Raw genomic sequence first — 57,435 nt, forward strand, 5'->3', positions numbered from 1 at the left:
TAATGCCGATCATTTAAGAGTACTTGAACGATCCTGCCAGTGAGAGACAATCCGGGAACAGCCCTCTGCTCCCGGATTTTTTTATGTCTGAACAGGATATGGATTTTGTTGTTGATGCTTTCGCCTCTGAGCTGGATGCTTTTTCTCGCTCCCTTGACCCCCTCTGGATACACCAGGCATTAAGCGCCTGCCAGAAGGCCAGCATTCGCAGGCGTCGCCTCCCTGCTGAGCAGGCTGTCTGGCTTATTCTGATGATGGGGTTGCTGCGTGACTTATCCATTAAAGATGTCTGCCATCATCTCGACATTGTTCTCCAGCCTGAAGACGGTTATCAAAGCCTTGCCCCCAGCGTACTCACTGCCGCACGCCAGCGCCTGGGCGAAGCCCCACTTCGCTACCTTTTTCATGCCTGCAACGAGGCCTGGCAACCTGCGGCACTCGGGCCCGCTACGTTCCATGGCCTCCGGGTTCTGAGCGTTGACGGAACACTTTTTCGCACGCCCGATTCACCTGAGAACGCCGCTGCTTTTGGGTTTATCGAACCGTCCACGGGGACATTCCCGCAGGTACGGATGGTCGGGCTGATGGCAACCCATTCCCATATGTTGCTGGATGCGGCGTTTGGCGGTGTGGCCGAGGGGGAGCTAACGCTGGCGCATCGTCTGATTTCCTCCGCCCCTGACCATACGCTGACCCTGTTCGACCGCTGTTATTTCAGCGCGGCTTTTTTCCTGGAATGGCAGCAGGCCGGAGCCTGCACACACTGGCTCACACCAGTAAAAAGTAAACTCCGCTATGAGGTTATCGAACGATACAGCGATTACGACATGCTGATTGAGATGCCGGTTTCACCTCAGGCTCGCAAGGCTGCGCCTCATCTCCCGGAAGTCTGGCGGGCAAGGATGGTGAGTTATGTCAGCGGTGGCGGTAAAGGGAAAATCACGGGATTTTTAACGTCGCTGACCGATCCGGTCGCCTGGCCAGTCGAAGATTTGCTGCGAATTTACTGGGAACGCTGGGAGATCGAACTAGGCTATGGAGAGCTAAAAAGACGGCAGTTGAAGGGGGAGGTCACACTGCGGAGCCGATTTCCGGAGGGGGTAAAACAGGAGCTGTGGGGGATCCTGGTGTCGTACAACCTGCTGAGAAAGGAAATGGTGGATATTGCAGGAGAGGCCGGCGTTATTCCAACCCGGATAAGTTTCGTGGCGGCATTAAATATTCTGATATCGCAGGTCAGGGTGAGTGGTAAGGGCGCGACGGGGAATATACCTAAGCATCTGAAAGGAATGAGGGAAAATGTAAAAGCCTTTATCCTTCCGGAAAAAAGAAAGCACCGACGATACGAGCGTTCGGTGCTTTATATTCCGCCTAAATATCCGTTCAGCTATAAGTCACGCGAGGCTTAAGTGAACGGCATTAGGTCAATTCAGGTGGCGGTGGTTCAGTTAGCCAATACCTGTGGTGCCGCTGTCGGCGGTATCGCGCTGGACCACTTTGGCTTGCTGTCGCCACTGATGCTTTCCGGCACGCTGATGCTCCTCACCGCGCTGCTGGTGGCGACAAAAGTCCGTATGAAATAACCCCACCCGGATTACATATCCGGGCACTGGATTTGCCCGATGGCATCCCAGTAGTTTTTCTGGTTGTTGCGTTCCAGCGCAATGGTGGCGTCCCGGACGTGCATCTTGTTCTCTTCATTGGCGAGAATTTTGTTGCCGAAATCGGTATCGCTCATGGTCTTGCTGGGTGTGCAGGTTTTTTTCACGTCTTTCATCACCTGCTGTTTCTGTGCTTCAAACTGCAGGCCCTTCATCGGTGTGCTCGCCAATGCGGCCGGAACGGTCATGCAGGCCAGCAGACAAAGCAGGGGAGCTGTTTTCATGGTGATTCTCTTAGGTGGCGACATCATCCATTAACTCTATATGCAGGCCGCCTGATGCGCAAATGCGGCTGAGAGAATTTATTTCTAAATCAGTGCATTAGAAAAATAATCGTGCAAAGGCATGATTGACAGGGTTTGCCATCAACTTAGCCGCGCATGACGGCGCGAGTCGAGCGAAATCAGCACCACTGATGACAGGATCAGCAGCGTGCCTACCCAGTCAGGCAGAGCGAAACTCACGCCCAATAACAGCACCGAAAGCAACGCGCTGCTTAACGGTTCCGCACAACTCAAAATGCTGGCCTTCGGGCCGCCAATCATCTGCGCGCCTTTCAGGTACAGGCTGAAGGTCAGCGACGTGCCGATCACCACCAGATAGAAAAACGCCAGCAGCAGGCTGCCGTTAATCACAAAGCTCATGCCTTCCCCGGCGTAAAACGGCAGCAGACACGCACCGCCGATCAGCATGCTCCAGCCGACAATTGGCAGCGTGCCGTAACGCGCAATCAGTTGTGAAGGATAAGTGGTGTAAAACGCGGCTGCGAAAGCTGAAACAATCCCCCAGAATACCGCGCCTGGTGAAATAGAAAGTGATGTCGGGTTGCCGTGTGTCACCAACAAAAAAGTGCCAAACAGCGAGGTGAAAATCGCGGCGAACACCAGGCCGCCAGGCCGGGATTTTCGAACAATTGCAAACCACGCGACAATGATGGTCGGGGATAAAAACTGCAAAACTGTCGCCGTGGCAGCGTTCGATTTTTCGATGGTCATCAGGAAGGTGAGCTGAACCGTCAGCGCGCCCACCACGGAAAACAGCAGCAGGCTCAGAGCGTCTTTACGGTCTTTCAGAATGCGGAAGATGTTATCGCCATGCACGAAACCGAGCATCAGCAAAATCAGGCCTGCGAAAATCAAACGGACCATCGTCAAAAACTGCGACGACATCTGGCTCTGCTCCATGATGTACTGCGCGCAAACGCCTGAACTCCCCCACAAAACGGCGGCGATCAGTACGTTCAGCATCCCTTTGCGTGTGGCTCCCATCTCATCCTCAACAACCTGATTTATGTGAGAGGGAGAATAACACAGCCGATTGCCGGGCTCTCATTGGCAGTGATATAACCTGTGGCAATATCGACAAGGAGACCGGCGATGAAAATAGAAGTGAAAGAGCAGATTACCCCTGAAGATCAGGAAGAATTACTCCATGGCCTGCGTGCCTTTAATCGCCAGTTTATTGATATCAGCGACTGGCACAGCCTTGGCGTTTACGCACGAGATGAAAACGGCAAAATGCTCGGCGGCCTGATTGGTAAGCGCAAAGGCGACTGGTTGTGCATTGATTTTCTGTGGGTAAGAGAAGAAACGCGCGGCACCGGCCTTGGCAGCGAGCTTATCCGCACTGCCGAAGCGCGAATTCTGGAATGGGGCTGCCGTCATATGCTGGTCGACACCGCCAGTTTCCAGGCGCTGCCGTTCTACCAGAAATGTGGCTTTACGCTGCACAACAGCATTCAGGATTTTCCGTATCAGGGCATGCAGCGCCACTACCTGACCAAATCGCTCTAACCGCCAATCCCCTGGCCCATAATCGCCAGCGCATGGCGCACAATGGTGTCGGGGGAAAGGTTTTTCATTCGTTCATCGGTGCGCAGCCGGGAAAACGGCACCAGCACCAGGCTTATCAGCGTGGTGATCAGCAGCTCGGGCGACAGCTCCGCGTTGAGTTTTCCGCTCTCCTGCCAGTCCTTAATCGTGGTCAGCATTTGGTGATGCTTATCATCGCCGAAGCGGGCGTGCATGTGCTGGAGCAGGATCGGCATCTCACCAATCATCTCCTGCATCCACAGCGGCGCAAACCAGGCGTTCTGTTCCGCTAAATCCGCCAGCACTTTTACCATCAGCGTGAGTGAGGTAATCGGGTCGCCCGGATGCTCGCTAAACACCAGGCTGATGCGGTTGCGCAGCGGCATAAAACGCTCTTCCAGCAGCTGTTCCACAAGCGCTTCACGTGAGGTGAAGTAGTAATGCAGCATTGCGGGCGTCACGCCGGCTTTTTTGGCGATCGCATTCAGCGAAACGCGGGCAATGCCCTGGCGAGCAAACAGCATCAACGCGATGTCCATCAGCTGTTCACGGTTATCGGCCCCGGCTTTCTTACCGCGCGGGCGGCCAGGGCGGCGAGGTTTCTCAGAATGTTCTTTGTCTTTCTGTGCGGGCATCGGATGGCGATCTCTTGACCTGAATGATAAGCTACAAAAATATTAATTGTGTAGTTAATTAATTTCAAGCGAGCCCTGTTATGGAGTCGAAAACAATGACTCAACCCCAGCATGTTCCGGCAACGGGCGTGAAATCTGTTCGTCTGTTGTTCAGTGCCCTGCTGCTGGTGATGCTGCTGTCGGCGTTGGATCAGACGATTGTCTCGACTGCGCTGCCGACTATCGTCGGTGAACTCGGCGGCCTCGATAAGCTGTCGTGGGTGGTTACCGCGTATATTCTGACGTCCACCATCGTGGTGCCGCTGTACGGGAAATTCGGTGATTTGTTTGGTCGTAAGCGCGTGCTGCAAATCGCCATCGTCCTGTTTCTTGTCGGCTCCGCACTGTGCGGCCTGGCGCAGAACATGACGCAGTTGGTCATCATGCGTGCCCTGCAAGGCCTCGGCGGTGGCGGCCTGATGGTTATCAGTATGGCGGCGGTGGCGGATGTTATACCGCCTGCTGACCGTGGGCGTTATCAGGGATTGTTTGGCGGTGTGTTTGGACTGGCAACCGTGATTGGCCCGCTGATCGGCGGGTTTATCGTGCAACACACTTCCTGGCGCTGGATTTTCTACATCAACCTGCCGTTGGGTCTGTTTGCCTTGCTGGTGATTGGCGCGGTGTTCCACAGCTCGAACAAACGCAGCGAGCATCAGATTGACTGGCTGGGTGCGCTGTATCTCAGCATGGCGCTGCTGTGCATTACGCTGTTCACCACCGAAGGCGGCACGGTGCGCGAATGGAGCGACCCTCAGCTGTGGTGCATTCTGGCGTTTGGTCTGGTGGGGATCGCCGGGTTTATCTATGAAGAACGTCTGGCGTTTGAACCGATTATCCCGTTGTCGCTGTTCCGTGACCGTAGCTTCCTGCTGTGTAGCCTGATTGGTTTTATTATCGGGATGTCGTTGTTTGGCTCCGTGACTTTCCTGCCGCTTTATTTGCAGGTGGTGAAAGATGCCACGCCAACTCAGGCCGGTTTGCAGCTGATCCCGCTGATGGGCGGCCTGCTGGTGACGTCGATCATCAGCGGACGCATTATCAGCCGCACCGGCAAATATCGCCTGTTCCCGATCCTCGGCACGCTGCTGGGCTTTTGCGGCATGCTCTTGCTGACGCGTATCACCATTGATTCACCCACCTGGCACCTGTATCTGTTTACCGGTGTGCTGGGCATGGGGCTCGGCCTGGTAATGCAGGTGCTGGTGCTGGCGGTGCAGAACTCCGTCGCGCCGAATCTGTATGGTGTGGCGACGTCGGGCGTCACGTTGTTCCGCTCGATTGGCGGGTCGATTGGTGTGGCATTGTTCGGTGCCGTGTTCACCCACGTGCTGCAAGCGAACCTCACGAAGCTGCTGCCAGAAGGCGCGGAAATGCCACGCGGCATGAACCCGGTGGCGGTGCATCATCTGCCGGACGCGCTGCGTGTGGATTATCTCGATGCCTTCGGGGCCGCCATTCACGCTGCCTTTATGATGGCCGCCTGCATCATGGTGCTGGCGTTTGTCCTGTCGTGGTTCCTGCGGGAATCACCGCTGAAAAAATCACATCACTAACCGCAGACCGGGAAGCACAAACTTCCCGGTTTCGTTTTTATGCAGTTATTTTGGATTAGCCTGTAACCACAGGCGCATCGCCCAACCCGATCTCCGCCAGATAATGGCGCACCAGATCGGCGGGTAATCCCTGGGATTTCAACGTCGCCATAAAATTCATGGCGGGCAACGTGTGTTTAAAAATCAGCTTATACCCCTCGCAAAAATAATTATGCCGCTCCAACTGCGCGTTCAGATTCAACCGGTGTTTAGGGCAACCGCCATGACATAAGGCCAGAAACTCGCACTGCTGACACTGGCTATTCAACTGCTGTTTTCTGGTTGACAACGATTGGCTGTTTGCGGCGATCTCATCAAGCTGCTGGGTGAGGATATTGCCGATTTTCATCTCGGGATAGACCAAATGATCGCATTGATAAATATCACCGTTCGCCTCCAGCGCCAGGTTTTCCCCGCCGCACTCTGGCTGGTAGATGCACATACTGGCCTCAAAACCACAGTAGCGGCCAAGCAGTGATTCAAACAGTTGCACCGCGACGGTGCCGATATCCTGTTTAATCCAGCAATCAAAAATGCGATTCATAAACTCTCCATAGGCCCGGCTGGGTACGGAAAATGCCTGAATAGGGGGGACGATCAGTCCATTGTTCATCCAGGCGGGCAGGTTGGGGTGAGGGGCGTGTGCTTCCAGCAGGGGGAGGAATTGCATATGGCGGCTGCCGATTTGTTTCAGGAACTGATACACCCGCAATGGATGTTGCACATTAAGGTTATTGACCACCGTCAGGGTGTTGAACGGGATCTGATGCTTTTTCAGGATGGCGATCCCTTGTATGACCTTGTGCCAGGTGCCGCGATTCACATTGCTTAAGCGATAGGCGTTATGCAATTCTTCATCGCCATCAATGGAAATACCGACCAGAAAATTGTGCTGTTTTAAAAATTTCCCCCATTGATCGTTGAGCAGGATCCCATTGGTTTGTATTGCGTTATGGACCGTTTTACCCTGTTTTTGCGCCCAATATTGCTGTAACGCTACGGCCTGCCGGTAAAATGCCAAACCAGCCAGGGTAGGTTCCCCACCTTGCCAGGTGAAATAAACCTCTGGTTCTTGAGTGCCGGTGATTTTTTTCTCAATAAACGCTTCCAGCACCGCCTGTGACATTTTGCCTGGCGCACTGGCGGCCCCACTAACCACATCCTTTTTCTCCAGGTAAAAACAGTATTTACAGCGTATGTTGCACTGAAAACTGGTCGGTTTAGCCATAAAGCTGAGCATAAGTATTCCTGAAGTAGGGGCCGCGAGTGATTTATTGCATACCAGAAATCATTCGATCAAATTTCTTCTGGTTATTCTCGGTCACCGGCCGGGCGGATTTTTTTATCCAGCCCAACATGTCTTGTTTCATACTGGCGACGACATCGGGGTGCTGTACGGCGAGGTTGGTTTCTTCCGAGATATCACTGGCGCGGTATAATTCATAGGACTGATCGCCGGTATAATAATGCAGCGTCCACTGGCTGTTACGCACACTCCAACTGAAATCCGAAGAGCTTTCCCGGTAGGGGTTTTCAGGATAATGATCGGATTTTCCGCTGACATAACTGTCGTAATCACGCCAGAACGGAATATTCTTCACGTCAAAATGGAAGGCGCGCGGGGATGCCCAGAACAACGCCTCATGCGGGGAATTTTGCTTTTCGCCTTTCAGGTAGGGTAGCAGGTTGACGCCATCGAGTTTATTTTCCAGTTTCAGTGGTAATGGGATATCGGCAGCGGCCAGAGCGGTCGGCATAATATCCATGGACGAAACTATCTGGTTATAAACCCCGCCCGGTTGTAAATGCCCCTTCCAGTAAACAAACATTGGCACATGCACTCCACCCGAATAGGTCTGGCCTTTATTGGCTTTGAATTGACCATTCATCGGCAACGGCGAATCAATAACGCCGCCATTATCCGACAGGAAGAAAATCAGCGTATTTTCATCCTGTCCGGTTTGTTTTAGCGTGTTGATAATGCGCCCGACATTTTGGTCGACTGCATTTAGCGTCGCGTAATAGTTATCCACCTCTTTATTGCCGGTATTAAAGATTTGATATTGTTTGGGTGCCATTTTCTCTAACGGAATATGTACCGCGCTGTAGGCCAGATAGAGAAAGAAAGGTTTATCACGATCATGCCTGATAACCTTGATGGCTTCATCGGTCAGTTGATCGGTTAAATAGCCTTTGGCGGGGGTGGGGTGGCGATCGCGAAATAGCGATGGGGAATTATAATAGGCCGCGCCAGAATTATGATAGCCAAAGAAAGAATCGAATCCCCGGTTTTGTGGCTGGAAGGGTTCGGCGCTGTAAGTGATGAAATTATCGTGATAATCGCGGGTACGCTGCTTTTCATCGACCGGTACATTGGTGATTTCCGACATATGCCATTTGCCGATAGCCGCCGTTGCGTAACCGTAATTACGGAATATCTCGGGCATAAAGGTTTCGCTTACCGCCACCCCTTTTTCTGCGTCATCGTTACTGTATATACCGTAACGGGAAGGGGCACGCGATGTCATGATCGCCGCCCGCGACGGGCCGCTCATCCCGTGCGCGACAAATCCCTGTTTCATCTGAATGCCTTGTTGCTGCAAATTATGCAGCACGGGAGTGGATTGCCTGGCGGCGGCTATCGCTTTATCAATATCCGCCTGATAACGTTCCGGGATGGTCAGTTTGGCTAAATGCGCTTTGTTATATGCTGATTCATCATAGTTGAGTTGCCCGTAGCCCAAATCATCCACGACTACGATCAGAATATTAGGCTTTTGTTCAATACGATATTCGGTGGGTTTGAACGAGCCGAAAGTTACATTTAACGCTGTACCTTTATCTTTAACACCTGCGGCCATAGCACTGGTTATACTGGCTGATAACAGGGTAAGCGCAACCGTCAGCTTTAACGTCGTTTTGTTCATGCCTAACACTCCTTATACCCGGCATTTTGAGATGCGATAGGTATATAAAATATTATGGTTAATGATGTTACGGTTAAGATAACGATTACAACAAATATGGCTGGGCAGGAATGAGATCGCGCTCACGCTGCACCTTATGGCGGTGGGATGGGTAACCTTATAATATAGAATAAAAGCGAACAGGCCTTTCGCCGGTGAACGGTATGAGAACGGCCTGGGGCGTTGGGTATTTTCGGCCAGATGATTGGGGGGATTGTGCGCTGGTCGACGTGGCCGAAAGCGGAGTCGTCATTCAACGCAGCACCACCGGGCATTATTTCCGCGTTATCATTTTTTCTTCTTATCCATTCCTTTTTGTTTTTATCCACGTTCGCGCAAAGCCGTTATAGTCATTTTTCATCAGGAACACCTTGTTTAACGGAATGTTTTAAAAGGAACGCCAGCGTGAAATTATCTTTTTCTTCACTGAGTGCAATCGTCCTGGCAGGCTTGCTGCTGGCCGGTTGTGACCAGAAAAGCGACAGCACGAAACACATTAAAGTGGGCGTCATTAATGGCGCGGAACAGGACGTTGCCGAAATCGCCAAAAAGGTGGCAAAAGAGAAATTCGGCCTGGACGTAGAACTGGTGGGCTTTAGCGGCTCGTTGCTGCCAAACGATGCAACGAACGCCGGAGAACTGGACGCGAACGTCTTCCAGCATCGCCCGTTCCTGGAACAAGACAACAAAGCGCACAACTACCATCTGGTAGCGGTCGGCAACACGTTTGTTTTCCCAATGGCGGGGTATTCCCGCAAGATTAAATCTGTCTCGGAACTGAAAGACGGTGCCACCGTCGCCATTCCTAACGACCCGACTAATCTTGGCCGTGCGCTGTTGCTGCTGCAAAAAGAGAAGCTGATTACCCTCAAACCGGGGAAAGGCCTGCTGCCAACATCGCTTGATATTAGCGACAACCCGCATAAACTGAATATTATGGAGATGGAAGGCGCGCAGCTGCCGCGCGTGCTGGATGATCCGAAAGTTGATGTCGCTATCATCAGCACCACCTATATTCAACAGATGGGCTTGTCGCCAGTGCATGACAGCGTGTTTATCGAAGACAAAAACTCGCCTTACGTGAACATTATCGTGACCCGCGAAGACAACAAAGACGCGGAGAACGTGAAGGAATTTATTCAGTCGTATCAATCACCGGAAGTGGCGAAAGCAGCAGAAAAAATCTTTAACGGCGGGGCCGTGCCCGGCTGGGAATGAGTGAGTCACCTGTAGCGAAAGGGGCCAGCGGGATGCTGGCCCGATTTTTTTGGGTGCTTACCAATCCTGGTTTTTCTTTGCACATTCTTCTATGAGTGTACTGGAAGCAATTTGTTCTGCCTTAATCTGAACACCGCTGAAAAATAGAAAAGCAGTGACCAATAAGGGGCTCATTTTTGACTTTCGCTTTTTTCAGAAAAAGACAAGTTCATTTCCGCAATCTCTTTGGTATGGCTACGATTAAGATTGATGACACATTGATCTTTAAATATCGGGTAATCATATGCATCCTCATTAACTTCAGACGCCACGCCAAGGCAAAGCGTTTCTCTATATTGTATCCAGTGCTTTTGTGCATCAATAAAATGCTGACTATAGACATCGCCATAGGTTTTGGTTGAACTAACATCATCATTAAAAGGGCCGTCATTGTGATCTTTAATTTCCCTTACGGATTTTTCAATTAAGCGTTGCAGTGCTGTATTGCTTTTCTCTTTTTCACCGGCAACGCAGGCCTGAGCAACCCAGTGATTATCAGATTTTTTAAAGCAGGTGTCTGTTTCCTGTCCATTGAAAATTTCTGCCTGTACAGAATTTGTTAAAAACAATAAACATGCTAAGATAATAATTCTCATCCTAAGTAGCCTATTCTGTTTCGCTCAGACTCATAGATCATGTAGCCATGGTCTTTTAAAATAAAATCTTTCAGTTTTTCCCTTCCGCCTGCAGCTGCTTTGATAACACCCTCTGCGTTATGAACGCCCTGAAAGAAAATATCAGCCACAACATCTTTTATTCTCGGATCCAAAGCATGCCAGGAAGGTGCGCCGTCGATCTTTATCGAATGACGGTTATAGTAGCTTTCGGCAGCTTTACGTTTTACCGCATAAATAATTTCAAAAAGATTTATTTGTTGCTGGTGCGTGATTTCCCCAACCAACAGGCGATACACATTGACAAATTCATGAGCAAAATGCCCCGTCAGTCCCGCAGCTCTGCTACACAAGCTTGCCTTAAAGTCTTCAATGCCCGCCTGACACAATGTCGCGTGGATCTCGCCACGAGAGCGCTGACCCATATCATAACCGCGACCCAAAGTGACCCCGGAAACACCACCAGGCCAATGCAACACACGTGAAAAATAGCGGGTATCATGCTGCCTGAAAGGCTCAACGGCGGTTATGTAATCAACACCTTCCGTATCAAAGGTTAATTGTCCTTCTCTTACTTTCAAAGGGCCCTGAGTATGTCGCGGTCGCCAGTGTGGTCCGGAATCCATTTGGGCTGTCATAAAGGATGAATCAAGGGGATGTACCAGCCCGGTCGGAAACATATTAAGGAGTTGCTGATACCATTTAATCGCCTCAATAGTGGCTTGCCCACACTGGCCATCAACGCCAATATATCGACCTGTAGCCAGCTGATAACCCGAATCACGGATCAATTGTTGGAGCTGTTTTACATCCCCTGGATTATTGGTTCCACATGTCCCTACGCTAGAAAATAAGCGTAAGGGCATTAACTGCATAGGTGTATGATAAGTTGACATATTATTCACCTTGAGAGATTTAAATAAGTCTTCATGAATAATATACCCTGACTTTATCACTGTCGCTAAGTCAGAAAATATTTAGGATTTCTGCCCAAATGGCGCATGTTGAGAGGAATTATCGACAAGTTATAACCTTCGTGCGCCAGCGTCAGCGTGTAATTGATTTTGCCGAAATAGCTGCCGTCCGCTTTCTTCAGCGTGACATATTGCGGCGTAGTGCCTGTCGCCTTGATTTGCCCGCTGCTGTTGGCAATCACTAAAGTGGCGTGCTCCGGCACGCTGTTGATGAACACCCGCTATTCATTATTGCCCACAATAGTGGCGCAGCCTGCCAGCAGCAGGGGGAACAGTAATACGAGTAATTTTTTCATGCGGCGCTCCATCAGTTAATCCATTCAAGAGCGACACAAGGTGCGAGGAACTTAAATGCGCTGCGGGTTATGCTTTAGCTTTACTATTCCAGAATCAGCCTCGAAAAACACGTAAGTGTGACAAAAATCACACAAATCTGATCCGATTTTGGTCCCTCAAACTGTGATTCCCCTCGATCCCCTCCGCAATGTAATTGCTTAAGATAAGCTCAAGGTTGTACATGATTGTCTATAGACAACTCTGAATGTTCAGGTGCGCGCCATGAAAACGTTGAGTAAGAGTTCGCAGATCCCGCTTTATCAGCAAGTTGTAGAGTGGATCAGGGAAAGCATTTATAGCGGTGAGTTGGTGGAGGACGACCGCATCCCCTCCGAGTTCCAGATTATGGATATGCTGGAAGTCAGCCGGGGGACGGTAAAAAAGGCCGTTAATCAGCTGGTTAGGGAAGGGGTGCTGGTTCAGGTGCAGGGGAAAGGCACGTTCGTCAAGAAAGAGAACATTGCCTACCCGCTCGGCGAAGGGTTGCTGTCCTTTGCCGAAGCGCTGGAAAGCCAGAAAATCCATTTTACCACCAGTGTCATCAGCTCAAGGATTGAACCCGCCAATCGCTATGTGGCGGAAAAGCTTAGTATCAAACCGGGTCAGGATATTTTATTTCTCGAGCGTTTACGTTGTATTGGTGAAGAGAAAGTGATGCTGATTGAGAACCGAATTAACATCGAACTTTGCCCGGGAATTACCGATGTTGATTTTACCCAACAGAATCTTTTCCCGACGATTGAACGGTTGTCAGGAAATAAAATTCGTTATTCCGAAAGCCGCTATGCCGCGCGCTTAATCGGCAATGACCGCGGTCATTATCTTGATATCAGCGAGGATGCGCCGGTACTGCATCTGGAGCAGCTGGTTTTCTTCAGCCGAGGTTTTCCGGTGGAATTTGGTAACGTCTGGCTGAAAGGAAATAAATATTATCTCGGCACTATATTACAGCGTCGGGATGCCAATTAATATAACGGGGACATTATGCAGGATATTTATTTTCGTCAACATTTTGTTCAGCATTTACCAAAAGGATTGACGCCAGAAAGGTTGATCCCGCTGCTGGCGGCACCTCTCATTGCTGATGGAATGGTGGTTGAGGATTTCGCCCGCTACGTCATTGCCCGTGAAGCCACCTTTCCAACGGGGCTGGCGGTGGAGCCGGTTGGCGTGGCTATCCCACATACCGACCACAAACACGTTCATCGCAACGCGATTAGCGTGGGGATCTTATCCGAGCCGGTGATGTTTGAAGACATGGGCGGCGAACCAGAACCCGTGCCGGTCAGGGTGATTTTCATGCTGGCGCTCGGGGAGAGTAATAAACAGCTCAACGTGCTGGGATGGATAATGGAGCTCATCCAGGACGCGGACTTCATGCAACAGCTTCTTATTATGGAAGATGAGGAGATATATCAATCGATTCTGGCCAGAATGGCTGAAAGGAGTGAGTTATGAGTCAAACTATCTTATTTGTCTGCGCCACCGGGATTGCGACCTCGACGGCGGTAACAGAAAAAGTCATGGAATATTGTAAAGAGCAGGGTTTGCAGGTGAATTATTCACAAACTAACGTAGCTTCTTTGCCCAATAATACCGATGGTGCAACACTGGTTGTTTCTACTACGAAAGTGCCTTATGAACTTGATATTCCGGTGGTCAACGGTCTGCCGATAATAACCGGCATTGGCGAAGATAAGGTCCTTGAGAAAATAGTCGCGATCCTCAAAGGCCAGCAATAAAATCTAAATAAACCTTTCAGCTAAGATATCCAGGCGCTCACGCGAGGTCTGGTTATGCCTGAAAACGAGGTCTGATATGAACGATTTAGCCCATACTCTGTATACCGTGGTGCAATATATTCTGGGCTTTGGTCCCACAGTATTATTGCCGCTGGTGTTGTTTATCCTCGCCCTGTTTTTCAAGGTGAAACCTGCCAAAGCGCTGCGTTCGTCCCTGACCGTAGGCATTGGTTTTGTTGGCATCTATGCCATCTTCGACATTCTGACCAGCAACGTCGGTCCGGCGGCGCAGGCAATGGTCGAGCGCACAGGCATCAACCTGCCGGTGGTGGATCTCGGCTGGCCGCCGCTGTCGGCCATCACCTGGGGCTCACCGATTGCGCCCTTCGTCATTCCGCTGACCATTCTGATCAACGTGGCGATGCTGGCACTGAATAAAACCCGCACCGTCGACGTCGATATGTGGAACTACTGGCACTTTGCGCTGGCCGGTACTCTGGTTTACTACAGTACTGGCAGCTTCGTGCTGGGCCTGCTCGCTGCTGCTGTGGCCGCTATCGTGGTGCTGAAACTGGCGGACTGGTCCGCGCCGCTGGTCAGTAAATACTTTGGCCTGGAAGGTATTTCATTGCCGACGCTCTCCTCGGTGGTGTTCTTCCCGATAGGCCTGCTGTTCGACAAAATCATCGATAAAATCCCAGGTCTCAACCGCATTCATATCGACCCGGAAAACGTGCAGAAAAAGCTCGGCATTTGCGGCGAGCCCATGATGGTCGGCACCATTCTCGGCGTATTGCTGGGCGTGATAGCGGGCTACGATTTCAAACACATTCTGCTGCTGGGCATCAGTATTGGCGGCGTGATGTTTATCCTGCCGCGCATGGTGCGCATTCTGATGGAAGGTCTGCTGCCGCTGTCTGAAGCCATCAAAAAATACCTGAATGCCAAATACCCTGGCCGGGACGATCTCTACATTGGGCTGGATATCGCCGTCGCGGTCGGCAACCCGGCGATTATCTCTACGGCGCTGCTGCTGACGCCTGTCTCGGTGTTCATCGCCTTCATGCTGCCGGGTAACAAAGTGCTGCCGCTGGGCGACCTGACCAACCTGGCTGTGATGGCCTCAATGATTGTCCTCGCCTGTCGCGGCAATATCTTCCGCTCGGTGATCACCGCCATTCCGGTGATTATCGCCGACCTGTGGATTGCCACCAAAATCGCCCCATTCATCACCGGCATGGCGAAAGACGTGAACTTCAAGTTCGCCGAAGGCTCCAGCGGCCAGGTCTCCAGCTTCCTCGACGGCGGCAACCCGTTCCGCTTCTGGCTGCTGGAAATCTTTAACGGCAACGTGATTGCCATTGGCCTGATCCCGCTGGTGGCGCTGGTGCTGTACGGCGTGTTCAGACTGACAAAAGGAACGGTGTATGCCTGAGAGCAGCGCGGCGATCGTCCTCGATATGGGCACCACCAACTGCAAAGTAAGCTGTTATGCCTGCCACGACGCGTCACTTCTGGCCGTGAGCAAATTTGCGACGCCGAAGCAGGTTTCTGCGCAAGGGGATGTTGATTTCGATATCGAAGCACTGTGGCAGACGTTGCGTCGCGTCATGGCTGAGCTGGCGGCGGCCTCCCCGTTGCCGGTGAGCCGGGTCAGTATCGCCAGCTTCGGGGAATCAGGTGTGTTTGTCGATGAGTCAGGCACGATTTTGACGCCGATGCTGGCCTGGTACGATCGCCGGGGCGAAGCGTATCTCAGCGAGCTTTCTGAAGAGGATAAGCGTGAGCTGTACGCCATCACCGGTCTGCCGTCGCACAGCAACTACTCGGCGTTCAAAATGCGCTGGCTGCTGGACAACTACGGCCTGAGGGAAAGAAAGGACATCTGCTGGCTGCATGCGCCTGAAGTACTGGCCTGGCGCATGACAGGGTTGAAACGCACAGAGATTTCTCTTGCCAGCCGCACGCAGTGTCTGGATGTTGGCCGCCGCCAGTGGTCGCGCCGGGCTGCGGAGCTCCTCGGTATTCCGTTTACTGCTCTCGCGCCATTGCTGCCGCCGGGCAATCTGGTTGGCGTTGTGTCGGATGAGATGTGCGCCGAACTGGGGCTGAGCGGAAACGTCAGCGTCACGCTGGCAGGGCATGACCATATGGTTGGTGCAAGGGCCTTACAGATGCAGCCGGGGGAAGTGCTCAACTCGACGGGAACCACCGAAGGGATTTTGCTGCTGAACCGCACGCCGACACTGAGCGAGCAGGCGCAGAGCGACAAGCTGGCGAACGGTTGCTATTCCGACGGCGAGCTATACACGCTGTTTGCCTCGCTGCCCATTGGTGGCTATGCGCTGGAGTGGCTGCAAAAAACGTTTCGCCTCACCAGGGAAGAGACGGACGCCGCGCTGGAGAATATCTGGCAACGCTACCAGCGGGCGAACTGGTCTCCGGACGCAGTGCCGGTGTTTATCCCGCATTTGCGCGGCTCGGGCTCGCCGAATAAAAACCGCAGCACGCGCGGGCTGCTGTACGGACTTGGCGACGAGCTGAGTACCGAAACGCTGCTCGAAAGCGTGTTTCTGGGGCTGGCGATGGAGTACGCCAACTGCTCGGCCTGCTTCAGCCTGCCTGCGGAGCAGACGCTGAAGGTGATTGGCCCGGCGGCGAATAACCCGTTCTGGCTGCAGCTAAAAGCCGACACCCTGCAATGCCCGGTAGAGGCGGCCGCGTTTGATGAAGCGGTTTCCGTGGGGGCGTTAATGATGGCCTGCCCGGAATTAACACCGCCGAAAATAGACATCGCCGGGCGTTATTTGCCGAACCCGAACCGGGCGTGGCAATTAAAGGAATATCAAACACAGTGGCAGGCGTTCTACCACTTTAAATTGCAGCAGGAAGGTATTACGACCTGCGAATAATCGCCAACACATAATCGTTTTAAAAGAAGAGATGAGGAGTTCACATGCCATTAGTCAACGGTAGGATCCTGCTCGACCGGATCCGGGAAAAACGCGTTCTTGCGGGGGCGTTTAATACCACCAATCTGGAAACAACAATCTCGATTCTGAATGCTATTGAACGCTCAGGATTACCGAATTTCATTCAGATAGCGCCGACCAACGCACAGCTTTCGGGCTACGACTACATCTATGAAATCGTGAAGCGACACGCCGACAAAATGGACGTGCCAGTGAGCCTGCATCTCGACCACGGCAAAACGCTGGACGACGTGAAACAGGCGGTACGCGCCGGGTTTACCTCAGTAATGATCGACGGCGCAGAGTTACCCTTCGAAGAGAATATCGCCTTCACTCGCGAAGCGGTGGATTTCTGTAAATCCTTCGGCGTGCCGGTGGAAGCCGAGCTGGGGGCGATTCTGGGCAAAGAAGACGATCACGTCAGCGAAGCTGACTGTAAAACCGAGCCGGAGAAAGTACGGCGCTTCGTGGAAGAAACGGGCTGCGATATTCTCGCCGTTTCCGTCGGTAACGTACACGGCCTGGAAGACATCCCACGTATCGACATCCCACTGCTCAAGCGCATCGCCGAACTTTCCCCGGTGCCGCTGGTTATCCACGGCGGCTCCGGCATCGACGCAGACATTCTGCGTAGCTTCGTCAATTACAACGTGGTGAAGGTGAACATCGCCAGCGACCTGCGCAAAGCGTTTATCACCGCCGTCGGCCAGGCGTGGATGCGTAACAACAATGAAGCGAACCTCGCGCGGGTAATGGCGAGCGCCAAACACGCGGTGGAAGAGGATGTTTATGCCAAAATTCTGATGATGAACAAAGCCCATCCGGCGTTTCGCCAGGCGTCTTAAGGAGGAGCCATGATCAAACAATCCGTTAAGGTGGTGAACAGCACCGGCCTGCAGCGACGCTGGCGAAAATCGTTAAAAAATACGACGCCACTCTGACACTGGTAAACAACGGCAAAGAAGTCCCGATCAAAGGAATGATGAGCATTTTAGGTACGGGGGTGAAGGGCAATTCGATGATCGATCTGATCTGCGACGGCCAGGACGAACTGGCATTTATGACGGAGCTAAAGTCGGCATTTGCTGAGGGGTTTGGCGAGGCCAGCTAGGCGGGATGTGCCTCATCGGAAGCCGGACTTTCGGTGAGGCCTATCTGATAATTACAGTAACGGCAATTTCTGAAGCGCAGTCAGCGACTCCTGGATTTCCGCCAGAGCCTTTTTCGCCTCGCGCAGTTCCTCAATCAGCCCTTTCTCTTTCGGGCTATCCGCCACCAGAACGATGCATCCGTCCATCACTTTGGCCGCAATATGATGCCCGATAGTAAACCCGGCCTCGTTCATCCACTTGCCACAAATCACCAGATTCGGGGTAGTACGATCTTTACTTCGTGGACGATATCCCACAATGAACCGACGCGAGGTTCCGATTACAGAACGGTCTGAGGTAGAATGTTTTCCAGCCATAATCAACTCCTTGATAGTTGGTGCGGTTAGATGCCTGAGAGTGTTCGCGCACTGCCAGGCATCGACAATAAAAAGATTTCGTGTGGTAGGTACCACATGAACATAACCTAGCCTAAGTGGTACCTACCATGCAAGAAAAAAAGAAAGCCGAATTCGACCGAAAAAAGAGCACCATGAAGAACATCCGCTTCGAAGATGAGCTTTTAGAACAGATTGAGAAAGCCGCTGGAAAGGGGAATTTCAGTAAGTGGGTGAAAGAGGCTTGTCAGTTGAGGTTGGACTCAAGAAGTCATTGATAGGTATTAGCTATTGATTATAATTTTGTTTTTAATGTGCTATTTATCAATAAATTAACTTTTTATTCTCACACGCTTCGTAACTTGACATTTCAAATGTAGGTTGACTAAGTAAACTTAGTTGCATAGAGTAGTGGTGTCTCATCTACCACGTGTAGAAAGAGCGTACGAACCCGGTGTATAGAAATGTACATCGGGTTCAGCTTTTTTTGGCTGCTTGTGACCTGCATCGGCTGTTGATTAACTGACGTCGCTTACCGCTGCGATTTACAACATAAGCAGTTTTCAATAACCAGTAATCCCTGCGGGCTGCCAACACGACCACGTAGTTTTCAGCTTCATGCCAGATTACTATTTCACTATTACTGCCTTTTCTCTCTTCCCAGCACGATAAGTGTTCACTTTCGTGATGCTGAATCATGAAGGATATCCATCTAATTCTTGCACAACGTTCGAGATCAGGAGTCCTTTCTTCTTCTTTCTCACCTTCTGACGTTAAATGCCAAAAACCAAACTCTTTACCATCATATTCAGGTGTATAACGCGGCTGAACTGGGAGGCCTCGGAAACGAATGCCAGCGTTAAGAAAAGACATTTGGAATTCATGATAAACTTTATTTATATATGAATTCCAAACCCCATTAAATTCCAGTAACTCAGGCATTTCAAGCATCAGCGTGACTCCCACACGAATACATTGAACTTTCTTTCAGTAGGAAGTGTGCTTCTTAGTAAATCTCTATTTGTGTAGAATCGTATCCTTTCAATTAACTTTATCTTTCCTTCATTAGAGTTTAAATCTCGATGAAGATATCCTAATGCACCAATAAACAGGTCAGCTAATTGTAACTGCTGCACCTCATGAGATCTGATATGTTGGATTCTTTCTATAGATTCGCGATTGAAATCATATCCCGCATTATGTAATACTTCTCGTAATTTTTCGATCTTTTCGATACCAAGAGTATCTTTTATATCGAAGTAAATGCGATATAAGCTCTGGTTCTCAATGATATTTTTTAATACATAAAAACATATTTTATAATAAAATGTATTATGATCTTGGTGGAATCTGTCATGATCTAGTTTACTTTTATTTGGGACAACAACGGCTCTAAAGCGTAATGCTTGGTTTGCAAAAAAGTAATCTATTATTTCTAAATAGAAATCTATTTTTGATTTGGATACTTTAGTCCACTTAATTTCAAAGTTTTCATTTAAGCTATGTTTTACTTTGATGGCCCTAATATCTCTTGCGATTTTTTTAGTAATTGAGTCAGGACACCATACTGCTCCGATTACCATAACTTCATGATGATCATTTAACAGGTGGCACGATTCATCACAAAAAACATTAAATATTTTAGTATTCAAGGCTACATTCTCCTATCTAAACTTAGATAAGTTTCCTCGAATTTCCAGAGAAGTGCAACGATTCGGTGAGTTCAAATTTGAAGCTTCCCGGTTATGATAAGGTTGTTAGAATGCTAAATAACGAAATTGAGATAATAATAGAGACTAAATTTTGGCGGAAAGTCACAGGAGTCGAACCTGCCCGGGGCCGCTGGCGGTCCCAACTGGAGTTGAAGTCCAGCCGCCTCACCGGAGACGACGACCTTCCGCGCCTCGATTGCTACATGGAGGCGGGGCGCATTATAGCTACTTTCAGGCAGTTACCCCACTCTTTGATGTAATTATTTCTCCTAAGTGTGTAGCAAAGCATCACCGCTGACATAAATCCTCACAAAATCCGAAAGTTACATTTCTACACATTCTTCTCCTGAACCGCGATCACAGAAAACAAGAAACATAATCCGCTAACGAGATATCGGAATGTCATCGTCCAGGCCTATGGGTTACAACGCTGTAACCGGTTACTGCTGTCCGATGACCTTGCGAAGGATGAGAAAAATGCGTCATGAAGTGTTGTCCGTAAAGGAGAAGATTGGCTACGGCATGGGAGATGCCGCCAGTCACATCATTTTTGATAACGTCATGTTGTACATGATGTTTTTTTATACCGATATCTTTGGTATTCCCGCTGGCTTTGTTGGCACCATGTTCCTGCTGGCCCGCGCGCTGGATGCCATTTCCGACCCTTGTATGGGGCTGCTGGCCGACCGAACCCGCAGCCGCTGGGGCAAGTTCCGTCCGTGGATTTTGTTTGGTGCTATCCCGTTTGGCCTGGTTTGCGTGCTGGCCTACAGTTCGCCGGATCTCACTCAGAACGGCAAACTGATTTACGCGGCAGTGACGTACACGCTGCTCACGCTGCTGTATACCGTGGTCAACATTCCTTATTGCGCGCTGGGCGGGGTGATCACCGATGACCCAACGCAACGCATCTCGTTGCAGTCCTGGCGCTTCGTGCTGGCAACGGCGGGCGGCATGCTCTCCACCGTGCTGATGATGCCGCTGGTGAACCTGATTGGCGGCGACGATAAAGCCTTTGGCTTCCAGGGCGGGATCGCGGTGCTGTCGGTGGTGGCGTTCCTGATGCTGGCGTTTTGCTTCTTTACCACCAAAGAGCGCATCCAGGTGCCACCGAGCACGTCTTCGATGCGTGAAGACCTGCGCGACATCTGGCAGAACGACCAGTGGCGCATTGTCGGCCTGCTGACCATTCTTAACATCCTCGCCGTGTGCGTACGTGGCGGCGCGATGATGTATTACACCACCTGGATCATGGGCTCCGCCGGGCTGTTCACCGCGTTCCTTTGCACCTACTGCGTCGGCAACCTGATTGGCTCTGCGCTGGCGAAACCGCTCACTGACTGGAAATGTAAGGTCAGCGTGTTCTGGTGGACTAACGCCGCGCTGACGGTACTGAGCGTGGCGATGTTCTTTGTGCCGATTCAGGCCAACATCGTGATGTTTGTCTTCATCTTCGTGATTGGCGTGCTGCACCAACTGGTGACGCCAATCCAGTGGGTCATGATGTCCGACACCGTCGACTACGGCGAATGGTGCAACGGCAAACGTCTGACCGGCATCAGCTTCGCGGGCACGCTGTTCGTGCTGAAACTCGGCCTCGCACTGGGTGGCGCAATGATCGGCTGGATGCTCGCGGCAGGCGGCTACGATGCCGGGGCGAAAACCCAAAATGCCGACACCATCAACATCATTATCGCTCTGTTTACCCTGGTCCCGGCGGCTTGCTACCTGTTGAGCGCCGTGATCGCCAAACGTTATTACACGCTGAAAACCCCAATGCTGAGAAAAATCATGGCGGATATCGCGCAGGGCGCACGCCGCAATCAGCAGGAGTTTGACAAGGCTCCCGTCAGCAAAGAATTAGCGAACTAAGAGGAAAAAGGCATGAAAATCAGTGATGGAAACTGGCTTATTCAACCTGGACTGAATCTTATCCACCCGTTGCAGGTGTTCGACGTCGAGCAGCAGGGCAACGAAATGGTGGTGTACGCCGCGCCGCGCGATGTGCGCGAGCGTACCTGGCAACTGGATACCCCGCTGTTTACGCTGCGCTTTTTCTCGCCGCAGGAAGGCGTGATTGGCGTTCGCATCGAGCATTTCCAGGGCGTGGAGGACAAAGGGCCTCATTACCCGCTTAACGTGCTGAAAGACGTGAAAGTGGAGATGCAGAACACCGCCGAGTTTGCCGAGCTGAAAAGCGGCAACCTGAGCGTGCGCGTCGGCAAAGGCGAATTCTGGTCGCTCGATTTCCTGCGCAACGGCGTGCGCATCACCGGCAGTCAGGTCAAAAACAACGGCTACGTGCAGGACGCGAATACCGATCGCAACTATATGTTCGAGCGCCTGGATTTGGGTGTGGGCGAAACGGTGTACGGCCTGGGCGAGCGCTTTACGGCGCTGGTGCGCAACGGCCAGACGGTGGAAACCTGGAACCGCGATGGCGGCACCAGTACCGAGCAGTCTTACAAAAACATCCCGTTCTACCTCACCAACCGTGGTTATGGCGTGCTGGTGAATCACCCGGAAAACGTGTCGTTTGAAATCGGCTCTGAGAAAGTGTCGAAGGTGCAGTTCAGCGTCGAAGGCGAATATCTTGAGTATTTCGTGATTGATGGTCCGACGCCGAAAGACGTGCTGAACCGCTACACGCAGTTCACCGGCCGCCCTGCGCTGCCTCCGGCCTGGTCGTTCGGCCTGTGGCTCACCACCTCGTTCACCACCAATTACGACGAAGCGACGGTAAACAGCTTTATCGACGGCATGGCCGAGCGCAATCTGCCGCTGCACGTGTTCCATTTTGACTGCTTCTGGATGAAGGCCTTCCAGTGGTGCGATTTTGAATGGGACCCGGTGACGTTCCCGGATCCGGAAGGAATGATCCGCCGTCTGAAGGCCAAAGGGCTGAAGGTCTGCGTGTGGATCAACCCGTACATCGGGCAGAAATCCCCGGTATTCAAAGAGCTGAAAGAGAAAGGCTATCTGCTGAAACGTCCGGACGGCTCGGTGTGGCAGTGGGATAAATGGCAGCCGGGTCTGGCGATTTATGACTTCACCAATCCGGAAGCCTGTCAGTGGTATGCCGACAAGCTGAAAGGCCTGGTGGATATCGGCGTGGATTGCTTCAAAACCGATTTCGGCGAGCGCATCCCGACAGATGTTGTCTGGCATGACGGCTCCGACCCGCATAAAATGCACAACCATTATGCGTTCACCTACAACGAACTGGTGTGGAACGTGCTGAAAGAGACGGTTGGCGAGCAGGAAGCGGTGTTGTTTGCCCGTTCAGCTTCCGTGGGCGCGCAACAATTCCCGGTGCATTGGGGCGGCGATTGCTACGCCAACTACGAATCCATGGCCGAAAGCCTGCGCGGTGGCCTGTCGATCGGCATGTCCGGTTTTGGTTTCTGGAGCCACGATATCGGCGGCTTCGAAAACACCGCCCCGGCACATGTCTACAAACGCTGGTGTGCGTTCGGGCTGCTTTCCAGCCACAGCCGCCTGCACGGCAGCAAATCCTACCGTGTGCCGTGGGCGTACGACGATGAATCCTGCGATGTGGTGCGTCACTTCACCGAGCTGAAATGCCGGATGATGCCGTATCTCTATCGCCAGGCGGCGATTGCGCATGAAACGGGCACGCCGATGCTACGCTCGATGATGCTGGAGTTCCCGGAAGATCCGACGTGCGATTACCTCGACCGGCAGTACATGCTTGGGGATTCAATCCTGGTTGCACCGGTGTTCTCTGAAGCAGGCGACGTGCAGGTTTATCTGCCGGAAGGCCGCTGGACGCATCTGTGGCATAACGACGAAGCGCAGGGTAGCCGCTGGCACAAACAGCAGCACGACGCACTGAGCCTGCCGGTGTACGTGCGAGAAAACACGCTGCTGGCGCTGGGAAACAATACACAGAAGCCTGATTACGCGTGGCATGAAGGCACCGCGTTCCAGCTATTCCATCTGGAAGACGGGCGCGAAGCCGTATGTCAGGTTCCGGCGGCGGATGGTTCAACCATCTTTACGCTGACTGCGAAACGTCAGGGCAACGCCATCACCGTGAAAGGCAGTGGCAATGCAAGCAACTGGACGCTGTGCCTGCGCAACGTGCAGCAGGTTGCGAGCGTGCAGGGAGGTTCACAGTCTGGAAGCGAATGGGGCGTGGTGGTTGCGGCTCAGGGAAATGAGATTGTGATTACGTTGTAAAGGCCTACAAGTACGGACAAGCCGGGCGGAGAGAACTCTTCCCGGCTTTTCTTTTGGCTGCGGTGTGAGATTTCCCCCTCTCCCTAACCCTCTCCCGCAGGGAGAGGGAACCAATCGGTACTGGTTTTTATTCCCCCTCTCCCAAAGGGAGAGGGAACCGATCGGTACTGGTTTTTATTCTCCCTCTCCCTAACCCTCTCCCAAAGGGAGAGGGGACCAATCGGTACTGGTTTTTATTCTCCCTCTCCCTTTGGGAGAGGGCCGGGGAGAGGGGGCGACACCCATTCTCGCTGGCGCAAAAAGCAAACGCCCCATAAAGCAAGCAGCGCATACAATCCCAGCGGCAGTAAAAAACTCACCCGTAAACTCAGCGTATCAATCATCAGTGCCTGCATCCACGGCAGGATCGCGCCACCGATACCCGCCATCACCATTGCACCTGCCAGCACGTTGGCTCTTTGCGGCTGCTGACCAATGGCGTGAGCGAAAATGACCGGGTACATCACCGAATTGCCTACGCCTGCCAACAAGAGGAGCCAGCCGCCCACGGTGTTATTCAGCGCGATGGCCAGGGAAACCAGCAGCAGGCAAAACAGCGTCGCGTATTTGAACACACTGGCGCTATGGGTTTGATTGCCGAACAAACCAAACAGCAAACGCCCAGCGAGCGCGCCGCCCCAGTACAGCGTAATGAGAGACATCGCTATTTCTGCCGACCATCCGGCACTGAGCGTCAGATACTTCAGCAAACTGGTCGCCAGCGCGACTTCGACACCGACATAAACGAAAATGGCGGCAATGCAGGAAGTGACCTGCGGTTGCTTCCACAAACCCGAGTGGGTTGAATGGGCTGTTGCCGTAGGGGCATTCACATCCGGCAGGTGCAGAAGTTTGATGCCACACAACAGCACCAGCGAAAATAACGCCAGCACCAGCCACATTCCGCTCATCGGTTCTTGTCCCAGTTCGGGTAGCGCGGGATAGACTTTCAGCAGGGTGGCGATGCAAATCGGGGCCAGCGTTGTACCCAGTGAATTGACTGCTGACGCGAGGCTGAGATTGCTCACTCGTCTTTCCGGCGTGCTGAGCAACGCCAGATAAGGGTTAGCGACAACCTGCATCGCAGCCACGCCGACGGCCGAAATGAACACGCCAATCAGTGCGCCGATAAAGGAGCTTTCGTGAATGGTCGCGGCGATGAGTGTGCATCCGGCGATGCTTAGCAGCAGCGACCCCTCCAGCATTCTGCGGTAACCATAGCGAGCGATAAGCGCTGAACAGGGAATACAGCTGACAAACGGCGCAAGGTAAAACAGCACCGTGACCAGCATAGCCTGCTGCCAGCTAATCTGGAAATACTGGTAGAAGAACAAAATAATAACGCTGTTAATGGAGGTGATATTTCCCCACAGGAAAAAGACCAGCGCCAGCAGAACAAATTTTCTGTTCATTCATGGCTTCCTTTTATCATTGTCATGAATGAGTGAGTAACCACACAGTCTACTTTCATCATATCTGATACCGTCCTTGTAATACATTGAGGGTGATATATGGAACTGGAAAATATCTTTCGTGACGTCAAGTTAAGCAAGACCGAGATTACCGTCTTGCGCTGTATTCAGAGTGACCCCGAACAATGCCTTCGCGATGGCATTCGAGCCGTGGCAGAACGCTGTTACAGCAACCCTTCCTCCATTGTTCGCCTGGCAAAGAAATTAAAGTTTAGTGGCTGGCTGGAGTTGGTCTATTTTATCAAATTTAATATCACGATGCCGAAACTCGATGTGACAAATGATGTGGATTTTATGAAAACGCAGCCACCGGAACGGCTGTCCGATGTCCTTAATGGCCTACAACATCAGCGGATATTGATTCATGGCAGCGGGTTTTCACAGCTTATTGCCCAATATATTTATAATAAATTCCTGGTGATTGGCGTGAATGCCAGCCTGGCCCTGTGGCCGGACTATGAAATTCTGGAACAAAAGAATGCGACCAAATTTGATGCTATCTGGATTATTTCCAAATCGGGCCGCAGCAGTTCAGCGTTAAACTGGGTCAAAGCACTGGAGGGCAAAGCCACGGATCTGATTTGCTTTACCGGTGATTATCAAAGTCCTCTGGCTCAGGCGGCCGATACGGCGTTTATCATTCACGATCCGCAAAAATACGATGATGATATTTACTGGAGCAATCCGTTCTTCGGTTACTGCATTCTGGGGTTTGAACATCTGCTGAAACTCTGGTTCCGTCAAACTGGCGTGGGGGCACCTGCCGATGCCCCCGAAGCGTGATTACCAGCCTTCGCAGTGAGCGTCGTTCAGGTAAGCATCAACCAGTTTGTTCGCCAGCGACCACGAGGCGACAAGCGGGTGTGCCATCAGGGCTCGTACCGCCAGCGCACGATCTTTGTTGAGTATGGCGGCCACGGCCAGGCGCTCGTACTCTTTCACGCAGGAGATCATGTTCTTCTGCGCAACCGGCACGTGGCGCGGCGTCACTGGCTTCAGTCCGGATTTGCTGAGATCGCAGCTGATTTCAATCACATCGTCCGGCTGCAGGAAATCCAGCGTACCGTTATTGGAAAGCGACACCACGATACGTTTGGTGGTATCGCTGTTCACCGCTTCCAGAATATCCAGCGCCACGCCGGCATAGCCGCCGGTATCTGGCTCTTCAATAAACTGCTGCAACGTTAACGGTTCGCGGGTGTTGAATTTTTCCTGTTGCGATTCGCTCTGCATGTAGCTGTTTTCGCGCTTCAGATAGTGCTTCATCCAGATATCAAATGCCGCTGCTGGGTTGGCTTTCACGTCGATAGTCGCCAGCTCTTTGCGCATATCCCGGTTGATGCGGGCAATCTGCTCACCGCGGGTTTCCTGAGCGTTTTGAATCGCTTTCAGCGCTTCTTCCCGATAGTAGTAGTAATAGAGATATTCGTTGAGCAACTGGTTGTCGCACTGCTTCACCAGCTCCGGCTCGAAATATTGCATGCAGGTGTGGCTGTAAAGCGCAGGGCTGTTAATCAGCTTCTCCGTCACATCTTCGCCGCGCACGGTAAAGTTGGTGAACCACGAGAAGTGGTTCAGGCCATAACACTCAACCTGCAAATCTCGCTCATCGCAGCCAAGAATTGACGGCAGCTCGCGAATCAATTCTGAAGGCGCATCGCAAATGCCATACACCCGACGCTTAAAGCCCGACTTAATGATCGCTTCGGTGACCAGCCCCGACGGGTTGGTGAAGTTGAACAAAATGGCATCCGGGGCAGCATGCTCTTCAATCAGACGGCAGTAGTTGAGAATGGCCGGAATGGAACGCATCGCCATCGCGAAACCACCGGCACCCGTTGTCTCCTGACCTAGCGTATTGTGTTCCAGTGCGACCCGTTCGTCGTGAATACGGCTTTCATCGCCTCCCACACGCAGAGTGGTGATGACGAAACCAGCCCCTTTTAGCGCTTCGACCGGATCGGTCGTCAGGCTGAAGTGAATATCCGGGCGAATGGTGTTAAACACATAACGGGCAATTTCACCAAATACAGCCAGATTTTCTGCAGAACTGTCGAGGAAAACGACTTCTTTCAGGCCGATGCGATGCGCGTTATAGGCAAGTGATTTTGCCAGAAAGGCCGAGCGAACCCCGCCGCCCCCTAATACGGTTAATTTCATGATTCCTCCTGATTAATGCGTTGCCAGCCAGGTATCAACGTGAGTACGGACTTGCCCGACTTTAACGCCATAAATAACCTGAACTTCATTTCGGTTACGCACCACGCCATTAGCGCCTGTGCTTTTTAATATCGTGTCGTCGACCAGACTCATATCGTGAATGGCGACCCGTAAACGGGTGAAACAGTTGTCGACGGAAATAATATTTTCTTTGCCACCCAGGCCTTTAATAATGTCGTCGGTAACGGCGTTGCTGGAATGGGTTTTATTTTTGATTTTTTCGCGGTAGTCCGCTTTGTTATAGAGTTTGACCTCATCGTCATCTTCACGGCCGGGTGTTTTCAGATTTAACTTCACAACCAGCGTACGGAATATCACGTAATAAGCACCGAACTGCCCAATGCCGATGACGATATATAGCGGCCAGCGAGTCAGGCCGACCGGCAGAGGCAGGTTGTAAATCAGAAACTCAATCAGTCCGGCAGCTCCCCACGGGCGCACGGTAAAGATGTCGCAAATGGCCTGTGACGCGGCTGTCAGCGTAGCGTGAATAACCCACAGCAGCGGCGAGATGAACAGGAAAGTAAACTCAATAGGCTCGGTTATCCCGGTCAGCATTGAGGTGATGATCGCGGGCAGCAGGATGGCTTTTGCCAGCATTTTCTTCTCAGGCTTCGCGGTGTGATAGAACGCCAGCGATGCACCTGCCAGACCGAAAATTGTCGTCATGCCTTGCTGAGAGAACCGCAGCGCTTCGTTCATCACTGGGGTTAAATCCGGGTGACGCATGTAGGCGAGGAAAATCGCCTGAGTGCCCGACACAGTTTGCCCGTCCACGCTCAGCGTGCCGCCAATTTGCGTCAGTTGGAACGGCGACCAGACGAAGTGATGCAGTCCGGTTGGGATCAGGAATTTTTCAAAGAAGCCGTAGACGAACACGCCCGCCACACCGGCGTTTTTCATAAAACCGGTGAGCGCGGTGATACCGTGAGTTATAAACGGCCAGATCCACGTAAAGGCGATGGCGTAAAAGATAACGACAGGTGTCATGGCAATCAGCGTCAGCTTGGCACCGCCGTACATCGACAGCGCGCCAGGCAGTTCCACGCTGGAGACTTTATTGTGAACCCAGGCGATAGTGCAGCCGAGAATAATCCCGAGGAATACCCCCATGTCGACAACCACAAAACCTAATAATTGGGTTTGTCCGGTGCCGTAATATTCGCCATTAATTTTTTCAGCAATACGATGGGTGAATTCCAGCCACGAATGGTTCGCGCCTAAAAACATAATAAAACACATCACCGAAACCAGTGCGACTTCCGTTTTACGATCTTTCGCCAGACCGTAACTGATGCCGATACAGAATAATAAACCGAGGTTGCCAAATAATGGCCAGAAAGTATCCCCTAAAAGCTGCCCGAGATTATGCAAAAAACTGGTTTCGGGAATAAGGGTTGGATTGGTTAAGACTGAGCTTAAAGCCAGAATTAAACCGATTACCGGTAAAAACAGAACTGCGCCGATCATTGCTCTGGAGAACGTTTGCATATTCTCCAGAATACGTTGACGTATTCCAGACATAATGGCTGTTCCTTTCTTGTAGGGCGTTTTAATTATTGGTTTGGACTTCCAGTGAGAAAGTTATAACAAGTGGCAGGAGGAAGCGGAACAGGTTGCGAAAAATAGGTACAAACAGCCACAAAATGTGCACTGGTTTTATGGGGGTAAAGGCGTGGAATGTAAATCTGGAGCGCGGTGTGAGATTTCCCCCTCACCCTGGCCCTCTCCCTCAGGGAGAGGGAACCGATCGGTGCTGGCTTTTATTCCCTCCTCGCCCTGAGGGAGAGGGGATCAGAACGGAGCTGGTTCCGCAGCTGGCACACCCTGAGTTGGCGCTGGCACCACAGGCTGAGCAGTACTCACTTCGCCGTTGGTCATCGTCTGCGTCACTTCCTGCTTATTCATATTGATGGCGTGCAGTTGCCCGCTGACCGTTGGTTTAAGCGGGGCGCTGGCCTGCACGTTGCCGTGGGCTTTTAGCTGCAGGTTGCCATCGCCGGTAATCGGCAGCACTGGCCAGCCCCATTGTTGCAGGATATCCAGCGGCACACCGCGACCGTTCAGGCTAATGGCGACTTCGCGCTGAGGCTGCTGCGAGACGGCGGCTGTGGCTTCCAGAATGCCTTTCTCGGTGAAGGCGCTTAGCTCGTTGATGTTCACCACGGAATCATTCGCCACCAGTTTTATCGAAGGACGGCGCACATCCACACGATTAAACGTTGCCGCGGCGGCATTCAACGCTGCATTGCCGCGCCAGACACCCCAGTTGCCGTTTTTCGCCAGTTGCAGATTATCGCCGTAGCCGTCAAGGGAAGTGAGCTGCCACGGGAAGTCCGGGTCGATGTCGATAACCAGGTTTCGGCTGGCGGTGAATTTGCTCAGGGTTACGCTTTGCAGCCATTGCGGAAGTTGATCCGCCCACAGCTGTTTCCAGTTTTTCGGCAACGTGTATTCCAGCCCGGCCACGGCGGCGTCATCCAGCACCAGCGCTTTGCCATTGCGTAACCAGTTACCGGATGTGCGCACCATGCCGCCTTCCCAGCGGGAGGTGAACTGGCGTACTGCGATGCCTTGTGGAGAGAACTCAGTGTTCAAAATAGGATCGATAAAATGCAGCGAACCGTAGATGAACTCATCGGCATTCATCGACAGGCGGCCGCCGTCGCTGCTCCAGTCGCCTTTGCTGAGCGTCAGGTCGCGCAAGCTCAAATCAAGATCGGCAATCGCCCAGTCTGGGCCTTGTAAGCGAGCATCGGTCACTTCCAGGCTGCCGATAGCTAACGACGGCAAGGTGGTGAGCGGAGCGAAGAAATCCTGTAGTGATTTGTCGCTTTGGTAACGGATGTCCGTCAGGCGCAGGCTGTCGACCAGCCAGCTGCCGTCGGCGTTACGTTTGGCATTCCCGGTGAGCGAGCCACGCGCGATGTCTGCGCCAATGGTGCCCAGCGTCACCACGCCGTTATCGATGCTGCCTTGCACCAGCACGTTATTGGCTTCGATACCGTTGAGCGTCATTGAACCTGCGCTCATCTGAATCTGAGCCTGTTTGCCCAGCACATTTCCGGCTTCGGGCACCCACGGCGAGACGCCACCCGTCACACGTTGTGCGCTGAGATCCCAGCCGGTTTCCGGGCTGTTAAAGGCCATATTGCTGAGTTGCAAGGTGTCGGCTTCAAAGGGGAACGGCGCGGTAGAGGACATCAGGTTCAGCGTTCCGTCCTGCAAGGTGATGGTGTCAGCATGCTGCGGATCGGTGAGCTGGCGGCTGCTCAGGCCAATATCGACCGTTTTGGCAACCAGCGTGGCGGGTTTGCCATCGCGGCCAAAGGTGACATTTTTCAACAGAATATGTGAAGGCGAAGAGAAGCGATGATCCATCGCATCAAAGACAATGTGGTAACCGGTGTGGGTTGAAATCCAGCCGCTAACCTGGCGCGCACCCCAGCGGGTTTGCAGTAAAAAGTAGAACGCCAGCGCAACCAGCAGCACGGCGATCAACAGCCAGAACAACAGCTTCCCGATAAATTTCATCGTCTTCCATCCAGTGAGGGGCACATAAAGGAGTTATGCACGATTTGTGCGCAATCCTCAAGGAGGGATTCGTTTAATAAAATGTCACGGCGACGCTTGTAATCGCCGCCGTGATGGCGATCAGTTCTTTTCCGGCGGGAAAACCAGATTCAAAACAATCGCGGTAATACCGCCTGCGGCGATACCGGAGGAGAGCAGGTTTTTCAGCCAGTCAGGCGCGAACTGCAGGATCAGCGGCTGCTGAGAAACGCCCATGCCGACAGCCAGTGAGAGCGCAATAATCATAATTGCGCGGCGATTCAGCGGTTCACGCGAAACGATACGTACGCCGGAAGCCGCGATGGTACCGAACATCACCAGCGTCGCGCCACCCAGAACCGGCTCAGGAATGTGCTGCACAAAACCACTCACCGCCGGGAACAGGCCGAGGACAATCAGCATCAGCGCAACCACAAAGCCCACGTAGCGGCTGGCAACACCGGTCAGTTGGATAACGCCGTTGTTCTGACCAAAGCAGGAGTTCGGGAAGGTGTTGAACACCGCAGAGACAAACGAGTTTAGGCCATTCGCCAGCACGCCGCCTTTAAGGCGCTTCATATACAGCGGGCCGGAGACTGGCTGTTCGGAGACGTCAGAGGTGGCAGTGATGTCGCCGATGGTTTCCAGAGAGGTGATCATAAACACCAGCATCAGCGGCAGCAGCAGGTTCCAGTCAATGCCCAGGCCATAATAAAACGGGGTCGGCACGGTAATCAGCGCCTGATTGGTCGGGGTGGTATTTTGCGGCAGCATGTCCATCATCCACGCCGCGAGGTAGCCCGCCGCCATCGCAATCACCAGAGAGGCTATACGCAGGTAAGGGTTACGCTGGCGGTTAAGCAGGATAATCAGCGCCAGCACCACGCCCGCCAACAGCAGGTTTTTGGGTGCGCCGAAGGTGTGATCGGCCATGGCTGCATAACCCCCGCCAATGGACGTCAGGCCAACCTGAATCAGCGACAGGCCGATGATCATCACCACCACGCCAGAAACGAGCGGGGTGATAATGCGACGTGCCAGATGCAATACTCGGGAAAGCGCCATTTCCGTCACACTCGCCAGCATCAGTGTGCCAAACAGCGCCGCCATCATTGTCGGCACATCTGCGCCGCCGGTTTTCAACGCGGTGCCGCCCATGATCAGCGGTGCAACAAAGTTAAAGCTCGTCCCCTGAATAGAGAGCAAGCCAGAGCCGACAGGCCCCCAGGCTTTAATCTGAATAATCGAAGCCACCCCCGAAGCGAACAGCGACATACTGATGATGTGCTGCGTATCCTGCGCCGGTAAGCCGAGCGCCTGGCAAATCAGCAGGGACGGCGTGATGACCGCGACAAACATCGCCAGCAGGTGCTGAAAGGCGGCGAATAAGGTTTGCGGCAGAGGCGGGCGGTCTTCAAGACGATAGATAAGCTCGCTGTTTTGTGACTGCGCAATCGATTGCGAATTTTCAGCTTCGAGAGTATTCACTGACATGTTCAGAGGCGATCCGTGGTGGAAAAAGGGGGATTTTAACGGACTGCCAGGCAAAAGCAAACGGTTGCGGCTAATATATTAAGGATGAATAAGCGAGCAGTTTTTTATGCTGTTTATGCTTGTTTTGTCGCAAAATTCACCAAGTGCGATAACTTTTTCTGTTAATTTTAGCTGCCTTTTGCGTAGAATTCGGCTCCTGATTCTAAACAAAGAGAACTTTTCGCTACAGGAAGAGACGTCGCGTGTCATTGGATCATGCGCAAACAAGGAGCTTTTATGTTTCATCTCGATACCCTATCGACGCTTGTTGCCGCAACGCTGGTGTTGCTGTTAGGACGCAAACTGGTCCACACCGTTCCCTTTTTCAAAAAATACACTATCCCCGAACCGGTTGCCGGTGGCCTGTTGGTTGCTGTCGCTTTGCTGGTGCTCAAAAAAAGCATGGGCTGGGAAATCGACTTTGATATGAGCCTGAAAGACCCGCTGATGCTGGCTTTCTTCGCGACTATTGGCCTGAACGCCAACCTCGCGAGCTTGCGTTCTGGCGGGAAAGTGCTGGGTTCATTCCTGATTGTGGTGGTCGGACTGCTGTTAATGCAGAACGCTATTGGTATCGGGATGGCGAAAATGCTGGGCCTCGACCCGCTGATGGGCCTGCTGGCCGGGTCTATTACGCTGTCTGGCGGTCACGGAACCGGTGCGGCCTGGAGCAAGTTGTTTGTTGAACGCTACGGCTTCGCCAATGCGACAGAAGTTGCCATGGCTTGCGCCACCTTCGGCCTGGTGCTGGGGGGCCTGATTGGCGGCCCGGTTGCCCGTTATCTGGTTAAACACTCTTCGACTCCTGACGGTACGCCAGAAGATCAGGCCGTGCCGACCGCGTTTGAAAAACCGGACGTGGGGCGCATGATCACCTCGCTGGTGATGATTGAAACCATCGCGATGATCGCTATCTGTATCACGCTGGGCAAAATCGTTGCGCAATTGCTGGTGGGCACGGTGCTTGAACTGCCAACGTTCGTTTGCGTGCTGTTTATAGGTGTGATTCTGAGTAATGGTCTGGCGCTGCTGGGCTTCTATCGCGTGTTCGAGCGTGCAGTCTCGATTTTGGGCAACGTTTCGTTATCCCTGTTCCTTGCGATGGCATTGATGAGCCTGAAGCTGTGGGAACTGGCCTCGCTGGCGCTGCCGATGGTGGCGATTCTGGCGGTGCAGACTGTGGCGATGGCGCTGTATGCGATTTTCGTGACTTACCGCATCATGGGTAAAAACTACGACGCAGCGGTGCTGGCGGCCGGGCATTGCGGGTTTGGCCTGGGCGCAACGCCAACGGCGATTGCCAATATGCAGGCCATCACCGAACGTTTTGGTCCTTCACACATGGCGTTCCTGGTGGTGCCGATGGTCGGTGCGTTCTTTATCGATATCGTCAACGCGCTGGTGATTAAGCTGTATCTGCTGCTGCCAATGTTTGGCTAAAAAATGCCCGGTGGCGGCTACGCCTTACCGGGCCTACAGTTTTGATGGGGGTGTAGGCCCGGTAAGCGAAGCGCCACCGGGCATTTTCGTTTCACACGCTTACTCGTGATCTTCCCACGCCAGCGCGCGTTTCACCGCTTTCTTCCAGCCGCTGTAACGGTAGTTACGTTCGGTGGTTTCAATCCCTGGACGGAACTCACGCTCAATCACTGCTTTTTCCTGTAGCTCATCCAGATTCTGCCAGAAGCCAACCGCCAGACCGGCCAGATACGCCGCGCCAAGCGCTGTCACTTCACGCACTTCCGGACGCTCTACACGGGTGCCCAGAATGTCGGACTGGAACTGCATCAGGAAGTTGTTGGCAACTGCGCCACCGTCCACACGCAGGGCGTGTAAACGAATGCCGGAGTCTGCCTGCATCGCTTCCAGCACATCGCGTGTTTGATAGGCGATGGATTCCAGGGTGGCACGGATAATGTGGTTCGAGTTCACGCCACGGGTCAGGCCGAAAATAGCACCGCGAGCATACGGGTCCCAGTATGGCGCGCCCAGGCCAGTGAACGCTGGCACCACATACACGCCGTTGGTGTCGTTCACTTTGGTGGCGAAATATTCGGAATCGAAAGCGTCGTTGATCAGCTTCATTTCATCACGCAGCCACTGAATGGACGCGCCCGCCATGAACACCGCGCCTTCCAGAGCGTAGTTCACTTCGCCTTTCGGGCCGCAGGCGATAGTCGTCAACAGGCCATGCTCAGATTTCACCGCGGTTTCCCCGGTGTTCATCAACATAAAGCAGCCTGTGCCGTAAGTGTTCTTCGCCATCCCTTCCTTCACGCACAGCTGGCCGAACAGCGCTGCCTGCTGGTCACCCGCGATGCCGGCGATCGGAATACGCGTACCGCCTTTACCACCGATGTTGGTCTGGCCGTACACTTCGGAAGACTTGCGCACTTCCGGCAGCATCGCGCGTGGGATGTCCAGCGCGTCGAGCATTTTGCCATCCCAGTCCAGCTCGTGGATGTTAAACAGCATGGTACGCGAGGCGTTGGTGTAGTCGGTGACGTGCACGCGGCCCTGCGTCATACGCCAGATGAGCCAGGTATCAACGGTCCCGAACAGCAGTTCGCCCTTTTTCGCTCGCTCACGTGCGCCTTCCACGTGATCCAGAATCCACTTCACTTTGGTGCCGGAGAAGTACGGGTCGATAACCAGACCGGTCGCTTTGCGGACATACTCTTCCATGCCGTCGCGCTTGAGCTGCTCGCAGATTTCTGCGGTGCGGCGGCACTGCCAGACGATGGCGTTATAAATTGGCTTACCGGTTTCTTTATCCCAGACGATCGCCGTTTCACGCTGGTTGGTGATGCCGATGGCTGCCACTTCGTCGGAGTTGATGTCGGCCTTAGCCAGCACTTCAATCAGCGTGGAGCTCTGGGAAGCCCAGATTTCCATTGGGTCGTGCTCAACCCAGCCTGGCTTAGGATAAATTTGTTCGAATTCGCGCTGTGAAACGCTGACGATATTGGCGTCGTGATCCATGACGACGGCGCGGGAGCTGGTTGTCCCCTGGTCCAGCGCAACGATATATTTTTTGTCGGTCATATGCTTAAGTCCCGTAGTCAGATTACAGCGAAGCTTTTTGTTGTGAGGTGCTGCTGGTGGTGTCTTTCTCTTCCACCACGCAGACATCGCACGGTAAATTGCGGCCAATCAGCCTGCGATAGCCGAAGGCTCCGAGCGACGCGCCAACAATCGGCGCGAGCAGCGGCACCAGGAAATAAGGGATATCTTTGCCGCCGGTGAAGGCAACGTTGCCCCAACCCGCAAGCCAGGCGAACGTTTTCGGGCCCAGGTCACGCGCCGGGTTCATCGCAAAGCCGGTCAGCGGCCCCATTGATGCGCCAATCACCGCAATCAGCAAGCCAATCAGCAGGGGCGCCATTGGGCCACGAGGCACGCCGTTGCCGTCATCCGTGAGCGCAAGGATAACGCCCATCAGGATAGCGGTAATGACCATTTCTACCGCGAAGGCCTGCACAAAATTGATATGTGGGTTCGGATAAGTAGAGAAGATACCTGCCAGATCAAGACTTTCGACGCTGCCGCGCACCATATTGTGCGTGTGTTCAAAGTCGATGAAAAGATTGTAGTAAAGCCCGTAAACCAACGCCGCTGCGCAAAATGCGCCGGCAAATTGAGAAAGGATGTAGGGAACAACTTTGCGCCCATCGAAACAGGCAAACAGCCAGAGTGCAATCGTTACTGCCGGGTTCAGATGTGCGCCGGAAACCCCTGCAGTCAGGTAAATGGCCATCGCCACGCCCAGACCCCAGATAATACTGATTTCCCACTGACCAAAGCTCGCGCCTGCAACTTTTAGCGCCGCTACGCATCCAACACCGAAGAAGATCAACAACCCGGTACCCAGAAACTCGGCAATGCACTGGCCTTTTAAGGTTGATGTTTGACTCATGATCGGATCCTGAAGACAGATGAATGATTATTGTGAACATGGAGGTCGAAGACGACCATGCTGCCATGTAGGCATAGTGTTAATTTATCGTTAACGAGCAAAAACGAGAAATATCGAAATCAAAATCTGTGTGCCTCGTCAATAAAATGAGCGTTTTCGCGCGATGAAGCGCGCATACTGACCATGAAAAGGGTGATCTTCGAACCATTCATTTAACGAATGGATTAACAATTAAGGGGGATTTACCCGAACGCTCCAGGTGTAGACCGAAAAGTGTTGCAAACCACGATCTACGTGCCCCGGCGCTGGACAGGGAGGGCGGCGCTCCATACAATCGCAAGCAGAGCAGTGCGCTTATTTTCGTTAAGGCGTCGCCGGGGTTCCGGGACGAGTTCAACGCCTTGCAAATTCAGGAGAGGTATGACGATGTCATTAGAAGTGTTTGAGAAACTGGAATCTAAAGTACAGCAGGCGATTGATACCATCACTCTGCTGCAGATGGAAATCGAAGAGCTGAAAGAGAAGAACAATTCCCTGGCTCAGGAAGTGCAGAACGCACAGCACGGTCGTGAAGACCTTGAGCGCGAAAACAGCCAGCTGAAAGAACAGCAACACGGCTGGCAGGAACGTCTGCAGGCGCTGCTGGGCCGCATGGAAGAAGTGTAACGTCCCCCAACACCCTTCTTCGGAAGGGTGTTTTGCTTACTCCGCTTTATATCCTCACGTTATAGCCAATCTTTTTTTATTCTTTAATCATCTGGTTCGTTTCTGGCAGGCTACGCTCATCACAACATCACATAAGAGAGCGGTCGATGAACAAGTTAGGCCTGGGGTTAACGCTTCTGCTGGCATCTGCCGGCGTTCTGGCAAAAGACATTCAGTTATTGAACGTGTCGTACGATCCGACGCGTGAACTGTACGACAACTACAACAAAGCTTTCAGCACTTACTGGAAACAGAAGACCGGTGATGACGTCGTTATCCGTCAGTCGCACGGCGGTTCTGGTAAGCAGGCCACTTCTGTTATCAACGGTATCGAGGCCGATGTGGTCACGCTGGCGCTGGCTTACGATGTGGATGCGATTGCTGAACGTGGGCGCATCGACAAAAACTGGCTCAAACGTCTGCCGGACAACTCTGCACCTTACACCTCGACCATCGTGTTCCTGGTGCGCAAAGGCAACCCGAAACAGATTCATGACTGGAACGATCTGGTTAAACCGGGCGTTTCCGTGATTACCCCGAACCCGAAAAGCTCTGGGGGCGCACGCTGGAACTATCTGGCGGCCTGGGGCTACGCGCTGCATCACAACAACAACGATCAGGCCAAAGCTCAGGATTTCGTGAAGGCGCTGTATAAGAACGTGGAAGTGCTGGACTCCGGCGCTCGCGGCTCAACCAACACCTTCGTTGAGCGTGGCATTGGTGATGTGCTGATCGCCTGGGAAAACGAAGCCCTGCTGGCGACCAAAGAACTGGGCAAAGACAAGTTTGAAATCGTGACGCCAAGTGAGTCGATTCTGGCTGAGCCAACGGTGTCGGTTGTCGACAAAGTGGTGGATAAGAAAGGCACCCGCGAAGTCGCCGATGCTTATCTGAAATACCTCTACTCGCCAGAAGGGCAGGACATTGTCGCGAAAAACTACTACCGTCCTCGCGATGCTGACGTGGCGAAAAAGTATGAAAGCGAATTCCCGAAACTGAAGTTGTTCACCATCGATCAGGCGTTCGGCGGCTGGGCGAAAGCGCAGAAAGAGCACTTCTCTAACGGCGGCACCTTCGATCAGATTAGCCAGCGCTAACTCTCACCAGATTGCCGGGTGGCGCTGTTGCTTACCCGGCCTGTCTTACGAATTATTGATTTCCCTGATTGTTTTTTAGCCATGAACAGCGGTTAATGGTCTGACACGCAGAAGCGTGGAGGACAATCAAGGAATGAGGCATGGACAGATTAACGCCGGTTCGCCCGTGGCCCGCGCTCATCGCGGTCGCTATCACTTTTGTCATCTGGTTTATCATCCCTGTACCCCATGGCGTCACGCCGCAAGCCTGGCATTTGCTGGCGCTTTTTATCGGTACCATTGCGGCCATTATCGGCAAAGCGATGCCGATCGGGGCGATTGCGATTATCGCCATCATGCTGGTGGCGATGACAGGGGTCACCAACCCTGGCAAGCCTGCTGCCGCGCTGAATGATGCATTAAGCGGGTTTTCGAATTCGCTCATCTGGCTGATTGGCTTGTCGATAATGCTGTCGCAAAGTTTGCTGAAAACCGGCCTTGGCGTGCGTATTGGCTACGGCTTCATTGCCTTATTTGGCAAACGAACGCTGGGCATTGCCTGGGCGCTGACGCTGGCTGAAACGCTGATTGCGCCTGTCACACCAAGCAACACCGCGCGTGGCGGCGGCATCATTCATCCCGTGATGCGCGCCATTGCTGACAGTCTCGGCTCCCAGCCCGGTAACAGCGAAAACGGCTCGACAGGCCGCTATCTGGCGCTGGTCAACTACAACATCAACCCGATAAGTTCGGCGATGTTTATCACCGCTACAGCACCTAACCCGCTGATTGTTAATCTGATGATGAAAGGCACTGATGGCGTGCTGGAGATGACGTGGGGCATGTGGGCCATTGCCGCCTTACTGCCTGCGGCAGTGTCGCTGCTGGTGATGCCGATGGTCATCTGGTGGCTTTATCCGCCAGCCATCACGAAAACACCTGATGCGCCGCAGTTTGCCCGCGTGAAGCTCAATGAGCTCGGGCCGTTGTCTCTGGCAGAGAAAATCACCCTCGGCGTGTTTGCGCTGCTATTGTGTCTGTGGGCAGGTGTTCCCGCGTTTGTGATGGGCAGCAGTTGGACGGTCAACCCGACCAGCGCCGCGCTGATTGGGCTGTCGATTCTGCTGCTAACTGGCGTGCTGCACTGGGACGATATCCTCAAATGCCGGGGCGCCTGGGACACCATCGTCTGGTTTGCTGCGCTGGTGATGATGGCGGAATTTCTCAGCAAGCTCGGCCTGGTGAGCTGGCTGGCGACCAGTATCGGCACAACCATCGATAGTCTGGGTCTGCACTGGAGCGTGGCGACACTGTTTTTAGTTCTGCTTTATGTCTATTCGCACTACTTTTTTGCCAGCACGACAGCGCATATCACCGCCATGTTCGCCGCCTTTTTTGCCGCCGGGCTGGCGCTGGGCGCGCCTCCTGCACTGCTGGGGCTGATGCTCGGTTTTTCTTCATCGCTGATGATGTCGCTCACGCATTACGGCACCGGCACGGCACCGATCATCTTTGGCTCGGGCTACGCCACGCTGGGTGAATGGTGGAAAACCGGGCTGGTGATGAGCGTGGTGAACCTGATTATCTGGGGTATGACAGGCTCGGTGTGGTGGCACTGGCTGGGCTACTGGTAATGTCGGTGCGACAAAAATTCATAAAGGTATGTTATATCTGAGGTTACTTCATCACTCAGGAAAATCACATGTCTAAGCAAAAGCGCCGTCTTGTCGGTTTGTTGATTGTCATCTTACTGCTGGTGGGCGCTGGCGTGTGGCTGTACCCGAAAGGGAATCCGGATGCACTGCGCCATTTTGTTATCGACCAGTGCGTGCCGAATCAGCAGCAACATCAGTCTCCTGCACCTTGTGCTTCGGTCAACCTGAAGGGCGGCTACGTGCTGTTCAAAGACCGCAACGGGCCGCTGCAGTATCTGCTGATGCCGACATATCGCATTAACGGCACGGAAAGCCCGCTGCTGTTGAACCCGCATACGCCAAATTTCTTCTGGCAGGCCTGGCAAAACCGCCAGGTGATGAGTGCTCGCCACGGCACGCCAGTGCCAGATTCAGCGGTGTCGTTGACGATCAATTCGCGCACCGGGCGCACGCAGAATCATTTCCATATTCATATTTCCTGCTTACGTTCTGATGTGCGTGAACAGCTAAACGCCAGTTCTGACACCATCAGCAGCCGCTGGTTACCTTTGCCTGATGGCCTGCGCGGGCATAAGTATCTTGCCCGTCGGGTCACGGAAACAGAGCTGGCGCAAAAAAGCCCCTTCCTGATGCTGGCAGAAGAGGTGCCTGAAGCGCGTGAACATATGGGACGCTTCGCGCTGGCGATGGTGCAGCAGAATGATGGGACGTTTGTGTTGCTCGCTACCGAGCGCAATCTGCTGACGTTCAATCTGGCTTCCGCCGAGGAAATTCAGGATCACGGCTGTGAAATCCTGAAATAAGCCTACCCGTTCTGGCGTTTACCTGTTTCTCCTGTCGTCGTAGACTTGCTGAAAAAAAAAGCCCGGTCGCGATGACCGGGCCTTCGGGTTCGCAAACAGCGATTAAGCCTGTTTTGCTGCTTCTGCTGCTTTAACGATCACCGCGAAAGCGTCTGCTTTCAGGGAAGCACCGCCAACCAGCGCACCGTCGATGTCCGGCTGAGTGAACAGCTCTGCTGCGTTTGCCGCGTTAACAGAACCGCCGTACTGGATGATCACTTGCTCAGCCACTTTCGCGTCTGCTTTAGCAATGTGGTCACGGATGAATTTGTGAACGGCCTGAGCCTGAGCTGGAGTGGCAGATTTGCCAGTACCGATTGCCCATACTGGTTCGTAAGCGATAACTACGCCTTCGAAAGCGGCTGCGCCCTGAGTTTTCAGCACGGCGTCAATCTGACGTGCACAAACTTCTTCAGTTTTGCCCGCTTCGTTTTCTGCTTCAGTTTCACCGATGCACAGAACCGGCGTCAGACCCTGCGCTTTCAGCACAGCGAATTTCCTGGCGATCAGCTCGTCAGATTCTTTGTGATAAGTACGACGCTCTGAGTGACCGATAATGATGTACTGAGCACCGATATCTTTCAGCATTTCCGCAGAGGTTTCACCGGTGAATGCGCCAGACAGGTTCAGGTCAACGTTCTGCGCGCCCAGATTGATGTGGCTGCCGCCAGCGGCCTGTTTTGCCAGATCGAGGTACATTTCTGGTGGAGCGATGGCTACGTCACAACCGGTCACGCCGCTCAGCTCTTTACGCAGGTTAGTTACCAGCTCGTTTACCATGTGGCGGCTGCCGTTCAGTTTCCAGTTACCCATCACTAAAGGATGTCGCATTTGAATTCTCCACGCTACTTAAGCGAATTAAGGAAGATGGCCGCCCGTCAGGGCAGCATGGTCTGTGAAACAGTATAGAGATCCGGCGCGGGAAAGGCTTTGCTTTTTGTCATTTATTGTTGCCTTGCAGTGACTCAGATAGCGCCAGCTTAATCGGTTCAATGGCGAAGGTTAGCCCTTTTTCGCCGTTGTCCGCGACAACATAGCGGATGGCACCTTCACTGGTACTGTAATAGCGTTTACTTTTTCCGGCTGCGAACAATTTTTGCAGTTTCTGCAGGCTTTGCGCTTTGGTGATTGATGGGGTGAACACGCGAATCATGGCGCTCATGTACTCGTAGGCCTTCGCTTTGGCGGCTTTCTGTTCCGGGCCCTGAATCGGCAGCCAGGTTATCTGCATCGACTTTATCTTCAGCGTGCCGCGCTCAAGCGCGGTCGAGGCATACAAATTTTCGTTAATTTTGCTGGCCGCGCGAGTCAACGCAAGCTGATCGCGGCTGGTGGTGATGGAACGAAACTCGTTTAACGGCAGGGTTGGATTGTCGGCATTAAACTTCTCCCGGAATGGGCTAATGGAGAGGTCAAACGTCGGTGAACCGGGCAGTAAGTAAGGCGCAGTGGTGGTGTCGGCGGGTTCAGCAGATAGCGCGTACGGCCCGGCAACCAGCGTTGCAAGCCCGATAAAACACAGAGTCAGCCATTTCGTCATTGATACCACCTGAGCATTTTCATGCTGACGATTAAAACGGTAAACGGCCCCGCTTGTCAAAAAGAGACCACTTCAGGGTAAACTACGCGGCATTATGAAAATCAGGAATCTTCCATGACCCTACAGCAGTGGCTATTTTCGATTAAAGGGCGCATCGGGCGCCGTGACTTCTGGATTTGGATGGGCATCTGGGTGCTGGCGATGATTGTCCTCTTCACGCTGGCCGGTGGCGGCTGGCTGAATCTGCAAACCGCCGCCTTCGCGCTGGTGTGCCTGTTGTGGCCGACAGCCGCCGTGACGGTAAAACGCCTGCATGACCGAGGAAAATCAGGCATCTGGGCACTGTTGATGGTGCTGGCCTGGATGCTGCTGGCCGGTAACTGGGCCGTGCTGCCTGGCGTCTGGCAATGGGGCGTTGGGCGGTTTATCCCCACGCTCATAATTGTGATGATGCTTATCGATCTGGGTGCGTTTGTGGGCACCCAGGGCGAAAATAAATACGGCAAAGAAACTCAGGATGTGAAATACCGCTGATCACCAGTAGTGTTCAGCGGTCATATGGCCCGGCCGACGGCGCAGGTGTTTGGTCATCTGCCGGGACTCTTTCAGCAATTGCTGCGTATCACGCACCATTTGCGGGTTGCCGCAAAGCATCACGTGGCTGTTGTCGGCCATCATCGTCAGGCCAACCGCCTCTTCTAACGAGCCGTTTTCAATCAGCGCCGGAATGCGTCCTGTTAATGAGCCAGAAACGTTCTCACGGCTCACCACGGTTTGAATCCGCAGTTTCCCTTCGTAACGTTGCTGTAGCTCCAGCATCAGCGGCAAATAGCTTAAATCTGCGGCGAAACGCACCGCGTGTACCAGCACCAGATTATTGAAACGCTCAAGATCTTTGCCTTCCTGCAAAATCGACAGGTACGGCCCGAGCGCTGTACCGGTCGCCAGCATCCACAATGTGTCGCAGTCTGGCACTTCATCCAGCACGAAGAACCCTGCCGCTTCACTCACCAACTGCACTTCATCCCCGGGCTTCAAGGCTGCCAGCCGAGGGCTAAGCTTGCCTTCCGGCACAGTGACCAGATAGAACTCAAGATCGGGGTTATTGGGTGCGTTGACGTAGGAGTAAGCGCGCTGAACGCGCTCGCCGTCAATTTCCAGCCCAAGCTTGGTGAATTGTCCGGCCGTAAAAGGGTGAACGGGGGCATGAACGGTGAGGCTGAACAGGGCATCTGTCCAGTTCTCGACTTTGGTGACTTTTCCGGTAACCCAATCCGCCATGATTTTCTCCTCGTTGCGTTGATAGTGCTATCTTCGCCAGGTGAGAAGAAGATTTCCAGCCCTTAACAGGCTGGAAAGCTCTTGCGGACAAATGATTTACAGGATGTGCAGCTGGATTTCCGGGTCTTTGCGGTCCAGATAGTGAATGGACTGAATACGGCGGATGGTGCGCGATTTGCCACGGATAAGCAGTGTTTCCGTGGTGGCGATATTGCCTTTGCGGGTGATCCCGTCCAGCAGGTCACCTTTGGTGATGCCCGTGGCAGAGAAAATCACGTTATCGCTCCTGGCCATTTCATCCAGACGCAGCACTTTCCCGGCTTCAATGCCCATTGCCGCGCAACGTTCCAGCTCAGTCTCGCCAATACGACGGTTTTCTTCAGAATCGCCTTTGACGTCATGACGAGCCAGCAGGCGACCGTGCATATCACCATCCAGCGCGCGAATCACTGCCGCAGACACCACGCCTTCTGGCGCACCGCCGATACCATAAAGCACATCCACTTCGCTGTCTGGCATGCAGGTCAGAATGGAGGCCGCAACGTCACCATCCGGGATTGCGAAGACACGCACGCCAAGCTTCTGCATCTCGGCAATCACTTGATCGTGACGGGGTTTCGCCAGAATGGTGACAGTCAGTTCTTCGAGGGGCTTATCGAGAGCAATCGCAACATTGCGCAGGTTCGTTTCCAGCGGCAGGTTGAGGTCGATAACGCCTTTCGCGCCAGGGCCGACAATCAGCTTTTCCATGTACATATCTGGCGCGTTCAGGAAGCAGCCTTTATCGCCCACCGCCAGCACCGCCAGCGCGTTGGCCTGACCCATTGCTGTCATGCGGGTGCCTTCAATAGGGTCTACGGCGATATCCACGGCATCGCCGTTGCCCGTACCAACCTGCTCGCCGATAAACAACATAGGCGCTTCATCAATCTCACCTTCGCCAATCACGATGGTGCCGTCGATGTTGACCTTATTGAGCATGATGCGCATCGCGTTAACCGCTGCGCCATCTGCGGTGTTTTTGTCACCACGGCCCAGCCATTTATAGCCCGCCAGGGCGGCAGCCTCAGTCACACGCGAAAATTCGATGGCAAGTTCTCGTCTCATAACGTACTCATTGTGAAAGCTAAAATGGCACGCAGCCGCGAAGGGCTACGCGTTGGAATAACGTTCGGTTTCCGGCATCCAGCGCTCAATTAACGCCAAAGCCTGCTGCGGATATTTTTCGTGAATGTGGCGTGCGATGCGCTGAACATCGGGAATAATGGCCTGATCGCGCAGCAAGTCAGCGACTTTGAATTCAGCGTTCCCGGTCTGGCGCGTGCCCAACAATTCACCCGGACCACGGATTTCCAGGTCTTTTTGCGCAATCACAAAACCGTCGTTGCTGTCGCGTAAGACCTGCAGACGTTTTTGCGCTGTTTTCGACAGCGGCGCTTTATAGAGTAGTACACAGTGAGAAGCGACCGCGCCACGCCCGACGCGCCCACGAAGCTGGTGCAGCTGTGCAAGCCCCAGGCGTTCCGGGTTCTCGATAATCATCAGGCTGGCGTTGGGCACATCCACGCCGACTTCAATCACCGTAGTGGCAATCAGCAGGTGCAGCTCGCCTTGTTTGAAGGCCTGCATCACTGCCTGTTTTTCCGCGGGTTTCATGCGCCCATGAACAAGGCCGATATTCAGTTCTGGCAGAGCGATTTTCAGCTCTTCCCAAGTGGCTTCCGCCGCCTGTGCTTCCAGTAAATCGGACTCTTCAATCAGGGTGCAAACCCAGTAAGCCTGGCGGCCTTCGTGTGTGCAGGCGTTACGTACCCGGTCAATAATCTCGTTGCGACGTGTATCAGCAATGGCAACGGTTGTCACAGGTGTGCGTCCTGGTGGGAGTTCGTCGATGACCGAAGTATCCAGGTCGGCATAGGCTGTCATCGCCAGGGTGCGTGGGATGGGCGTTGCGGTCATGATCAACTGGTGAGGATGGAAGCCCTGCTGCTGGCCTTTTTCCCACAGCGCCAGACGCTGGTGCACGCCAAAGCGGTGCTGTTCGTCGATGATAACCAATGCCAGGCCGTTAAATTGCACCTGTTCCTGGAAAATGGCATGCGTGCCGACAACCATCTGCACCTGACCGCTGGCAATGGCTTCCTGCTGCGCCAGACGCGCTTTCCCTTTCTGTTTGCCAGCAAGCCAGCCTACTTCAATGCCGAGCGGCGCAAACCAGTTACGGAAGTTGTTGGCATGCTGTTCTGCCAGCAATTCTGTCGGTGCCATCAGTCCAACTTGCTTGCCGTGAGCAATAGCCCGCAGTGCGGCAAGGGCTGCAACCAGTGTTTTACCTGAACCGACATCGCCCTGCACCAGGCGCATCATCGGGATATCCTGCGCCATGTCTTTTTCAATTTCGGCCACCACTCGCGCCTGTGCGCCAGTGGGTTTGAACGGCAACGCTGCCAGCAGGCCGTTTTTGAGGTCGTCTTTGGCGCTGAGCGGCTCGGCATGATAACGCTGCGCGCCAGCACGCAGAGCAAGCATGCTGAGGTTATGCGCCAACAGCTCTTCCATAATCAGACGGCGCTGGGCGGGATGTTGGCCGCTTTCCAGATCGGTTAACTGCAATGACGGCGGTGGGCGATGAAGGGTGCGCAACGCTTCAGGAAGGCTCATCAACCCTTGCGCAAGTTCCGGCGGCAGCAGTTCGGCAATGGCGCAGGTATCGAGTAAATCCAGCGCCTGATCGGTCAGTTTCCTCAACGTCGCCTGGCGTACGCCTTCCGTTGTGGGATAAACCGGCGTCAGCGTTTCCTGTAATTCCGGCTCGCTTAAATCGCCCTGAATGCGGTATTCAGGGTGGATCATCTCAGCGCCGTATTTTCCACGCTTCGCTTCGCCGTAAGCCAGCACGCGGCGGCCTGTGGCGAGACTATTTTTCATCGCCGCGTTGAAGTTAAAGAAGCGCATGGTGAGGATGCCGGTGCCATCGCTTATCTGGCAGGTCATCATTCTGCGGCCGCCGAAGGTGATGTTGCTGTTGAGCACCTCACCTTCTACCGTGGCGTAAATGCCCGGCAGCAGGTCGTTGATAGGGTAAAGATGGGTGCGATCTTCGTAGCGTAGCGGCAGGTGAAGCAGCAAATCCTGTACGTTTAACAGGCCGATTTTCGCCAGTTTGCTTGTCTGCGCAGCGCCAACGCCAGTGAGTGCGCTGAGCGGCACGGCATCCAGCAGGCGGCCTTTCATGGCTATTTCGCCGCCTGCATGGTGGACCACCAGGCTTCGTCTGCCTCGATTTCGCCCTGGGTATTCACATGCGGATAAGGCAGCTTCTTGCGCTTCGCCACGTGTGCCAGCACCGGGTAGCCGCCTTCGAACAGCAGGCGCTGTTGTTCCTCATCAGGCAGCATGCTGTTGGCACGTTTGTACATGCCTGCGTTTTGTCGCTGGCGCTGCGCTTCATAGAGGATCAGGGCGGATGCCACGGAAACGTTGAGAGACTGCACCATGCCCGTCATCGGGATAATAATGTCCTGATCCGCAAGGTCCAGCGCTTCCTGGCTAATGCCGGTTTTTTCCTGACCCATCAGAATACAGGTCGGGCGGGTGTAATCTATTTCGCGGAAATCGACGGCTTTATCAGACAGATGCGTGGCAAGAATTTGCATCCCGCGACCTTTCAACGTGCTAACGGCTTCACCAATGGTCGGATGGGTTTTCACCTGCACCCAGCTATTGCTGCCTGCAGCGGCAGACACCATGGTACGCATGCGGCTGCCCGGCCAGACGGCGTGCACTTCATGGACGCCGACGGCATCGGCAGTGCGAACAATCGCCGAGACGTTATGGGGTTTATGGACCTGCTCCATGCAGACCGTCAGATCAGGCTGACGCCTGGCGAGCATCTCACAGATACGCGCATAACGCTGTGGATTCATAACACTAGTTTCGGTTACGGGTGACTTTAATCACATCCGGCATGACGCGAATTTTACGCATGATGTTAGCCAGATGGACGCGATCGCGTGCCGTCAGACGAATAAAGGCGCTGTAGACGCGACCATCTTTCTCTTCGGTATTCAGGCTCTGAATGTTCGACGAGGCGGTGTTAATCGCGGCGGTAAGATTCGCCAACGCACCCTGATGGTTGAACATATCCACCTTAATTTCGGTGATAAATTCCTGTTCGGTCTCTTTATCCCATTCGACCGCCATGAATTTTTCCGGCTCTTTCTGGTAACCGCGAATGTTTCGACAGGACTCGTGGTGGATAACCAACCCTTTGCCTGGGCTAACGTGGGCGATAATGGGATCGCCTGGAATAGGGCGGCAGCACTTAGCAAAGGTGATCAGCACACCGTCCGCGCCTTTAATCGGCAGATGACCGTGACCGGCAGGCGTTGGCTGCGCTGCGCTGGCTTCGCCCTGCTGAAGGTTTTTCGCCACCACGACGCTCATGGCGTTGCCAAGGCCGATTTCAGCCAGCAAATCGTCCAGCGTCGCAAGCTTCATACGCACCAGCTCGCGATGGATGTTTTCCTGAGGAATTTCAGCCAGTTTACGGCTGCCACCCAACGCATGGTTGAGCAGACGACGGCCGAGGCTCACGGAATCATCACGCTTAAGGTTTTTCAGCAACTGGCGAATTCTGGCGCGCGCTTTGGAGCTGACGACAAAGTTCAGCCACGCGGCATTCGGGCGAGCGCCCGGTGCGGTGATGATTTCCACGGTCTGACCGCTGCTGAGCGGCTGAGACAATGGATAAGGCTGCCTGTCGACACGTGCGCCCACGCAGGCGTGACCGATATCGGTGTGCACTGCATAGGCGAAATCGACCGGTGTCGCGCCAGCGGGAAGTTCGACAATGCGGCCTTCCGGGGTGAAAACATAAATCTCATCCGGGAAGAGATCAGATTTTACGCTCTCAATGAATTCAAATGAGCTACCCGCGCTCTGCTGCAGTTCCAGCAGGCTTTGCATCCAGCGCTGGGCGCGGATTTGCGCGGTGGTACTGCTCTCGCCGTTCTCTTTATAAGCCCAGTGTGCGGCAACACCCATCTCTGCCATCACGTCCATGTCTTCGGTGCGAATTTGCACTTCGACCGGCACGCCATGAGGCCCGATCATGGACGTGTGCAAAGATTGATAGCCGTTCGCTTTTGGAATGGCAATGTAGTCTTTCACACGGCCAGGACGTGGCTTATACAGGCTGTGCATCTGCCCCAACACGCGATAACAGGTATCAACGTCATGAACGATCACGCGGAAAGCGTAGATATCCATGATCGAGTGAAAACGCTGCTCTTTGAGCACCATTTTGCAGTAGATGGAGTAGAGATGCTTTTCACGACCGCTGACGCGACAGGGAATGCCCGCTTCCTGCAAACGCCCGTCGATTTCCGAGAGGATTTTTTGAATCATCTCTTTACGGTTGCCACGCGCGGCTTTCACCACTTCTTTGATGACCCGATAGCGGTTCGGGTACAGCGCTTCAAAACCCAGCTCTTCGAGCTCAGTTTTAATGTGATGAATACCTAAACGGTGGGCCAGCGGGCTGTAAATTTCCAGCGTTTCACGGGCGATGCGGCGACGTTTGTCCGGGCGAAGAGAGCCCAGCGTGCGCATATTGTGGGTACGGTCGGCGAGTTTGATGAGGATGACGCGGATATCTTGCACCATCGCCATAATCATCTTGCGGAAGTTTTCGGCTTGCGCCTCTTTCTTGTCGCGGAACTTGAGCTTATCAAGTTTCGACACCCCTTCTACCAGTTCAGCAACGCTTTTACCAAAAAGCTGCTCCATGTCCTGGTAGGTGGCGGGGGTATCTTCAATCACATCATGCAGCAGGGCGGCCATCAGCGTTTCATAGTCGAGTTTCATCTCGGCCAGAATGCAGGCAACGGCTACCGGGTGCGTGATGTAGGGTTCACCGCTTGAGCGTGTTTGTCCCTCGTGAGCATCACGTGCAACGAGATAAGCCTGCTGAAGACGTTTGATTTGGTCTTCAGGCAGGTAAGTTTGAATCAGTTGATTCAGGCTCTCAAACAGATACAAGGGCGACCCGCAGGGTTAATTAACGACGACCTTCAGCAATGGCGGTGACGGCCTGCAGTTCTGCGGCTTCCTGCTCTTGCTGCTCCTGGCGCTCACGCACGTCGAGGATCTGGTTGTTGATCAGACCTTCTTCGATTTCGCGCAGCGCAATAACGGTGGTTTTATCGTTTTCTTCCGCAACCAGCGGATCTTTACCGCCCACCTGCATCTGACGAGCGCGACGCGCGGCGACCAGTACTAAGTCAAAACGGTTACCAATTTTCTCTACAGCGTCCTGAACAGTTACGCGTGCCATATAGTTGAAGCTCCACAGGTGAAGAAATGACTGGGCATGATACTGAATGTGGGTTCAGTCTGCCAATAGTTTGCTGATTAAAGCGTCATGACGCTGCTTTTGGCGGCTCATGCGCAGACGTTCAGCACGAATGATGGTTTTCAAATCGCCGAGGGCGGTATCAAAATCATCGTTCACAATCAGGTAATTATACTCAGCGTAGTGGCTCATTTCTGCAACCGCCTGCGCCATGCGTTTGGCAATGACTTCTTCGCTATCCTGACCACGACCCCGCAGACGGCGGTCTAATTCGTCTTTCGACGGCGGCAGAATAAAGATACTGCGTGATTCTGGCATCGCTTTGCGAATTTGCTGCGCGCCTTGCCAGTCGATATCGAGAAACACATCAACGCCGCTTTTCAGCACTTGCTCGATGGTTTCACGCGAGGTGCCGTAATAATTGCCAAACACTTCTGCGTGCTCAAGAAACGCATCTCTGTCGATCATTTCTTTGAATTCGTCGTGATTCACAAAGAAATAGTGTTCACCGTGCACTTCACCAGGACGCGGCGCGCGCGTGGTGTGCGAAACAGAAACCTGGGTGTCATACAACGGTTGGGTTTTCAGTAATGCCTGAATCAGGCTGGATTTACCCGCGCCACTAGGGGCAGAAACAATATAAAGCGTGCCTTGAGCCATGAGAGTCTTGTGTATGTGAGTCGAAAGAAAGTCTACATACGAGCCTATTATACACGTCGCCGCTGAGTGACGTAGCCCCCGTCACACTTTTTGCCTCAGTTTCTTCCCTTTTGCGTACTGTTTTCCTGATTTCTTTGTTTATTCCTGCAACAACGCTGATTTCTCTGAAGCTGCCACGCATTCCACAAAAGTCGCGCTCGAAACGCTTTTTTTATCGCGTTACAACCTGCCGCAATCAGGCAGGAGAAACGAAATGAAAGGGATAACGCGAAGAATGATTGTGCTGGCGGTAGCGCTGACAGGATATGAAGCCCAGTCAGCTTGCCCCAAATGGTCAGAAGCCCAGGCGACGCAAGAAATAGCGCGGCTGGAACATCAATTATCACAATGGGATGCCGCCTACTGGCAATTAGGGAGAAGCGACGTGAGTGATGACCAGTATGATCAGCTCAGTGCTCAGTTAAGGCAGTGGCAAGGCTGCTTTGGCACAGTGTCAGAAGAACCTGCATTACCGCGTCTGAAGGGGAGTGCGGCTCATTCGGTGGCGCACACTGGCGTGCGTAAGCTGAAAGACCCGGTATCGATGGCGCAATGGATGGCCGACAAAACCGATCTCTGGGTTCAGCCGAAAGTTGACGGTGTGGCGGTCACGCTTGTTTATCGCAATGGAAAGTTGCTTCAGGCCGTCAGCCGCGGTAACGGGCTGGCAGGAGAAGACTGGACGGCAAAAGTAAAACAAATGCCATTAGTGCCCAAAATTCTGCGCGGTGAACTGGCAAATAGCGTTTTGCAGGGAGAGCTGTTTCTGCGCCGCGAAGGCCATATTCAGCAAGCGATGGGGGGATTGAACGCCAGAGCCAAAGTGGCCGGGGCTTTGTTGAGCAAGACTAACAGTGCCCTGCTTAACGATCTCTCCGTTTTTGTCTGGGCCTGGCCAGATGGGCCCGCTCAGATGTCAGAGCGCCTGATGTTGCTCAATGAAGCTGGGTTTCCCTACATCCTGGAGTATTCACGGCCGGTGAAGCGGGTTTCAGAGGTAGAGGCTCAGCGCCAGGCCTGGTTTTCTACACCTTTGCCTTTTGTCACTGATGGTGTCGTGGTGCGTTCGGCAAAAGAACCGCCTGGCCGGTTGTGGCTTCCTGGCGAAGGGTGTTGGGTTGCGGCCTGGAAATATGCGCCTGTGACGCAAATTGCAGAGGTGAAAGCTATCGAATTCAACGTCGGGCGAACGGGAAAAGTCTCGGTGGTTGCTTTGCTTGAAGCCGTTCAACTGGATGATAAGCAGGTTCAGCGAGTCAACGTGGGTTCGCTCAGACGTTGGAATGAACTGGATATTGTGGCAGGCGATCGCCTGAACATCAGCCTTGCAGGTCAGGGGATACCCAGAATCGATGGCGTTGCCTGGCGAGCAACTGAGCGGCACAAGCCGAGCCCGCCTCTCTCATCACTGACCTTGTCGACCTGTTACTGGGTGTCAGAGGAGTGCCAGCCTCAGTTTCTGTCGCGGATGATTTGGGCCGGGAAGCAGCTAGCCGTGGATAGTGTAGGTGGCGTGTTATGGCGGCAACTCAGCGAAACACACCATTTTGAGCATATTTTTTCGTGGCTGGCGTTGAGTGAAGCGCAGTTAGAGCAGACGCCTGGCATTTCCCCTCATCGTGCCCGGCAGCTTTGGCATCAGTTCAACCTGACCCGGCAGCAGCCGTTTTCAAAGTGGCTTCTGGCGATGGGGATCCCGCTTAACCAAAAGGCCTTGCTGAATATTAAGGGCCGAAGCTGGCAGCAACTGGTGGAATTACAGGAAGCTGAATGGAAAAAAATCTCATGGATTGGCACTCAGAAAGCCAGCCAGATGGTGCGCTGGCTGGCAGAACCGCAAGTGAAATCGCTCGCGCTTTGGTTAGGTGAGCAAGGGATTGCGGGGTTTAAGCCTCAGTGAGCGCTGTGCTTGTAGTGAAAAACAGGCAGGCCGAGTTTCAGGCGAAGTGCCAACAGCCGCAGGGTAAAGCCGAACAGCAGTGTGGCGATCACCACCACATCGTGGCTGCTGACATAGTGCTGAAGGGCAATATAAAGCACGGCAGACGCGAAGGAGACACCCGCATACAGCTCTTTCTGGAAGACCAAAGGAATGCGCTTACAGAACATATCTCGCAGAACGCCGCCAAATACGCCGGTCACGACGGCGGCAATCGAAGCGATCACCGGGCCTTCACCCATATCGAGAGCGATTTGAGCGCCAATGATAGAGAACACCACGAGACCCAACGCATCAAGAAGCAGAAACAGGCGGCGCAGATGTGGCATCACCGGGGCCACAATAGTGGTTAACACGGCGGCGGTAGCAACGATGATCACATACTCAGGATGCTTCACCCAACCGAGCGGGTAGTGACCGAGCAGAATGTCGCGTACGGACCCGCCGCCAAGCGCAGTGGCCGTCGCGATGATGATGACACCAAAGGTATCCATGCGACGACGTCCGGCGGCCAATGCGCCCGTCATCGCTTCCGCGGTGATCCCAATCAGATAAAGAATGTGTAGCAGCATGTTCGCCCCCGTCGATGATGGCGGGAGAGTAGCGATTTGTGCGATAGATCACGATTGAGAATTTCTAAGGCAAAGTGAAAAGGATTAGTTTTTCTAATTAATAATTGCTTACTGGCTGCTGCTTAACGAATAAGTGATTCTATTTATAGATTAGAAAAACTATTACGTTTATCAAAAGTTGAAGGAGCGGGAGACGATGAACATTTCTGCAATGTTAAAAGCGCTGGCGAACGGGGTCAATCCGGAGACGGGCGAGTTTATGAGTGCTGGCTCGATAGTGAATCAGCCTGATGCAATCCGATTGTTGTTCACGCTTTCTGACGAAATGGCCGAGGAGCCTGAAAAGCAGAAAAAGGGAAAACTGACGGCGGAGGAGCGCCAGCAGAAGAACATCGCGGAAGGCCGCCCGGCAAAATCTTATTTTCCGTGGACGGAATTAGAGAAGGGCTTGCTTGAAGAACGCTTTAGGGCTGACGAAACCATCGAAGTACTGAGCGTGAAGTTTGAACGTTCAATCAGAGCTGTGGCTATTCAGCTGGAAAAGATGGGGCTTATCACCGCCGAACAGTTATTGGCATTATCGTAAAAGAAAAGGCCCGTTAAAACGGGCCTTAGGTGTGGATCTGAACTTTGAATTTGTTAACAACAGCATGATTATTATGGGTATTTTATTGAAAAGTGTTTTTTATGTACACTCTTAAGTACTCAGAAGAGTGATGTTTTTATGGCTTATTCTAATCATGAGGAAGGCTCTACTGAATTAGAGCATTTTGGTAAAATAAGTCTGTCGTTCTAGGATCCAATGAGTTAGGATAAAGATATACATTGTCAAGTTTAATTTTGATTCGGAGCGGTAGGCACATATGGGAGCACCAATCACTGCGCTAAACGTTGCTACTGCGTTAAGTGTTCCTACGGAAAAAGTACTGGAACTTAGACCTACTTTGCTTTCTCCAGAGCATCTGGACTTTATTGGCTTAGTTCGTGCTGGTGAGCAACATAAATTTGTACCAAATGCAGTTGTTTTGCATAATGAGCAACCTTTCATTTACATCATTGATGATCAAAAAACGAGTAATGTATCTGAAAGAGAGCTGCAAAATTCCATACGTTACTTGGGACTCAGAGCTGATGCCCCGTATGCGGCTGTTGTTAGACCCGGTATAGTTCAGGTCTATACTTTATCTAACGTACGTGATGACCAGCAGCCATTGATCGAGGCTAATCAGCTTGAGCCTAGTATTCTTGCGCGATTAATAACTGGTGATGTTCAAGTAAACCCTCGAAGTGAAATTAACTTTGGCGCGCATGAGCTCATGCTCGAACTCCTCAATTCGGTTACTGACCATCTTGTTCATGCTAAAGGTATAGATCCTAGTGAAGCTTTGGCTCTCGTTGGTCGGGCGCTATTTATGAGGTTCTTGGCTGACAGGGGGATTATTCCTGAAGTTAATCCAATGCCTCATGTAGAGAAGATCCAAGATTGTTTCAGTACAGCTATATCAGCTTCCGCATCTTGTCATTGGTTAGACAAAACCTTTAATGGTGATCTTTTAGAGCTTCCAGATAAAGGCTCTATTGAGTATTTTGATTGTTTAGATTCTCGTACTGGATCTTTAAAAGACTTGACCGCTATTATGCATGGCGATCGGCCTTTAGGTGAGGGGGTATATCAAACCCAGTTTTCTTGGGGTGACCTGCATTTTTCATATTTGCCAGTAGGATTATTAAGTCAAGTATATGAGGTATTTGCTCACCGCTTTGATAAACGCGCAGCAAAGAGTCAAAGCGTCTACTATACTCCGCACCACATAGCTGAAAATCTGATCAATCAGGCTTTTAAATGTCTGGGGACTGCAGCGCATAAAGCACGCATTCTTGATCCAGCTTCCGGCGGGGGAGTTTTTCTTCTAGCTGCCTTTAGGCGTTTAGTTAAGGAGAAATGGCTTGCTACTGGAATTCAACCAAATACTCAAACTATCCGTAATATTCTTAACAATCAATTAGTTGGTTTTGATATTAATCCGGCAGCAAGGCAATTGACTGCATTAGCTATATATTTAACTGCATTAGAACTTGATCCAGAAGCTGAAAAATTGAAGGATCTGGTTTTTACCCCATTGCAGGATAAGGTTCTAATTGCTGCCGAAAAATGGTTGAAGTATTCCCCTGAATTAAATCTTGGTAGCCTTTCTCCAGAAGCACTTGAAACGTATGGTGGTAAATTTGATTTAGTTATAGGAAATCCACCTTGGACTGCTACTAAAAATTCAGAACGTCGTGAAGTTTTGAATTCGATAGTTGCTGCGCATATGGCTGAACGTGGGTTAGAAGCAGTGCCTAACCCTGATGGTGTCCCTGATCTTCCATTTGTATGGGCGTCAACTAGATTAGCAAAACCTGATGGGATTCTGGCGTTCGCACTTCATGGCCGTATACTAACAAAAATTTCTCCAATTGGTCATGCCGCTCGAGTCAGTCTTTTCCAAGGTATAGAAATTAAATACATCCTAAATGGCATGGAGTTACGAAACACATCTGTATGGCCAAATATGTCTGCGCATTTTTGTTTGCTGGTAGCACGTAACAAACGTGCAAATAAAGAGAGCCAATTTCATGCTATTACGCCTGTGGAAGATCCTGCCCTGAATCGAGTAGGCCGTATTCGCATTGATAGCAAGGATGCATGGACATCAGATGTGGCTATGGTTGAGAAGACTAGTTATCTATTCAAGACATTGGCAAAAGGGAATGCTCTGGATATTGAACTACTCGAGAGAATTGAGAATCTGTATCCTAAAAGTCTTGCGGATTATATAAAAGATGCATGTCTTCCTGCGACACATGGTTATCAGACCAAACAAGCTGGCTTTCCTGGTGTAGACTCAAGCTTTCTTAATGGCATGAAAAATATGCCTAAGCCTCAGGATTCAAATTGGTATATTGCACCAGTTAGTCTTTTTGATGATATGCAATTTAAACGTGTCCATAGATTGCGCGAGAAAGAAAACTATTATGCACCATTAGTATTATTGAGAGAGTCACCCAGTTCTAAAGAAGATTGTCCGTTGGCAATGATCTCTTTTCATGACGTAGCTTACAATCGTTCTTATATTGGCTATAGTTGCAAGAATTCAACTGAGCCAGAATTATTAGCCGTATATTTATTTACTTTGTTCAATAGTCGTCTATTTTTATATTTTACATTAATGACAAGTAGTAAAATTGGTTGTGAGAGAAGTACACTACAAAAAGCAGAAGCAGAAATGTTTCCATTTTGCTCATTTAGTGAGTTGAATGAGGAGCTTAAAAATGATTTGGATTTTATTAAAATGGCGCTTTTGTTTAATGTTTTTGACATCGAGGATTTGATAGAGGATTTTGTCCGAAAACTATATCATCTGAGAGTTGGTGACATTAATCTTATTAATGATAGACTTGCTATAAGTTTGCCTTTCAAAAAAAATCGCACTAATTCTGTAAAAATAACCGATCGAGATACCATTGATAGTTTTATACGAACTTTAGAATCAACATTACTGCCTTTTGATATGAGTGATACACCACTAGATATTAAGAAATCTGATTATGTTGCTTCCTCCCCTTGGATTTTTATAAAGCTTGGTGGGCAAGATAATATTAAAAATATCAATCCTGAACATCTAATTTCTGCAATAGGAACGGGAAATATGATGGATGCTTCATTAGTTGAAATTCCATTTGAAGATGCATTATATATTGGGATTCTCAATCAACGGAGATATTGGTCAAGTACATCAGCAAGGACACTAGCTCTTGATTTGATTAAACGAGGTCATCCTGTTTTAAATAGGGGATACAAATGACAGTGCTCGTCGGAAATCCTCTTCCATTTGTAACTACACAGAATGGTTTTCCTGTACAAATTCCACCGAATATTATTCGTGTTGTTGCACAGGCGATTAGATACGTCTGGGAAGAAATAAAGGAAAATCCAGCAAAGCATCTTGTAAGCATAAGTTCAGGAGCTCCAGAAGAGGATGTTTATACTGATGCT

General features: G+C 52.3%; 52 protein-coding genes, 1 tRNA gene and 2 pseudogenes (1 of these 55 only partly in view). 26 read left to right on the forward strand and 29 right to left on the reverse strand.

Translation table 11 applies throughout. The features are described 5' to 3' along the window. Positions 1–83: 83 nt before the first annotated feature. Positions 84–1,409, forward strand: a complete 1,326-nt coding sequence (locus ACLW56_RS15490) for an IS4 family transposase (RefSeq protein ID WP_330983077.1) — start codon at positions 84–86, stop codon at positions 1,407–1,409. A gap of 15 nt (positions 1,410–1,424) precedes the next feature. Further along, positions 1,425–1,583: pseudogene (locus ACLW56_RS15495) on the forward strand (MFS transporter); the annotation flags it as partial. 11 nt (positions 1,584–1,594) lie between these two features. Here ACLW56_RS15495 and ACLW56_RS15500 read toward each other — a convergent pair. Beyond that, complete coding sequence (locus tag ACLW56_RS15500; RefSeq protein WP_330984645.1) at positions 1,595–1,885, reverse strand: YicS family protein; 291 nt, start codon at positions 1,883–1,885, stop codon at positions 1,595–1,597. 141 nt (positions 1,886–2,026) lie between these two features. Next, positions 2,027–2,929, reverse strand: a complete 903-nt coding sequence (locus ACLW56_RS15505) for an EamA family transporter (RefSeq protein WP_330984646.1) — start codon at positions 2,927–2,929, stop codon at positions 2,027–2,029. Between the two features lie 108 nt (positions 2,930–3,037). Between ACLW56_RS15505 and ACLW56_RS15510 the strand changes: the two genes are divergently transcribed. Then, the gene (locus tag ACLW56_RS15510; protein ID WP_330984647.1) at positions 3,038–3,454 is read left to right on the forward strand and encodes a GNAT family N-acetyltransferase; all 417 of its coding nucleotides are present in this window, start codon (positions 3,038–3,040) and stop codon (positions 3,452–3,454) included. On the opposite strand, the gene ACLW56_RS15515 is transcribed toward ACLW56_RS15510, so the two are convergent. Beyond that, positions 3,451–4,107: a TetR/AcrR family transcriptional regulator gene (locus tag ACLW56_RS15515; protein WP_330984648.1), complete on the reverse strand. Its 657-nt coding sequence runs from the start codon at positions 4,105–4,107 to the stop codon at positions 3,451–3,453. The genes ACLW56_RS15510 and ACLW56_RS15515 overlap by 4 nt on opposite strands. Before the next feature lie 80 nt (positions 4,108–4,187). On the opposite strand from ACLW56_RS15515, the gene ACLW56_RS15520 reads away from it, so the two are divergent. Further along, complete coding sequence (locus ACLW56_RS15520; RefSeq protein WP_330984649.1) at positions 4,188–5,702, forward strand: MDR family MFS transporter; 1,515 nt, start codon at positions 4,188–4,190, stop codon at positions 5,700–5,702. A 55-nt stretch (positions 5,703–5,757) separates the two neighbouring features. On the opposite strand, the gene ACLW56_RS15525 is transcribed toward ACLW56_RS15520, so the two are convergent. After that, the gene (locus ACLW56_RS15525) at positions 5,758–6,969 is read right to left on the reverse strand and encodes an anaerobic sulfatase maturase (protein ID WP_415377896.1); all 1,212 of its coding nucleotides are present in this window, start codon (positions 6,967–6,969) and stop codon (positions 5,758–5,760) included. Between the two features lie 43 nt (positions 6,970–7,012). After that, positions 7,013–8,668, reverse strand: a complete 1,656-nt coding sequence (locus tag ACLW56_RS15530) for a sulfatase-like hydrolase/transferase (protein WP_330984651.1) — start codon at positions 8,666–8,668, stop codon at positions 7,013–7,015. Positions 8,669–9,112: 444 nt separating this feature from the next. Between ACLW56_RS15530 and nlpA the strand changes: the two genes are divergently transcribed. Continuing rightward, a complete protein-coding gene (nlpA, locus tag ACLW56_RS15535) occupies positions 9,113–9,925 on the forward strand; it encodes a lipoprotein NlpA (protein ID WP_330984652.1) in 813 nt (270 codons plus the stop codon). A 170-nt stretch (positions 9,926–10,095) separates the two neighbouring features. Here nlpA and ACLW56_RS15540 read toward each other — a convergent pair whose 3' ends face one another. The 3 genes from ACLW56_RS15540 to ACLW56_RS15550 form a co-directional block, all read right to left on the reverse strand. Further along, positions 10,096–10,560 (reverse strand): lysozyme inhibitor LprI family protein, encoded by a 465-nt coding sequence (locus ACLW56_RS15540; protein WP_330984653.1) that lies wholly within the window; start codon positions 10,558–10,560, stop codon positions 10,096–10,098. After that, positions 10,557–11,474, reverse strand: a complete 918-nt coding sequence (locus tag ACLW56_RS15545; RefSeq protein WP_330984654.1) for a peptidoglycan-binding protein — start codon at positions 11,472–11,474, stop codon at positions 10,557–10,559. Before ACLW56_RS15545 ends, ACLW56_RS15540 begins: the two co-directional genes overlap by 4 nt. Positions 11,475–11,539: 65 nt before the next feature. Then, on the reverse strand, positions 11,540–11,770 hold the full coding sequence (locus tag ACLW56_RS15550; protein ID WP_330984655.1) for a hypothetical protein: 231 nt from the start codon (positions 11,768–11,770) through the stop codon (positions 11,540–11,542). Between the two features lie 340 nt (positions 11,771–12,110). Here ACLW56_RS15550 and ACLW56_RS15555 point away from each other — a divergent pair, with 340 nt between their 5' ends. The 7 genes and pseudogenes from ACLW56_RS15555 (at position 12,111) to ACLW56_RS15585 (ending at position 17,713) form a co-directional block, all read left to right on the forward strand. Continuing rightward, a complete protein-coding gene (locus ACLW56_RS15555; protein ID WP_330984656.1) occupies positions 12,111–12,857 on the forward strand; it encodes a GntR family transcriptional regulator in 747 nt (248 codons plus the stop codon). A 15-nt stretch (positions 12,858–12,872) separates the two neighbouring features. After that, positions 12,873–13,346 (forward strand): PTS sugar transporter subunit IIA, encoded by a 474-nt coding sequence (locus ACLW56_RS15560; RefSeq protein ID WP_330984657.1) that lies wholly within the window; start codon positions 12,873–12,875, stop codon positions 13,344–13,346. Further along, positions 13,343–13,630 carry a PTS sugar transporter subunit IIB gene (locus ACLW56_RS15565; RefSeq protein WP_330984658.1) on the forward strand — a complete coding sequence of 96 codons (288 nt, stop codon included), beginning with the start codon at positions 13,343–13,345 and terminating at the stop codon, positions 13,628–13,630. The genes ACLW56_RS15560 and ACLW56_RS15565 overlap by 4 nt, the downstream gene beginning before the upstream one ends. Positions 13,631–13,706: 76 nt before the next feature. Next, the gene (locus ACLW56_RS15570; RefSeq protein ID WP_330984659.1) at positions 13,707–15,065 is read left to right on the forward strand and encodes a PTS galactitol transporter subunit IIC; all 1,359 of its coding nucleotides are present in this window, start codon (positions 13,707–13,709) and stop codon (positions 15,063–15,065) included. Next, complete coding sequence (locus tag ACLW56_RS15575; protein WP_330984660.1) at positions 15,058–16,542, forward strand: FGGY-family carbohydrate kinase; 1,485 nt, start codon at positions 15,058–15,060, stop codon at positions 16,540–16,542. Before ACLW56_RS15570 ends, ACLW56_RS15575 begins: the two co-directional genes overlap by 8 nt. Before the next feature lie 44 nt (positions 16,543–16,586). Further along, entirely contained in the window at positions 16,587–17,447 is an 861-nt protein-coding gene (locus ACLW56_RS15580) for a class II aldolase (RefSeq protein ID WP_330984661.1), read from the forward strand. A gap of 9 nt (positions 17,448–17,456) precedes the next feature. Beyond that, a pseudogene (locus ACLW56_RS15585) lies at positions 17,457–17,713 on the forward strand (HPr family phosphocarrier protein). Between the two features lie 51 nt (positions 17,714–17,764). On the opposite strand, the gene ACLW56_RS15590 reads toward ACLW56_RS15585, so the two are convergent. Continuing rightward, on the reverse strand, positions 17,765–18,070 hold the full coding sequence (locus ACLW56_RS15590; RefSeq protein ID WP_330984662.1) for a SymE family type I addiction module toxin: 306 nt from the start codon (positions 18,068–18,070) through the stop codon (positions 17,765–17,767). Between the two features lie 128 nt (positions 18,071–18,198). On the opposite strand from ACLW56_RS15590, the gene ACLW56_RS15595 reads away from it, so the two are divergent. Further along, a complete protein-coding gene (locus ACLW56_RS15595) occupies positions 18,199–18,366 on the forward strand; it encodes a YlcI/YnfO family protein (RefSeq protein ID WP_330984663.1) in 168 nt (55 codons plus the stop codon). Between the two features lie 199 nt (positions 18,367–18,565). Here ACLW56_RS15595 and ACLW56_RS15600 read toward each other — a convergent pair whose 3' ends face one another. The 3 genes from ACLW56_RS15600 to ACLW56_RS15610 form a co-directional block, all read right to left on the reverse strand. Further along, positions 18,566–19,054 (reverse strand): oxidoreductase, encoded by a 489-nt coding sequence (locus ACLW56_RS15600; protein ID WP_330984664.1) that lies wholly within the window; start codon positions 19,052–19,054, stop codon positions 18,566–18,568. After that, positions 19,039–19,740: a DUF3800 domain-containing protein gene (locus ACLW56_RS15605; RefSeq protein ID WP_330984665.1), complete on the reverse strand. Its 702-nt coding sequence runs from the start codon at positions 19,738–19,740 to the stop codon at positions 19,039–19,041. Before ACLW56_RS15605 ends, ACLW56_RS15600 begins: the two co-directional genes overlap by 16 nt. A gap of 152 nt (positions 19,741–19,892) precedes the next feature. Beyond that, a tRNA-Sec gene (locus ACLW56_RS15610) sits at positions 19,893–19,987 on the reverse strand. Between the two features lie 290 nt (positions 19,988–20,277). On the opposite strand from ACLW56_RS15610, the gene ACLW56_RS15615 reads away from it, so the two are divergent. Together ACLW56_RS15615 and yicI are read left to right on the forward strand one after the other, a co-directional pair. Continuing rightward, positions 20,278–21,672 (forward strand): glycoside-pentoside-hexuronide family transporter, encoded by a 1,395-nt coding sequence (locus tag ACLW56_RS15615; protein ID WP_330984666.1) that lies wholly within the window; start codon positions 20,278–20,280, stop codon positions 21,670–21,672. Positions 21,673–21,684: 12 nt separating this feature from the next. Beyond that, on the forward strand, positions 21,685–24,003 hold the full coding sequence (gene yicI, locus ACLW56_RS15620) for an alpha-xylosidase (protein ID WP_330984667.1): 2,319 nt from the start codon (positions 21,685–21,687) through the stop codon (positions 24,001–24,003). A 233-nt stretch (positions 24,004–24,236) separates the two neighbouring features. On the opposite strand, the gene ACLW56_RS15625 is transcribed toward yicI, so the two are convergent. Further along, positions 24,237–25,454, reverse strand: coding sequence for an MFS transporter (locus tag ACLW56_RS15625; RefSeq protein WP_330984668.1), 1,218 nt, complete (start codon positions 25,452–25,454; stop codon positions 24,237–24,239). A 99-nt stretch (positions 25,455–25,553) separates the two neighbouring features. Here ACLW56_RS15625 and ACLW56_RS15630 point away from each other — a divergent pair, with 99 nt between their 5' ends. Further along, positions 25,554–26,297, forward strand: a complete 744-nt coding sequence (locus tag ACLW56_RS15630) for a MurR/RpiR family transcriptional regulator (protein ID WP_330984669.1) — start codon at positions 25,554–25,556, stop codon at positions 26,295–26,297. Here the strand turns inward: ACLW56_RS15630 and ACLW56_RS15635 are convergent, their stop codons facing one another. The 4 genes from ACLW56_RS15635 to ACLW56_RS15650 form a co-directional block, all read right to left on the reverse strand. Beyond that, a complete protein-coding gene (locus ACLW56_RS15635; RefSeq protein ID WP_330984670.1) occupies positions 26,298–27,674 on the reverse strand; it encodes a glycoside hydrolase in 1,377 nt (458 codons plus the stop codon). Between the two features lie 12 nt (positions 27,675–27,686). Next, a complete protein-coding gene (locus ACLW56_RS15640; protein ID WP_330984671.1) occupies positions 27,687–29,258 on the reverse strand; it encodes a PTS transporter subunit EIIC in 1,572 nt (523 codons plus the stop codon). A gap of 270 nt (positions 29,259–29,528) precedes the next feature. Further along, entirely contained in the window at positions 29,529–31,268 is a 1,740-nt protein-coding gene (locus ACLW56_RS15645; protein WP_330984672.1) for an AsmA family protein, read from the reverse strand. Positions 31,269–31,388: 120 nt separating this feature from the next. Then, a complete protein-coding gene (locus ACLW56_RS15650) occupies positions 31,389–32,780 on the reverse strand; it encodes an NCS2 family protein (protein ID WP_330984673.1) in 1,392 nt (463 codons plus the stop codon). Between the two features lie 276 nt (positions 32,781–33,056). Between ACLW56_RS15650 and gltS the strand changes: the two genes are divergently transcribed. Continuing rightward, positions 33,057–34,259 carry a sodium/glutamate symporter gene (gene gltS, locus ACLW56_RS15655; protein WP_330984674.1) on the forward strand — a complete coding sequence of 401 codons (1,203 nt, stop codon included), beginning with the start codon at positions 33,057–33,059 and terminating at the stop codon, positions 34,257–34,259. Between the two features lie 99 nt (positions 34,260–34,358). Here the strand turns inward: gltS and glpK are convergent, their stop codons facing one another. Further along, positions 34,359–35,864 carry a glycerol kinase GlpK gene (gene glpK / locus ACLW56_RS15660; protein WP_330984675.1) on the reverse strand — a complete coding sequence of 502 codons (1,506 nt, stop codon included), beginning with the start codon at positions 35,862–35,864 and terminating at the stop codon, positions 34,359–34,361. A gap of 22 nt (positions 35,865–35,886) precedes the next feature. Beyond that, positions 35,887–36,735: an MIP/aquaporin family protein gene (locus ACLW56_RS15665; protein WP_330984676.1), complete on the reverse strand. Its 849-nt coding sequence runs from the start codon at positions 36,733–36,735 to the stop codon at positions 35,887–35,889. A 420-nt stretch (positions 36,736–37,155) separates the two neighbouring features. On the opposite strand from ACLW56_RS15665, the gene zapB reads away from it, so the two are divergent. The 4 genes from zapB (at position 37,156) to ACLW56_RS15685 (ending at position 40,974) form a co-directional block, all read left to right on the forward strand. After that, positions 37,156–37,401: a septal ring assembly protein ZapB gene (zapB, locus tag ACLW56_RS15670; RefSeq protein WP_330984677.1), complete on the forward strand. Its 246-nt coding sequence runs from the start codon at positions 37,156–37,158 to the stop codon at positions 37,399–37,401. Positions 37,402–37,547: 146 nt separating this feature from the next. Continuing rightward, on the forward strand, positions 37,548–38,537 hold the full coding sequence (locus ACLW56_RS15675; protein WP_330984678.1) for a sulfate ABC transporter substrate-binding protein: 990 nt from the start codon (positions 37,548–37,550) through the stop codon (positions 38,535–38,537). Between the two features lie 140 nt (positions 38,538–38,677). Continuing rightward, positions 38,678–40,150, forward strand: a complete 1,473-nt coding sequence (locus ACLW56_RS15680; protein ID WP_330984679.1) for a DASS family sodium-coupled anion symporter — start codon at positions 38,678–38,680, stop codon at positions 40,148–40,150. Positions 40,151–40,218: 68 nt separating this feature from the next. Next, positions 40,219–40,974, forward strand: coding sequence for a CDP-diacylglycerol diphosphatase (locus ACLW56_RS15685; RefSeq protein ID WP_330984680.1), 756 nt, complete (start codon positions 40,219–40,221; stop codon positions 40,972–40,974). Between the two features lie 102 nt (positions 40,975–41,076). On the opposite strand, the gene tpiA is transcribed toward ACLW56_RS15685, so the two are convergent. Both tpiA and ACLW56_RS15695 read right to left on the reverse strand, forming a co-directional pair. Further along, on the reverse strand, positions 41,077–41,844 hold the full coding sequence (gene tpiA / locus ACLW56_RS15690) for a triose-phosphate isomerase (RefSeq protein ID WP_330984681.1): 768 nt from the start codon (positions 41,842–41,844) through the stop codon (positions 41,077–41,079). 109 nt (positions 41,845–41,953) lie between these two features. Further along, a complete protein-coding gene (locus ACLW56_RS15695; RefSeq protein WP_330984682.1) occupies positions 41,954–42,553 on the reverse strand; it encodes a DUF1454 family protein in 600 nt (199 codons plus the stop codon). A 114-nt stretch (positions 42,554–42,667) separates the two neighbouring features. On the opposite strand from ACLW56_RS15695, the gene ACLW56_RS15700 reads away from it, so the two are divergent. After that, positions 42,668–43,087 (forward strand): DUF805 domain-containing protein, encoded by a 420-nt coding sequence (locus ACLW56_RS15700; RefSeq protein WP_330984683.1) that lies wholly within the window; start codon positions 42,668–42,670, stop codon positions 43,085–43,087. Here ACLW56_RS15700 and fpr read toward each other — a convergent pair whose 3' ends face one another. From fpr to gmk, 7 genes are all read right to left on the reverse strand, one after another. Then, complete coding sequence (fpr, locus tag ACLW56_RS15705) at positions 43,088–43,834, reverse strand: ferredoxin--NADP(+) reductase (RefSeq protein WP_330984684.1); 747 nt, start codon at positions 43,832–43,834, stop codon at positions 43,088–43,090. Positions 43,835–43,930: 96 nt separating this feature from the next. Next, positions 43,931–44,941, reverse strand: a complete 1,011-nt coding sequence (gene glpX, locus ACLW56_RS15710) for a class II fructose-bisphosphatase (RefSeq protein WP_330984685.1) — start codon at positions 44,939–44,941, stop codon at positions 43,931–43,933. A gap of 45 nt (positions 44,942–44,986) precedes the next feature. Then, on the reverse strand, positions 44,987–47,068 hold the full coding sequence (gene recG / locus ACLW56_RS15715; RefSeq protein WP_330984730.1) for an ATP-dependent DNA helicase RecG: 2,082 nt from the start codon (positions 47,066–47,068) through the stop codon (positions 44,987–44,989). Positions 47,069–47,070: 2 nt separating this feature from the next. Next, positions 47,071–47,760 carry a tRNA (guanosine(18)-2'-O)-methyltransferase TrmH gene (gene trmH, locus ACLW56_RS15720; RefSeq protein WP_330984686.1) on the reverse strand — a complete coding sequence of 230 codons (690 nt, stop codon included), beginning with the start codon at positions 47,758–47,760 and terminating at the stop codon, positions 47,071–47,073. Between the two features lie 4 nt (positions 47,761–47,764). Next, positions 47,765–49,876, reverse strand: a complete 2,112-nt coding sequence (spoT, locus tag ACLW56_RS15725) for a bifunctional GTP diphosphokinase/guanosine-3',5'-bis pyrophosphate 3'-pyrophosphohydrolase (RefSeq protein WP_330984687.1) — start codon at positions 49,874–49,876, stop codon at positions 47,765–47,767. Positions 49,877–49,895: 19 nt separating this feature from the next. Next, entirely contained in the window at positions 49,896–50,171 is a 276-nt protein-coding gene (gene rpoZ / locus ACLW56_RS15730) for a DNA-directed RNA polymerase subunit omega (protein ID WP_031523238.1), read from the reverse strand. Between the two features lie 54 nt (positions 50,172–50,225). Beyond that, positions 50,226–50,849, reverse strand: a complete 624-nt coding sequence (gmk, locus tag ACLW56_RS15735; protein ID WP_330984688.1) for a guanylate kinase — start codon at positions 50,847–50,849, stop codon at positions 50,226–50,228. A gap of 253 nt (positions 50,850–51,102) precedes the next feature. Between gmk and ligB the strand changes: the two genes are divergently transcribed. Continuing rightward, positions 51,103–52,788, forward strand: a complete 1,686-nt coding sequence (ligB, locus tag ACLW56_RS15740; RefSeq protein ID WP_415377890.1) for an NAD-dependent DNA ligase LigB — start codon at positions 51,103–51,105, stop codon at positions 52,786–52,788. Here ligB and ACLW56_RS15745 read toward each other — a convergent pair. Further along, complete coding sequence (locus ACLW56_RS15745) at positions 52,782–53,399, reverse strand: trimeric intracellular cation channel family protein (protein ID WP_330984689.1); 618 nt, start codon at positions 53,397–53,399, stop codon at positions 52,782–52,784. The two genes, ligB and ACLW56_RS15745, sit on opposite strands and share 7 nt — an antisense overlap. A 196-nt stretch (positions 53,400–53,595) precedes the next feature. Between ACLW56_RS15745 and ACLW56_RS15750 the strand changes: the two genes are divergently transcribed. From ACLW56_RS15750 to ACLW56_RS15760, 3 genes are all read left to right on the forward strand, one after another. Further along, positions 53,596–53,985 carry a hypothetical protein gene (locus ACLW56_RS15750; RefSeq protein WP_330984690.1) on the forward strand — a complete coding sequence of 130 codons (390 nt, stop codon included), beginning with the start codon at positions 53,596–53,598 and terminating at the stop codon, positions 53,983–53,985. A 277-nt stretch (positions 53,986–54,262) separates the two neighbouring features. Beyond that, entirely contained in the window at positions 54,263–57,244 is a 2,982-nt protein-coding gene (locus ACLW56_RS15755; protein ID WP_330984691.1) for an N-6 DNA methylase, read from the forward strand. After that, positions 57,241–57,435, forward strand: partial view of a hypothetical protein gene (locus ACLW56_RS15760; RefSeq protein ID WP_330984692.1) — the 5' end (the start) only. The gene runs 537 nt beyond the window's last position; only the first 195 of its 732 coding nucleotides appear in the window; its start codon is at positions 57,241–57,243; its stop codon lies beyond the right edge, outside the window. The genes ACLW56_RS15755 and ACLW56_RS15760 overlap by 4 nt, the downstream gene beginning before the upstream one ends.

The organism is Pantoea sp. sgz302252 (assembly GCF_047713085.1).
Lineage (GTDB): Bacteria > Pseudomonadota > Gammaproteobacteria > Enterobacterales > Enterobacteriaceae > Scandinavium.

Bases quoted from the DNA above. Each gene is read 5' to 3' on its own strand.
- ACLW56_RS15490 (WP_330983077.1), top strand. From the start codon at position 84: ATGTCTGAACAGGATATGGATTTTGTTGTTGATGCTTTCGCCTCTGAG.
- ACLW56_RS15500 (WP_330984645.1), bottom strand. From the start codon at position 1,885: ATGAAAACAGCTCCCCTGCTTTGTCTGCTGGCCTGCATGACCGTTCCG.
- ACLW56_RS15505 (WP_330984646.1), bottom strand. From the start codon at position 2,929: ATGGGAGCCACACGCAAAGGGATGCTGAACGTACTGATCGCCGCCGTT.
- ACLW56_RS15510 (WP_330984647.1), top strand. From the start codon at position 3,038: ATGAAAATAGAAGTGAAAGAGCAGATTACCCCTGAAGATCAGGAAGAA.
- ACLW56_RS15515 (WP_330984648.1), bottom strand. From the start codon at position 4,107: ATGCCCGCACAGAAAGACAAAGAACATTCTGAGAAACCTCGCCGCCCT.
- ACLW56_RS15520 (WP_330984649.1), top strand. From the start codon at position 4,188: ATGGAGTCGAAAACAATGACTCAACCCCAGCATGTTCCGGCAACGGGC.
- ACLW56_RS15525 (WP_415377896.1), bottom strand. From the start codon at position 6,969: ATGGCTAAACCGACCAGTTTTCAGTGCAACATACGCTGTAAATACTGT.
- ACLW56_RS15530 (WP_330984651.1), bottom strand. From the start codon at position 8,668: ATGAACAAAACGACGTTAAAGCTGACGGTTGCGCTTACCCTGTTATCA.
- ACLW56_RS15540 (WP_330984653.1), bottom strand. From the start codon at position 10,560: ATGAGAATTATTATCTTAGCATGTTTATTGTTTTTAACAAATTCTGTA.
- ACLW56_RS15545 (WP_330984654.1), bottom strand. From the start codon at position 11,474: ATGTCAACTTATCATACACCTATGCAGTTAATGCCCTTACGCTTATTT.
- ACLW56_RS15555 (WP_330984656.1), top strand. From the start codon at position 12,111: ATGAAAACGTTGAGTAAGAGTTCGCAGATCCCGCTTTATCAGCAAGTT.
- ACLW56_RS15560 (WP_330984657.1), top strand. From the start codon at position 12,873: ATGCAGGATATTTATTTTCGTCAACATTTTGTTCAGCATTTACCAAAA.
- ACLW56_RS15565 (WP_330984658.1), top strand. From the start codon at position 13,343: ATGAGTCAAACTATCTTATTTGTCTGCGCCACCGGGATTGCGACCTCG.
- ACLW56_RS15570 (WP_330984659.1), top strand. From the start codon at position 13,707: ATGAACGATTTAGCCCATACTCTGTATACCGTGGTGCAATATATTCTG.
- ACLW56_RS15575 (WP_330984660.1), top strand. From the start codon at position 15,058: ATGCCTGAGAGCAGCGCGGCGATCGTCCTCGATATGGGCACCACCAAC.
- ACLW56_RS15580 (WP_330984661.1), top strand. From the start codon at position 16,587: ATGCCATTAGTCAACGGTAGGATCCTGCTCGACCGGATCCGGGAAAAA.
- ACLW56_RS15590 (WP_330984662.1), bottom strand. From the start codon at position 18,070: ATGGCTGGAAAACATTCTACCTCAGACCGTTCTGTAATCGGAACCTCG.
- ACLW56_RS15595 (WP_330984663.1), top strand. From the start codon at position 18,199: ATGCAAGAAAAAAAGAAAGCCGAATTCGACCGAAAAAAGAGCACCATG.
- ACLW56_RS15615 (WP_330984666.1), top strand. From the start codon at position 20,278: ATGCGTCATGAAGTGTTGTCCGTAAAGGAGAAGATTGGCTACGGCATG.
- yicI (WP_330984667.1), top strand. From the start codon at position 21,685: ATGAAAATCAGTGATGGAAACTGGCTTATTCAACCTGGACTGAATCTT.
- ACLW56_RS15625 (WP_330984668.1), bottom strand. From the start codon at position 25,454: ATGAACAGAAAATTTGTTCTGCTGGCGCTGGTCTTTTTCCTGTGGGGA.
- ACLW56_RS15630 (WP_330984669.1), top strand. From the start codon at position 25,554: ATGGAACTGGAAAATATCTTTCGTGACGTCAAGTTAAGCAAGACCGAG.
- ACLW56_RS15635 (WP_330984670.1), bottom strand. From the start codon at position 27,674: ATGAAATTAACCGTATTAGGGGGCGGCGGGGTTCGCTCGGCCTTTCTG.
- ACLW56_RS15640 (WP_330984671.1), bottom strand. From the start codon at position 29,258: ATGTCTGGAATACGTCAACGTATTCTGGAGAATATGCAAACGTTCTCC.
- ACLW56_RS15645 (WP_330984672.1), bottom strand. From the start codon at position 31,268: ATGAAATTTATCGGGAAGCTGTTGTTCTGGCTGTTGATCGCCGTGCTG.
- ACLW56_RS15650 (WP_330984673.1), bottom strand. From the start codon at position 32,780: ATGTCAGTGAATACTCTCGAAGCTGAAAATTCGCAATCGATTGCGCAG.
- gltS (WP_330984674.1), top strand. From the start codon at position 33,057: ATGTTTCATCTCGATACCCTATCGACGCTTGTTGCCGCAACGCTGGTG.
- glpK (WP_330984675.1), bottom strand. From the start codon at position 35,864: ATGACCGACAAAAAATATATCGTTGCGCTGGACCAGGGGACAACCAGC.
- ACLW56_RS15665 (WP_330984676.1), bottom strand. From the start codon at position 36,735: ATGAGTCAAACATCAACCTTAAAAGGCCAGTGCATTGCCGAGTTTCTG.
- zapB (WP_330984677.1), top strand. From the start codon at position 37,156: ATGACGATGTCATTAGAAGTGTTTGAGAAACTGGAATCTAAAGTACAG.
- ACLW56_RS15675 (WP_330984678.1), top strand. From the start codon at position 37,548: ATGAACAAGTTAGGCCTGGGGTTAACGCTTCTGCTGGCATCTGCCGGC.
- ACLW56_RS15680 (WP_330984679.1), top strand. From the start codon at position 38,678: ATGGACAGATTAACGCCGGTTCGCCCGTGGCCCGCGCTCATCGCGGTC.
- ACLW56_RS15685 (WP_330984680.1), top strand. From the start codon at position 40,219: ATGTCTAAGCAAAAGCGCCGTCTTGTCGGTTTGTTGATTGTCATCTTA.
- tpiA (WP_330984681.1), bottom strand. From the start codon at position 41,844: ATGCGACATCCTTTAGTGATGGGTAACTGGAAACTGAACGGCAGCCGC.
- ACLW56_RS15695 (WP_330984682.1), bottom strand. From the start codon at position 42,553: ATGACGAAATGGCTGACTCTGTGTTTTATCGGGCTTGCAACGCTGGTT.
- ACLW56_RS15700 (WP_330984683.1), top strand. From the start codon at position 42,668: ATGACCCTACAGCAGTGGCTATTTTCGATTAAAGGGCGCATCGGGCGC.
- fpr (WP_330984684.1), bottom strand. From the start codon at position 43,834: ATGGCGGATTGGGTTACCGGAAAAGTCACCAAAGTCGAGAACTGGACA.
- glpX (WP_330984685.1), bottom strand. From the start codon at position 44,941: ATGAGACGAGAACTTGCCATCGAATTTTCGCGTGTGACTGAGGCTGCC.
- recG (WP_330984730.1), bottom strand. From the start codon at position 47,068: ATGAAAGGCCGCCTGCTGGATGCCGTGCCGCTCAGCGCACTCACTGGC.
- trmH (WP_330984686.1), bottom strand. From the start codon at position 47,760: ATGAATCCACAGCGTTATGCGCGTATCTGTGAGATGCTCGCCAGGCGT.
- rpoZ (WP_031523238.1), bottom strand. From the start codon at position 50,171: ATGGCACGCGTAACTGTTCAGGACGCTGTAGAGAAAATTGGTAACCGT.
- gmk (WP_330984688.1), bottom strand. From the start codon at position 50,849: ATGGCTCAAGGCACGCTTTATATTGTTTCTGCCCCTAGTGGCGCGGGT.
- ligB (WP_415377890.1), top strand. From the start codon at position 51,103: ATGAAAGGGATAACGCGAAGAATGATTGTGCTGGCGGTAGCGCTGACA.
- ACLW56_RS15745 (WP_330984689.1), bottom strand. From the start codon at position 53,399: ATGCTGCTACACATTCTTTATCTGATTGGGATCACCGCGGAAGCGATG.
- ACLW56_RS15750 (WP_330984690.1), top strand. From the start codon at position 53,596: ATGAACATTTCTGCAATGTTAAAAGCGCTGGCGAACGGGGTCAATCCG.
- ACLW56_RS15755 (WP_330984691.1), top strand. From the start codon at position 54,263: ATGGGAGCACCAATCACTGCGCTAAACGTTGCTACTGCGTTAAGTGTT.